The following is a 54,830-nucleotide window of genomic DNA, read 5'->3' on the forward strand; positions in this document are numbered from 1 at the left end:
GAATCCTTCATGCCCGCAAGGTGCTGGATCGCGCCCGAGATGCCGACCGCGATGTAGACTTCCGGCGCCACGATCTTGCCTGTCTGGCCGACCTGGTAGTCGTTGGGCACATAGCCCGCGTCCACCGCAGCGCGGCTCGCGCCGACGCCTGCGCCGAGCTTGTCCGCAAGCGGGATGATCACGCTCTGGAACGTTTCCGCATCCTTCAGCGCGCGACCGCCCGAGACGATGATCTTGGCCGAGGTCAGTTCCGGACGCTCGCTCTTGGCGATTTCCGAGCCGAGGAAGCTCGACGTGCCGGCATCGCCCGCAGCCGCCACGGCTTCCACTGCCGCCGAACCGCCGGTTGCATCCGCCTTGGCGAAGGCAGTGCCGCGCACGGTGACGACGATCTTGGCGTCGGTCGATTCGACCGTGGCAATCGCGTTGCCGGCGTAGATCGGACGGGTGAAGGTCTTGGGACCTTCGACCGAGAGGATGTCCGAAACCTGCATCACATCGAGCAGCGCGGCGACGCGCGGCGCGATGTTCTTGCCGGTGGTGGTGGCGGGCGCGACGAAGGCGTCGTAATCGGCCATCAGGCCAGCGACGAGCGGCGCGACGTTTTCGGCGAGCGCGTTGGCATAAGCCGCGTCATCAGCCTTGAGCACCTTGCTCACACCCGCGATCTGCGCGGCGGCAGCGGCAGCGCCGTCACAGCCCGAGCCTGCAACCAGCGCAGTCACTTCGCCCATCTGCGCGGCGGCGGTCACAACGGCGAGGGTGGCGTCCTTGACCGAAGCGTTGTCGTGTTCGACCCAAACGAGTGTCTTGGACATCAGGCGACTCCCATTTCCTTGAGCTTGGCAACCAGCGTGTCGACATCGGGCACCTTGATGCCCGCGCTGCGCACCGGCGGTTCGGTGACCTTGTGGGTCTTCAGGCGCGGCGCGGTATCGACGCCGTAGTCCGCCGGGGTCTTGCTTGCGAGCGGCTTCGACTTCGCCTTCATGATGTTGGGCAGCGAGGCGTAGCGCGGCTCGTTGAGGCGCAGGTCGGTGGTGACGATGGCGGGCAGCGCCAGCTTCACCGTTTCCAGACCGCCATCGATCTCGCGCTTCACGACAATGCTGTCACCCTCGACCGACACTTCGTTGGCGAAAGTGCCCTGCGGACGGCCCAGCAGCGCGGCGACCATCTGGCCGACCTGGTTGGCGTCGTCGTCGATCGCCTGCTTGCCGGTGATGATCAGGCCCGGCTGCTCTTCATCGGCAATCGCCTTGATGATCTTGGCGACCGCGAGCGGCTCGACCTCGTCTTCGCTGACGACGAGGATCGCGCGGTCCGCACCCATGGCGAGCGCGGTGCGCAGCGTTTCCTGCGCCTTGGCCGGCCCGACCGAAACCGCCACGATCTCGGTGACCACGCCCTTTTCCTTGAGGCGAATGGCTTCCTCGACCGCGATCTCGTCGAACGGGTTCATGCTCATTTTCACGTTGGCAAGGTCAACCCCCGTGCCATCCGCCTTCACGCGCGGCTTCACGTTGTAGTCGATCACCCGCTTCACGCAGACCAGGGCTTTCATCGTGTCAGGCCTTTCTCAAATCGATGGCGCGCGCATAATTGGCGCTTACGTAAACGTCAACCTCACCCGGTGCCCATGCACGAATGTGAGCACGGGCATCAGAGCGGCTTCTACTCCATTTCAAGGATGATCGCATCCACTGCAAGGCTTTCACCCTGCGCCGCGTTGACCGCCTTCACCTTGCCCGATTTCTCAGCGCGCAGGATGTTTTCCATCTTCATCGCCTCGACCACAGCAAGCGGCTGTCCGGCCTCGACCGTATCTCCGACGCCGACATGCAGCGCCACGAGCAGCCCAGGCATCGGGCAGACGAGGTACTTCGACATGTCCGGCGCGACCTTGGCGATCATGTGCTTGGTCAGCTCGGCGATTCGGGCCGGGAGCACGCGCACGTCGTGGCTCGCCCCGCGCGTCGTCAGCGTAAAGCCGGTGGGGCGCGGCTTGACCTTCACCGTCAGCGGCTTGCCGCCGACTTCGGCCATGACCACGCGGTCGCCCGGCGTGTATTCGAGCTCAAGATCGATCTCGTCGCCATCGACGGAGATCGCTTCCTCGTCGACCACGACGGCAAAATCGTTTTCGCCGATGCGCACCGACCATTCGGACGGCGGGTCGAGCGTTTCGCCGAGCTGCCCGTCGACCTGCCGCGCCCGGTCCGAGCGCGCCGTGGCGAGGAAGCCCGCCAGCGCCGCGAGCGAACGCTTGGTCTCCTCAGAAGTCGCCGCGCCGTGGAAGCCGTCCGGGTATTCCTCGGCAATGAAGCCGGTGGTCAGCTCGCCCGAACGGAAGCGCGGGTGCTGCATGATCGCCGAGACGAAATCGATATTGTGGCCCAGCCCCTCGATCTCGAAGGCATCGAGCGCCTCGATCTGCTTGTCCGCCGCTTCGTCGCGCGTTTCCCCCCAGGTCACCAGCTTGGCGATCATCGGGTCGTAGAACATCGAGACTTCGCCGCCTTCGTAGACGCCGTCATCTACGCGCACGCCGTCCACGCCGCGCCGGCCATTGGCTTCGCCGTCGTCGGTCCAGCCTTCCACCGGCGGATCATAGCGCACCAGCCGCCCAGTCGAGGGCAGGAACCCGCGATAGGGATCCTCGGCATAGACGCGGTTTTCGATGGCCCAGCCGTCGATGCCGATATCGTCCTGCGTGAAGGCCAGCTTCTCGCCCGCCGCGACGCGGATCATCTGCTCGACCAGATCAATGCCGGTGATCGCTTCGGTCACCGGGTGCTCCACCTGCAGGCGGGTGTTCATCTCGAGGAAGTAGAAGCTCTCGCCGCTCGGGTCCGCGCCCGAAACGATCAGCTCCACCGTGCCCGCCGAATAATAGCCCACCGCGCGGGACAGCGCGACGCACTGCTCACCCATCGCCTTGCGCATCTTCGGCGTCACGAAGGGCGAGGGGGCTTCCTCGACCACCTTCTGGTGCCGCCGCTGGATCGAGCATTCGCGCTCGTTGAGGTAGAGGATATTGCCGTGCTGATCGCCGAGGATCTGGATCTCGATGTGGCGCGGGTTGAGGATGAACTTCTCGATGAACACGCGGTCATCGCCAAAGCTGTTCAGGCCTTCGCGCTTGGTGGCTTCAAAGCCCTCACGCACGTCCTGCTCGTTATAGGCCAGCCGCATGCCCTTGCCGCCGCCACCGGCCGAGGCCTTCATCATCACCGGATAGCCGATCTCGTCCGAGATGCGCACCGCGTGCTCGGTATCCTCGATCTCGCCCACAAAGCCGGGCACGACATTGACGCCGGCCTTCAGCGCAAGTTTCTTGGACTCGATCTTGTCGCCCATCGCAGCAATCGCGCCAACAGGCGGCCCGATAAACGCGATGCCCTTGGCCGCCAGCGCTTCGGCAAACGAGGTGCGCTCCGAAAGGAACCCATAGCCCGGATGCACCGCCTCGGCGCCGGTCTGCTCGCACGCAGCGATGATCTTGTCGGCGATGAGGTAGCTCTGCGCAGCCGGCGAAGGCCCGATATGTACCGCCTCATCCGCCATCTTCACAAACGGCGCGCGCGCATCGGCATCCGAATAGACCGCCACGGTCTGGATACCCATCCGCCGCGCGGTCTTGATCACACGGCAGGCAATCTCGCCACGGTTGGCGATGAGGATTTTCTTGAACATTCTCATTCCTTCTCAGGCTTCGCAGCCCACAGCACCGAAGCAATCCGGATCAGGTCGACAATAAGAACCACTACAAACAGGCTGAGAAAAATCTGGCCGGCTGGAGCGAAGCATTCCGCCCACAAACCAGAACGCGCCTCCTGCAACTTGCAGCTCGTTTCCAGCGTGCCGAGCAACAACCAAAGTGTTGCCCCGAGGAGAGCCCACAGCAGCAGGCTTGTTAAAATGAACGACATACGACGACGCCCGCTCATTCCACCAAACCTCCACCCCTCGTCGCCCCGGACTTGATCCGGGGCTTGGCTTCTTGCGGCCAGCCAAAGGCAGCCGAACCCCGGGTCAAGCCCGGGGTGACGGGAAGTAAGAAGGCGGGATGCTGGCGACTCACCCCTCCACCCCTTCAACAACAAAGAGACGCGAGGAACTGGTCCGCTGGCGGATCGCTGCCACCGGGGCATATTCGGCGGAATGCACAAAGGCTTCGGCCTGCGCCTTGCTCGGAAACTCGACAATCACGATCCGGCCCGTCGGCGCCTCGCCCTCGACGCCGGTGATCGCACCGCCGCGCGCCATGTAGCGCCCGCCATATTGCGCGATGACCGCCGGGACCGCCGCGCGATAGGCCGCGAAGCCTTCCGCATCGTGGACGTCGACTTCGGCGACGACATAGCCTTTGGGCGCATCGGCCACGGGCTTACTCCGCCGCCTGCAGCTCTTCGCCCGCAGGCGGCATGTTGTGACCCAAGAGGCGCAGCACATCCGCCGCTGCTTCGACCACATTGGTGCCCGGGCCATAGATGCCCTGCACCCCGGCCTCGCGCAGGAAATCGTAGTCCTGCGGCGGGATCACGCCGCCCGCGACGACCTTGATATCGCTGCGGCCCGCTTCGCGCAGGTGGCGGATCAGTTCGGGGATCAGCGTCTTGTGGCCCGCCGCCAGCGACGACGCGCCGACCGCATCGACGTCGGCCTCCAGCGCCAGCTTCGCCGCTTCCTCTGGCGTCTGGAACAGCGGGCTGCTCGTCACGTCGAAGCCCATGTCGCCAAACGCCGAGGCGATCACGTTCGCCCCGCGATCATGCCCGTCCTGGCCCATCTTGGAGACGAGCATGCGCGGTGCGCGGCCCAGCCGGCGCGTCACGGCTTCCACGCCATCCAGCACCTGCTGGTAGCGCGCGTCGCCCGCGTAATAGGCGCTGTAGACGCCGCGCACCGGCGTGGGATGCGTGCCATGGCGGCCGAACACGATCTCCATCGCGTCCGAAATCTCGCCCAAGGTCGCGCGGTGCCGCGCGGCTTCCACCGCCAGTTCGAGCAGGTTGCCGCCGGTCTTCGCGCCCTCAGTCAGCGCATTCAAGGCCGCCCGGCACTTCGTCTCGTCGCGGCTCTCGCGCACCCATTTCAGCCGCGCGATCTGGCCTTCGCGCACCGCCATGTTGTCGACTTCCAGCGTATCGAGCTGGTCTTCGCTGGCGAGGCGATACTTGTTGACGCCGACGATCACGTCCTCGCCGCGGTCGACCCGCGCCTGCCGTCCGGCAGCGGCTTCCTCGATCATCGCCTTGGGCCAGCCCGCCGCCACAGCCTTGGCCATGCCGCCTTCGGCCTCGACGCGCTCGATGATTTCCCACGCCTTGTCGACCAGCTCCTGCGTCAGCGCCTCGACGTAGTACGAGCCGCCGAGCGGATCGACCACCTTGGTCATCCCCGTCTCTTCCTGGATCACGATCTGCGTGTTGCGGGCGATGCGCGCGGAAAAGTCGGTCGGCAGCGCGATGGCTTCATCGAGCGCGTTGGTGTGGAGCGACTGCGTGCCGCCCAGCATCGCGGCCATCGCCTCGATCGTGGTGCGGATCACGTTGTTGTAGGGGTCCTGCTCCTGCAAGCTCACGCCCGAAGTCTGGCAATGCGTGCGCAGCATCTTGCTGCGTTCATCCTGCGCGCCCAGCTGCGTCATCACCCGGTGCCACAGCACGCGCGCCGCGCGCAGCTTGGCCACTTCCATGAAGAAGTTCATGCCGATGGCGAAAAAGAAGCTGAGGCGGCCCGCGAACTTGTCGATATCGAGGCCCGAGGCGACGCCGTACTTCACGTATTCCATGCCGTCGGCGATGGTGAACGCGAGCTCCTGCACCTGCGTCGCCCCGGCTTCTTGCATGTGATAGCCGGAAATCGAGATCGAATTGAACTTCGGCATCTCGCGGCTGGTATAGCCGAAGATGTCCGAGATGATCCGCATGCTCGGCTCGGGCGGATAGATATAGGTGTTGCGGACCATGAACTCCTTGAGGATGTCGTTCTGGATGGTCCCGTCGAGCTGCGCGCGGGCAACGCCCTGCTCCTCGCCCGCCACGATGAAGAACGCGAGGATGGGGATCACCGCGCCGTTCATGGTCATCGAGACGGACATCTGATCGAGCGGAATCCCGTCGAACAGGATCTTCATGTCCTCGACCGAGTCGATCGCCACGCCCGCCTTGCCGACATCACCGACCACGCGCGGATGATCGCTGTCATAGCCGCGATGGGTGGCCAGATCGAACGCGACCGAGAGGCCCTTCTGCCCCGCCGCCAGATTGCGGCGATAGAACGCGTTCGATTCCTCGGCGGTGGAGAAGCCCGCATATTGCCGGATCGTCCAGGGCCGCCCCGCATACATCGAAGCCCGCACCCCGCGCGTGAACGGCGCGAAGCCTGGCAGGCCCGGATCGGTGGCCACGTCCTCCGCCGTATAGAGCGGCTTCACGGCAATGCCTTCGGGCGTCTGCCAGGTGAGGTCCTTGCCCTTCACTTCCTTCGAGGCGGCCTTCTGCCAGTCTTCGATATTCGCCATCGCTCTATCCTCAATGCCCTCTCCCCTTCAGGGGAGAGGATACGCAGGCTTGGCAGCTTGCTGCCTAGCCGAAGTTGGAGAGGGGCTTGGGGCGCCTGCCGTGCGCACTCCCTCTCCCGGCAAACCTCAATGCGCCGCTTTCGGCGTCTCCATGATCTCGGTCAGCACGCCGCCCATGTCCTTGGGGTGGACGAAGAAGATCAGCGTCCCGTGCGCGCCGATGCGCGGCTCACCCAGCACGCGCTTGCCCAGTGCCTCGAAGGCTGCCTTGGCGGCGTGAATGTCCGGCACTTCGTAGCACATGTGGTGCTGCCCCCCGGCGGGGTTCTTCGCCAGAAAGCCCGCGATCCCGGTATTGCCCGGCAGCGGCTCGATCAGCTCGATCTGCGTGCCATTGAGCGCCCCATCGGCCCCCGGCGTATCGACGAAGCACACCTTCACGCCCTGTTCGGGCAGATCGAACGGCTCATGGATCTTCGTCGCGCCCATCACGTCGCGCCAGAACACAATGCTGTCCGCAATCGAAGGCGTCGCAACGCCGATGTGATTCAAACGGCCGAGCTTCATGATCAAACCCTCTCGATCACCATGGCGATGCCCTGACCGCCGCCGATGCACATCGTGATGAGGCCATACTGGCCGCCGGTGCGCTGCAGCTCGTAGGCCGCCTTGATCGTCAGGATCGCACCCGTCGCGCCGATGGGGTGGCCGAGCGAAATGCCCGAACCGTTGGGATTGGTCTTCGCGGGATCGAAGCCCAGCTCCTTGGCCACGCCGCAAGCCTGCGCCGCAAACGCTTCGTTGCTCTCGATCACGTCGATCTGGTCGAGCGTCAGCCCCGCGCGCTTCAGCGCCACCGGCACTGCCTTGACCGGGCCGAGACCCATGACATTGGGCTCGACGCCCGCATGGCCCCACGCCAGAATCTTCGCCAGCGGCTTCAGGCCGTGCGCGGCCACCGCTTCCCCGCTCGCCAGCACGACCGCGCCCGCGCCATCGTTGATGCCGCTGGCATTGCCCGCCGTGACAGTGCCGTCCTTCTTGAACACCGGCTTCAGCGTGGCCATCGCCTCGACGCTGGCATCGGCGCGGAAATGCTCGTCGGTATCGAAGACCGTGACGCCCTTGCGCGTCTTGATCTCGACCGGGACAATCTGCTCCTTGAAATAACCCGCCGCCGTCGCGGCAGCGGCGCGGCGGTGGCTTTCCACCGCCAGCGCATCCTGCGTTTCGCGCGTGATCTGGTGGCGCTCGGCGACGTTCTCCGCCGTCACGCCCATGTGGATGTTCTCGAAGGGATCGTGGAGCGCGCCGAGCATGGCGTCCATCATCACCTGATCGCCCATCTTCTGGCCGTTGCGCGCCGTCAGCACCATATGCGGCGCGTTCGACATGACCTCGCAGCCCCCGCCAATCGCGATCTGCTGCTCGCCCAGCGCAATCCCCTGCGCGGCCGAGACAATCGCCTGCAGGCCCGAACCGCACAGCCGGTTCACGTTCATCGCCGGGCTTTCGATCGGCACACCCGCGTTCACCGCCGCGACGCGGCTGACATAGGCGTCCTTCGGCTGCGTCGGCACGACAGTGCCGATCACCACGTTCTCGACCTTGTCCGGCGTCAGCCCCGCGCGGGCAATCGCCTCCTTGATCACGATGGTGCCCAGATCCGCCGGACGGAACGAGGCCAAGCTGCCGCCGAAGGTGCCGATGGCGGTACGTGCGCCGGAAACGATGAAGATGTCTGTCATGTCGAAATGTCCTTCACGCCGCTCACAGCGGAATATTGTCGTGCTTCTTCCAGGGGTTCTCGAGGCTCTTGTTCCGCAGCTTCCGCAGCCCCAGCGCAATGCGCCGCCGCGTCGAGTGCGGATGGATCACCTCGTCGACAAAGCCCTTGCTCGCCGCCACGAACGGGTTGGCGAAGCGGTCTTCGTATTCCTTCGTCTTCACCGCCTGCTCTTCGGTCGAAAGCCCGCGGAAGATGATCTCCACCGCGCCCTTCGCGCCCATCACCGCGATTTCGGCGGTCGGCCAGGCGTAGTTCAGATCGCCGCGCAAGTGCTTGGAGGCCATCACGTCATAGGCCCCGCCATAGGCCTTGCGCGTGATCACGGTGATCTTGGGCACGGTCGCCTCGGCATAGGCGAACAGCAGCTTGGCGCCGTGCTTGATGATCCCGCCCAGTTCCTGCGCGGTGCCCGGCAGGAAGCCCGGCACGTCGACAAACGTGATGATCGGAATTTCGAACGCATCGCAGAAGCGCACGAACCGCGCGGCCTTCTTGGAGGAATTGATGTCGAGCACGCCTGCCAGCACCATCGGCTGGTTCGCCACCACGCCCACGGTCTTGCCCTCGATCCGCCCGAAGCCGCAAATGATATTCGCGGCATGCTTGGGCTGGATTTCGAAGAACTCGCCCTCGTCCAGCGTCTTGGTGATCACCTCGTGCATGTCATAAGGCTGGTTGGCCGAGGCCGGGATCAGCGTGTCAAGGCTGTGCTCCAGCCGGTCCCACGCGTCCGCCGTCGGTCGCTCGGGCACCCCGGAGCGGTTGGTCAGCGGCAGATAATCGAAGAATTCGCGCGCCATCAGCAGCGCCTCAATGTCGTTCTCGCAGGCAAGATCCGCCACAGACGTCTTGGTCGAATGCGTCACTGCGCCGCCCAACTCTTCCTGCGTCACGATCTCGTTCGTCACCGTCTTCACCACGTCCGGCCCGGTGACGAACATGTAGCTGCTGTCCTTCACCATGAAGATGAAGTCGGTCATCGCCGGCGAATAGACCGCGCCGCCCGCGCAGGGGCCCATGATAAGGCTGAGCTGGGGCACGACGCCTGAGGCAAGCACGTTGCGCTGGAAGATCTCGGCATAGCCGCCAAGGCTGGCAACGCCTTCCTGAATGCGCGCGCCGCCTGAATCGTTGAGCCCGATCACTGGCGCGCCGACTTTCAGCGCGGTGTCCATAATCTTGCAGATCTTCATCGCGTGCCGCTCGGACACCGCGCCGCCGAACACGGTGAAGTCCTGGCTGAACACATAGACCAGCCGGCCATTGATCGTGCCCGAACCCGTGACAACGCCGTCGCCCGGAATGGTCTGCTCGGGCATCCCGAAGTCGACGCAGTTGTGCTCGACGTAGGCGTCGATCTCTTCAAAGCTGCCTTCATCGAGCAGGATGTCGAGCCGCTCGCGCGCGGTCAGCTTGCCCTTGGCGTGCTGGGCATCGATGCGGCGCTGGCCGCCCCCCATGCGGGCCGCCTCGCGGCGCTTTTCCATTTCGGCGATATTGGCAGACATGCGCGGGCATTCCTCGGCTGCAAGCGGTCAAGGCGCTGGCGGATGCCGCATCACGGCGCGCCTGTCCAATGCAATTCAGCAAAGTTGCAAAGCACCACTTTGCAAACTAGTCTCGCGTTCATGGCAAACCGAAGGCTCTTTGCAGGGCAAGCCCTGCGCACCCTCCGCACCCGGCGCGGCCTGCGTCAGGCGGAAATGGCGCACGCCCTCGGCATCAGCGCGCCCTATCTCTCGCAGCTGGAGACGGACGAGCGCCACCTCACCCCCGCGCTCGCCGAACGCCTGCGCGCCGCGTTCCCGATCGACTGGGACGATTTCGCCCCGCCCGATGCCGATACCCTGGCGGAATCGCTGCGCGAGGCCCTCGCCGATCCGCAGTTGCCCGGCGCCATTCCGGCGGAACAAGTCGAACGACTCGCCCGCCAGTTCCCCGCCTTCGCGACAAGCTTCGTCGCGCTCCACGGTCTGTTCGCCAAGGGCCGCCAGCGTCTCGAAATGCTCGACGAGGCCATAGGCTTCGACCTCGGCGGCTCGGAAATCGCCGGCGGCCGCCTGCCGTGGGAGGAAGTGCGCGACTGGTTCCACCTCGCCAACAACTATGTGGACCGCATTGACCGCGACGCCGAGACACTCGCCCACCAGATTGCCGGAGACGAAGCGTCCCCTCGCATCCGCACCATGCAGCAATGGCTGCGCCGCGAAGGCGTCACCATCGAATGGGCGAGCGGCGCGGCGCTCCGCCGCTTCGATGCGGCCAGACGCCACCTCCAGCTCGATTCCGCCCAGCCCAACGAATCAAGCCGCTTCCAGCTCGCCTATCAGGTCGCCGCGCTGGCGCTGCAGGACCAGATCGCCGAGATCGTCGCCTCAGCCCCGCTGCAGACCGAAGCCGCGCGCCACCTCCTCACCGTCGGCCTCGGCAACTACGCGGCGGGCGCACTCCTCATGCCCTACGAGCGCTTCCGCAGCGCCGCGCGCACGTTGCGCCACGATATCGACCGCCTGCGCCAACTCTTCCACGTCAGCTTCGAGCAATGCTGCCACCGCCTCTCTACGCTTCAGCGCCCGCAGGCGCGCGGCATCCCGGTGTTCTTCGCCCGCGTCGACATGGCGGGCAACATCACCAAGCGCCACTCCGCCACGCGCCTCCAGTTCGGCCGCTTTGGCGGCGCGTGCCCCTTGTGGATCGTCCACGAGGCGGTCGCCATCCCCGACCGCATCCACGTGCAATTGGCCGAAATGCCCGACGGCATCCGCTACGTCTCGATCGCCAAGGGCCTCGTGAAACCCAGCGGCAGCTACTACCGCCAGCCCCGCCGCTACGCCGTCGTCCTCGGCTGCGAAGCCGCGCTTGCGGACGAATTTGTCTATGCCGACGGCCTCAACCTGACGAACGAAGACGCCGTCACGCGCATCGGCATCTCCTGCCGCATCTGCCCCCGAGGGCACTGCGACCAGCGCGCCTTCCCGCCCAGCGACAAGGCCATCGCGGTCGACCCCAGCCAGCGCGATCTGGTGCCCTACCGGATCGTGGAGGGATAGTTCGATAGTTCAGCCCTGCTTTCGCACCCGCACCACGATCTCCACCACCGCCCAGACCAGCGCGATGATGCCCACGTAGAACAGGAAGAACGGGATCAGGTTGGTCACCGGCGCGGCAAACTTCAGGCCCCGGCTGTCCTTGAACAGCGCGTCGAACAGCGAGGCGATGGGAAAGCACCACGCCGTCAGCACCAGCATCCGCGCGATCCGCCGTGCCGTCTGCACCGGCAGCGCCATTGCCGGCTGCAGCGCCGCCACCAGCCAAAGCATCAGCCCGTTGAGCACGCCTTCCATATGCGCCATGCGCCAGGCCTTGTCGCTGCCCGGCAGCTGCACCGCGATCTTGCCCGGGATCGGCCAAAGCTCCACGCTGCCGATCAGGTAGAACACGAAGCCGAACCCCGCGGCGAACCCCAACAGCATCACATAGCCGCCCTGCACGATCAGCATGCGCTGCACGCCACGCAGCTCCGAACCGTCCATCCTCAATCCCCCCTCAGAACGGCACCGGCATCACGGCGCTCTGTGTATCGATCAGCGGCATCGGCGCACCGCGCTCCCCGGTCCGTTCATGGCCCGCGATCCATTCCGCCACCCAGGGATGGTCCTTCACCGCGCGCGGATCATGCCCCGGCACCATGGCGCGCAGCAGCGCAGGTACTGTCCCCAGCAGGAACCGCGCCGCCCACCACCAGACCTTGATCCGCGAGGAGGGCCGCCGCCAGCGTCCATCCGCCAGGAGCAGCGCGCGGTAGCACCTCCGGCTCCAGCGGATCACATCGAGCGATCCATGCAGCACGCCAAACGCGCGCCGCCAGTAGCCGGGCGTCACCGCCTGATAGACGTCATGCGCCACCAGCTTGTGCTCGGTCTCCTCGACCATGTGCCACAGGATGAACGAAGTGACATGGGGGTCCGCCCCGCGAAACAGCCCGGCGCGGTTCCCCACCAGCCAGTCGGTCAGCCCCAGCGTCATCGCCTCGAACCCCGCCGCATAGGCCAGCCGCACCGCCAGCGGGCGCTTGGCGAGCCGCGCATAGGAACGCGCCATGTCCGCCTCGATCTCCGCCAGCGCGCCATAACCCTGCCCGAGGATCACATCGTTGAAGCGCCGGTGCGTGCGGTAGTGCTGGGTTTCCTGCATGCAGAAATCGCGCGCCTCGCGCCGCACGGCGGGGTCCGTGATCAGCTTGGCCGCTTCGCCCAGCGTGGCGACCAGAAACGGTTCCAGATGCGGCATCGTGAACGAGGCGCCGTTGATCATCTGCGCGAGTTCAGGCGCATGCGGAATCCAGTGCGCGGGGGTATCATCGGCAAAGGCAAATGCGCCCTGCCGCACGGCGATCGGCGTGATCACGCCCACCTTGCTGTCCTCGCCCATTGTCCGCTCTCCGGCTCGACTCAATAACAGTGTTATAGCACTGGTATTCCCGCGTGCAAGCCGCCATGAACCGGCGATGACGCAAGCCGCGACACGGGATGAACCAAACCGCGAGGACCAGCGCGCCCGCCTCCTTGCCGCTGCCGAAGGCCTCGTGCGCAAGCATGGGCCGGACGGCCTCTCGTTGCGTGAACTGGCGCGCGCCTGCGGGTTTTCGACGATGGCGATCTATACGTTGTTCGGCGGCAAACCCGGCCTCATGCAGGCGCTCTACACGGCCGGCTTCGCGCGGCTGCACGCCTATGCGCTTGCCGCCGAACACCGCGAGGCCCCCTTGCGCTGGATGGTCCGCCAGATGCTCGCCTACCGCCGCTTCGCGCTCGATAACACCGGGCTCTACCGCCTGATGTTCGGCGGCGAAAAGCGCTTCGCCCCCGCTGGCCGCAACACCCGCTTTGCCTCGCTCGCCGTACCGGTGGAGGATGCCTATCCGGCCTTCGCCGCGCTGGTCGACGCAGTCGGCACCTGCCTTGCGCACCACCATGCAGCTGCGCCTGACCCATCCGAAGTGCAGGACCTTGCCTTCCTCGTCTGGGGCCAGATGCACGGCCTCGTCGGCCTCGAAATCGCAGGCTACGCCGAGCCGGTGGATGCGCTGGCGCGCTACCACAACGCCGTGCGCTTCATCTGCACCCACTGCGGAGCGGCTGCGGTGGAGGTTGAGGCGGAACTGGCTGCGGAAGCCTGAGCCACAACAAAAAAGGCCGGAGGTTTCCCCCCGGCCCTTCCCTTATCCCGAAGGCCAATAACCTCAGCCCTTCAGCACTTCCGCCAGCGTCTCGCCCAGCAGGCTCGGCGAAGGCGAAACGCGGATGCCCGCTTCTTCCATCGCCGCGATCTTGCTTTCCGCATCGCCCTTGCCGCCCGAAACGATCGCGCCGGCGTGGCCCATGCGGCGGCCCGGAGGCGCCGAGCGGCCCGCGATGAAGCCGGCCATCGGCTTCTTGCGGCCACGCTTGGCCTCGTCGATCAGGAACTGCGCCGCGTTCTCTTCCGCGTCGCCGCCGATCTCGCCGATCATGATGATCGACTTGGTGTCCTCGTCCGCGAGGAACAGCTCGAGCACGTCGATGAAGTTGGTGCCGTTGACCGGGTCGCCGCCGATGCCGACAGCCGTCGTCTGGCCAAGGCCGATGTTCGAGGTCTGGAACACCGCCTCATAGGTCAGCGTGCCCGAACGCGAGACCACGCCCACCGAACCCTTCTTGAAGATCGAACCCGGCATGATGCCGATCTTGCACTCGTCCGGCGTCAGCACGCCCGGGCAGTTCGGCCCGATCAGGCGCGATTTCGAACCCTGCAGCGCGCGCTTCACGCGCACCATGTCGAGCACCGGAATGCCCTCGGTGATGCAGACGATCAGCTCCATCTGCGCGTCGATGGCTTCCAGAATCGCATCCGCCGCGCCCGGAGGCGGCACGTAGATGCAGCTCGCGGTCGCGCCGGTCGCGGCCTTGGCCTCGGCGACGGTGTCATACTGCGGCAGGCCGATGTGGCTGGTGCCGCCCTTGCCGGGGGTGACGCCCGCGACCATCTGCGTGCCGTAATCGAGCGCGGCCTGCGTGTGGAACGCGCCGGTCTTGCCGGTCATGCCCTGGGTGATGACCTTGGTGGCCTTGTTGACAAGAATGCTCATGGATCAGGAAACCTTCCGGACTTCGGCCACGATCTTCTGCGCGGCATCGCCAAGGTCGTTGGCGGGGACGATGGGGAGACCCGAATTGGCAAGGATGTCCTTGCCCTGCTGCACGTTGGTGCCTTCGAGGCGCACGACGAGCGGAACCTGCAGGTTCACTTCCTTCGCCGCGGCGACAATGCCGTCGGCGATGATGTCGCACTTCATGATGCCGCCGAAGATGTTGACGAGAATGCCCTTCACCGCCGGATCGCGCAGGATGATCTTGAACGCCGCGGTCACCTTCTCGGTCGTCGCGCCGCCGCCCACATCGAGGAAGTTGGCCGGGAATTCGCCGTTCAGCTTGATGATGTCCATCGTCGCCATGGCGAGGCCAGCGCCGTTCACCATGCAGCCGATGTTGCCGTCGAGCTTGATGTAGGCGAGGTCGTACTTGCTGGCCTCGATCTCCGCCGGGTCTTCCTCGGTCTCGTCGCGCAGCGCGACGACATCGGGATGGCGATAGAGCGCGTTCGAGTCGAAGCTCATCTTGGTGTCGAGGACGAGCAGATTGCCGTCCTTCGTTTCCACCAGCGGGTTGATCTCCAGCATGTCGCAATCGAGCGCCATGAACGCGGTGTAGAGCTGCTTGGCAATCGTCGCGGCCTGCTTGTTGAGCTCGCCCGTCAGCTTCAGCGCATAGCCCACGGCGCGGCCGTGGTGCGGCATGAAGCCCTGCGCCGGATCGATGGTGATCGTGGCGATCTTCTCAGGGGTGCTGTGCGCCACTTCCTCGATATCCATGCCGCCTTCGGTCGAGACGATCATGGCGACGCGGCCCGTGCCCCGGTCCACCACCATCGAGAGGTAGTATTCCTTGGCGATATCGACGCCATCGGTCACGTAGAGCCGGTTTACCTGCTTGCCCGCCGCGCCGGTCTGCACAGTCACCAGCGTGTTGCCGAGCATTTCCTTGGCAAACGCCTCGACTTCCTCGACCGACTTCGCCAGCCGCACGCCGCCCTTGGCATCGGGGGCGAGTTCCTTGAACTTGCCCTTGCCGCGCCCACCCGCGTGGATCTGCGCCTTCACCACATAGAGCGGCCCGGGCAGCTGCTTCGCGGCCGCAACCGCTTCTTCCACGGTCAGGGCAGCAATGCCCGCCGGAATGCCGACGCCAAATTTGGCAAGCAATTCCTTGGCCTGATATTCATGAACGTTCATGCGTGATCCCCGCAAAGAGAGAATGAGAGCAAGCGGTTTGAACCCGGCAAGTCGCGCTGCCTTAAGCACACGACTAAGGGCTTGAAAAGGGTCCGCACACCCCTTTCGCGCCTGCATGGATGCATTCCCCGCCTGCGCGGCGGAATACGAATGCACGACACGACCGCCAGCCCCACGAGACCCTTGCGCTTGGGCCACCAAACCCGCATCGCAAGAGCCAATGATCGACTTCGACCGCTTCCGCGCCATCATGGCCGAAGCCGGACGCCTGGCGCTCGCCAGCTGGCCCGGCCACGGCCATGCGCTCGATGTGTGGGACAAGTCCCCGAACAACCCCGTTTCCGCCGCCGATCTCGCTGTCGATGCCTATCTCAAACAGGAACTGGGCGCGCTCCTCCCCGCCGCCGGCTGGCTCTCAGAGGAAACCGCCGACGATCCCTCACGGCTCGACAAGGGGCTGTGCTGGCTGGTCGACCCCATAGACGGCACCCGCGATTTCGTGCGTGGCCGCCCCGGCTGGGCCGTCTCCGTCGCCCTCATCTCCGAAGGCCGCCCTCTCATCGGCGCGCTCGATGCCCCCGCGCGCGGCGAATACTGGCAGGCCATCGCGGGACAAGGCGCGACCCGCAACGACCGGCCCCTCACCGCCAGCAACCGCCTCGAACTCACCGGAGCCCGCGTCCCCGCCGACGCCCTCCCCCGCGTCGACCACGACCTCGTGCTCGTCGACAAACCCAATTCCATTGCGCTGCGCATCGCCATGGTCGCCGCCAACGAAGCCGACCTCCTCGCCACCCTGCGCTGGGGCTACGAATGGGACATCGGCGCCGCGACGCTCATCGCCCGCGAAGCTGGTGCGGCGGTGAGCGACGCCTTCGGTGCGCCGCTGGCCTACAACAAACGTGATCCGCGTGCGTTCGGCCTCCTCGCCGCAGCGCCTGCGATCCACGCGGCGGCAGTGGACCGTCTGGCAGAGCGCGCGAGCCGGATGGCGTAGAAAGAGCCTCCGGCGGGCAAGGGCCACCAGCCCTCGCATCCCGGGCAATGTTCTCGCGCAGGTCCGACAATGACGTATTGAGCAGTTCGCGACCGAGATGGCCGGACCGCGAAGTGACAGCTTCTGCCGTAACTTCGCTGGATGATGGTCACCAGCGGGACGTGCAGCCTGTGGTCGGCGCCACCGAAAGAAAAAGGCCGCCGACCCCGGAAGGTCGGCGGCCAATGTCTGAAGCTGTCTGGCAAGTCAGGCGTAGGTAACGCGAACCGACTGCTTGCGACGGCTGCGCAGGCCGAAACCGATCATGGCGAAGCCGATGATCATCATCGCCCAAGTGGCAGGTTCAGGGACCGCAACGCTGATCGCATCAAGCCCAACGGTTGCATCGCCGGGAAGAGCACTGCCCCTGAATGTCAGGGTATCGCTCGTGCTGCCGGCAACGAAACTGCTCGTGAAAGGCCTGAAAGCAGTGCTCGTCGGCGAAAACGAAGTCGTCGAGAGCGGCGCTGAACTGGCGAGGCTCAGAGTGAACGGATTCCCGACCGTGTTGTTGCTGGGAGTAATATAACCACGAAGCGCTGCGCTGAAGTTCACGAAGTACCGCTGCCCCGCAGTGAGGCCCGTGAGCGCAATGCTGATCGCACCACCGGTACCCTGATAGCTTTGAATAAAAGCCGTCTTGGTCCCGTCCGGGGCATTGGTGAACCCGAAAGCGCTGCCGTTGGTCTGGACGCCGCTGGCTCCCAGGAACGTCACGCCCGGGATCGAGAACGTGGTCGACGGGACGTTGGGGTTGCCGCTGAACGGGTTTGTGGTGCCATAGGCATATGCGCCACTGCCAGTACCCAGCGCAGGGCTTTCAAACGACTGGTAAAACACCGCCGCATTGGCAGGGGCGGCCGCGGCGAGGGCCAGAACGCTCGCAACAGCGAGACACGCCTTTTTCATCATGCAAACTCCTTGAATTCAATCGTGCTTGACGCACTTAGGCCAGTTAAAAGCAAACTTGATGCCAAACATATAACACATTGAAAAATATATATTATTTTTAAGTCTGTTCGCGGTATGTAACCGCCATTGACAGTTTGGAAACCATCATGAACCACCCATCCGACAATGCGTGCATACCGGTTTGCTGATGTGTGGTCGCGCTGGCTGATCGGCGCAATGCTGCGGCGGTGGACGGGCTGGCGGAGCGCCGGAATAACAGCCCAACGCCGCCCCGCCATTTTCCTACATCGCCCTGATCTGGCATAAGCCGCACTGGCCTCGCGGCTGTGCTATTTCCCATCGTCAGTCCAAATCTGAAAAAATGCGCGGCAGAGTGTCACCCGTCCGCCTTGCGGAGTTATCCTCTTTAATCCGATAGATAGATCAAGAAATCGAGGGTGACACAGTGTAACTTGTGTAACCATGAAACCGTGCTGCCGCACCCCGATCACGGGGATGGAAGGGGAATACCCCTTCCCCGCCGGAGGCATGAAGCCCGCATTGTCACCGCCAGTCGCCCTTGTCACCCCTTCCTTCGTCATCCCCGCCTTCGCGGGAATGACGAGAACACGGGGATGACGCAGTGTGGCGTTAGGCCGCCTCGAACTCTTCCGTATCGATCGTCGCCTGCATCACCGGCCCGTAGCGGTGCCCGGCGACCGTCTGATGATTGATCAGCGCGTCCACCTCGGCGACCAGCGCGGCGGAGGGTTCCCAGTCCCACCGCGCGATATTCTCGGCCAAGTGATCCTGCCGCGAGGTGCCCGGAATCGCCACGACATGCGGGCCCCGCGCCAGCACCCAGCCGAGCGCCAGTTGCGCCGCCGTCACGCCCTCGCGCGCGGCCAGCGCCGCAAATGCCTCGGCCAATCCAAGGTTGTGCGCCCAGTTCTCACCCTGGAAGCGCGGCATGTTCGGGCGGATATCGCCCTTGGGCATCGCGGCGGGATCGGGCCGCTCGTCCACCAGCAGGCCCCGGCAAACCGGCGAGAACGCCACGAAGGTGATGCCAAGTTCACGGCACACATCCAGCACCGCGATCTCGGGATTGCGCGTCATCGGCGAATATTCGGTCTGCAGCGCGGCAATGGGATGCTCGGCATGGGCGCGGCGCACTGTCTCGGCGGACATTTCCGAGAGGCCGATCCCGCCGATCTTGCCCTCGCGCACCAGATCGCCCAGCGCACCCACCGATTCCTCGATCGGCACGGTGAAATCGCGGCGGTGGAGGTAGTAGAGATCGATGTGATCGGTCTTGAGCAGGCGCAGTGAGGTTTCGAGCGCACCCCGGATCGTTTCGGGCTTGCAATCGATCCGCCGCGCCTTGCCATCGACGATGATGCCGGTCTTGCTGGCGAGGAAGAACCTGTTGCGCTGGCCCGAAAGCGCCTCGCCGATCAGCGTTTCGTTATGGCCGTCGCCATAGATGCGCGCGGTATCGAGGTGATCGTAACCAAGGTCGAGCGCGCGGGCGAGGAGGCGCTTGCCGTCCTCGTCGCTCGGCGGCGTGCCATAGGCCCAGCTCAGCGACATGCAGCCAAGGCCGATGGGGTTGGTCTCGTGGGCACCAATCGTGCGGCGGGTAAAGGTCATCGATGCGCTCCTTTGCGAAGGAGCGATGCCAGCCGGGCTGACCATGCGTCAACCCGGCTGGTAAGGGAATTACTGCCCCTGCCGCGCGCGGGCGACATCGTCCTGCGAAACCGGCACGATCTTGATTTCCACGCGGCGGTTGGCCGAGCGACCTTCCTCGGTCGCGTTGGAGGCAACCGGCTGGGTCTCGCCAAAGCCCTGGCTGCGCACGCGGCCCGCGTTCACCCCGCGCGCGGAGAGATAGTCCGCCACGGCCCGGGCGCGGTTTTCCGAAAGCGTCTGGTTGTAGGCATCCGAACCGGTCGAATCGGTGTGGCCGTACACGTCGATCAGCGAATCGGGATATTGCACAAGGCTCTGCGCCACCTTGTCGAGTGTGTCGCGGAAGCCCGGCTTGATCAGGGTGCTGTCGGTGTCGAACGTCACGCCGTTGGGCAGGTTGACGAGGATCGCCTTGCCACCATCGACCGGGCTGACATCCACGCCGGTGCCCGCAGTCTGCTCGCGCAGCTGCTTGATCTGCTTGTCGTAGTTGTAGCCGATGGCCGCGCCGGCCACGCCGCCGATGCCCGCGCCGATGATGCGGCCGGTGCCGCCGCCGATCAGGCCGCCCAGCAGCAGGCCCGCCAGCGCACCGCCGCCCGCGCCGATCGCAGTGCGCGAGACTTTCTGCTGGCCGGTGTTGGGATCGGTCACGCAGGCCGAGAGGCTGACGAGCGAAACAGCGCAAAGGCTGGAGACAAGAACGCGCCGGATCTTCATGGTACTTCCCCTGTGAACGGACTCTCCCGAGAGTGTCCCTCTAATTGAACGATTGCCGCCTGTGACGGTTCCGCCTCGTCTATTCGTCCTACCATCCTGAACGCCAGCCGAATAGCAGGCCTTCATGCGGGAGCGCAAATCTGCTAGCGCCTTGGCCGTGACCCCTTATCCTTGGCCAGACGCCTTCATCATCCTTGGGCTGGTCCTTCTCAACGCCCTGTTTTCCATGACGGAACTGGCGATCGTCTCGGCACGCCCCGCCCGGCTCAAGGTTGCGGCGGAGGGCGGCAGCAAGGGTGCGAAACTCGCGCTCGAACTTGCGGCAGACCCCGGCAAGCTGCTCTCGACCGCGCAGATCGGCATCACCCTGATCGGCATTGTCGCGGGTGCCTATTCGGGCGCGAGCCTCGGCGGCCCGACTGGTGAGCGCCTCGCCGCGCTTGGCCTGCCCGGCGAATGGGCGCCCATCGTCGGTTTCGTGCTGGTGATCGCGATCACCACCTACCTCAGCCTCGTGGTCGGCGAACTCGTGCCCAAGCAGCTCGCCCTGCGCGCCGCCGAGCCCATTGCCATCGTCGCCGCCGCACCGATGCAGCTCATGGCCCGCGCCACCGCGCCGTTCGTCTGGACGCTCGACAGCTCGTCCTCGCTGCTGCTGCGCCTGTTCGGGGTGAACCGCACCAGCGAGCAGGATGTCACCGCCGAAGAACTCCACATGATCTTTGCCGAGGCGACCCGCTCCGGCGTGATCGAGGAGGACGAACGCGCGCTGATGACCGGCATCATGCGCCTCGCCGACCGCCCTGTGCGCGAAGTGATGACCCCGCGCACCGAGCTCCACTGGATCGAGCGCCGCGCGCCCGAGACTGAACTGCGCGCCGCCATCGCGGATAGCCCGCATTCGCTGCTGCTCGTTGCCGATGGCTCGGTCGACAATGTGGTCGGCGTGGTCAAGGTGCGCGATGTGCTTTCAGTGCTGCTGCGCGGCCGCAAGGTCATGCTCGCGCGGCTGATGAAGAAGCCAGCGATCGTGCCCGATCAGCTCGATACGATGGACGCGCTGCGCGTGATCCAGCAGGCCGAAGTCGCCATCGCGCTCGTCCACGATGAATACGGCCACCTCGAAGGCATCGTCACCCCGGCCGATTTGCTCGATGCCATCGTCGGCAATTTCGTCGCGCATGGCGATGAGGGTGACAGCCCGATGGTGGTCGAACGCGAGGACGGCTCGCTCCTGCTATCGGGCGCGCTCCCGGCTGATGCGCTTGCGGACCGGCTCTCGATCGAGCTGCCCGAAGACCGCGATTTCGCCACCGCCGCCGGCTTCGCGCTATCCGTGCTGAAACGCTTGCCCTCGGAAGGCGAGCACTTCCACGATCAGGGCTGGCGCTTCGAAGTGGTCGACATGGACGGCCGCAAGATCGACAAGCTGCTGGCGAGCAAAGTCAAACCCGCCCACGCCGCACCGGTGCTCGACGGCTGATCAACCCGCCGTGCTGGCCCGCGCCTCGCGCCCGTCGCCTTCCGGCGCGGCGAGGATATCGCGCACCGTGGCGCCCTTGGCCACGGTCTTGGTCTTGGGATCGCCGACCACGCTGCGGATGCTCACTGCCGAAGCGCCTGCCTTGCCCAGCGCATCGGTTTCCACCGCGCTGCGCGGTGCCGGGCCGCCGAACAGGGCATCGAGCGCCTGCTTCGAGCTATCCAGATCCTGCGGGCGCGGCGCACCCGGGTTGGGCGGCATCAGCGAGAAATCGGGCGGAACCACCAGCGGCGCCTGACGGCTCACCGCGAATTCATCGGGCCGGACACGATTGAACAGCGAGCCCCCCTGCGAGCACGCGCCCAGAAGGGTAGCGCCCCCGGCAAGCAACAGGATCGTCGTGGACTTACGCATCAAACAGTCTCCGTGCCGGTATCTGGGGCGGTATCATTGTCAGCATCCGCCGCTTCGGCGGGCTTTTCGCGCGAAAGCAGCGACCGGGCAAGCAGTATCAGCACGCCAAGGGTGATCGCCGCATCGGCAAGGTTGAAGATCAGGAACGGGCGCCACTGGCCGATGTGCAGATCGGCATAGTCGATCACATAGCCGCGCGTGTAGCGATCATAGATGTTGCCCAGCGCCCCGCCCAGCACCAGCGCCAGCGCAAGGATATCGCCCAGCACCCTCTCGCGCAGCATCCACACTGCGACGCCAAGTGCGATCAGTCCGGTCATCGCCAGCAGCGCAAGCTTGGTCTCGCTCGAATCCGCAGTGAACATGCCGTAGGAAACGCCGTAGTTTTCGGTCCAGCGCAGATCGAAGAACGGCAGCAGCTTGATCACGCTGATCGCCTGCAGGTTGAGCGGCCCCGCCACCAGCGCCTTGATTCCGCGGTCAAGCGCAAAGACGCCCAGCGCCAGGCCAAAGCCCGCCGCGCGCAGGGAATCGGGGCTCCTCATGCCGGCAGCCCCGCCACCACATCGTCGCACCGGGCGCAAAGCGCGCCGTCTTCGGTGACTTCGGGCAGATGCCGCCAGCAGCGGCCGCATTTGTGGTAGGAAGTCGGCACGATCTCCACCGCCGCGCCCTCCCCACGCGTCACTTGTGCCGTGATGAACAGTTCGGCGAGGTCACACTCTGGCGCACCCGACGGTACAGTCACTTCGGCCTGCAGGCTCGATCCGATCACCTTGTCGCGGCGCAGCGGCTCGATCGCTTCGGTCACCGTGTTGCGCAGTGCGCGCAGCCCCTCGAACCGCTCGGCCAGCGCCGCATCGCGCCACTCGGCGGGAACTTCGCGCAGCGCCTCCAGATGCACGCTGCCCCGATCCGGGAACCGCGTGGTCCACACTTCCTCGCTCGTGAACACCAGCACCGGCGCCGCATAGCGCACCAGCGTGTGGAACAGCACATCGAGCACCGTGCGATAGGCGCGCCGCTTCGGGTCCGTCGGCGCGTCGCAATAGAGGCAGTCCTTGCGGATATCGAAGAAGAACGCCGAGAGGTCCTCGTTGCAGAAATCGATCAGCACGCGGGTGTAGGTGTTGAAATCGAAGTCCGCGATGGCCTGCCGCAGCGTTGCATCCAGCTCCGCCAGCCGGTGGAGCATATAGCGCTCCAGCTCCGGCATATCCGCCGCTTCCACGCCTTCCGCCGCAGGATCGAACCCATCCAGCGCGCCCAGCAGATAGCGGAACGTATTGCGCAGCTTGCGGTACTGGTCCGCCACGCCCTGAAGGATTTCCTTCCCGATCCGATGGTCCTCGGTGAAATCGACCGAGAGCGCCCAGAGCCGCAGGATATCCGCGCCATATTCCTTCATCAGGTCGATGGGCGAGATCGTGTTGCCGAGGGACTTGGACATCTTCATGCCCTTGGCGTCCATCGTGAAGCCGTGGGTCAGCACCGCCTTGTAGGGCGCATGGCCCCGCGTCGCGCAGGCTTCCAGCAGCGAGGACTGGAACCAGCCGCGATGCTGGTCGCTGCCTTCGAGATAGAGATCGGCATGCGGGCCGCTCCAGCCTTCAGGCCGCAGCAGATCAGGCCACTTGCCCGATTCGAGCACGAAGGCATGCGTGCTGCCGCTATCGAACCACACGTCGAGAATGTCGGTGACGCGCTCGTAGTCCTCGAGCTTGTAGTCGGCGCCAAGATACTCCTGCGCGCGCTCCTCGGACCACGCATCGACGCCTCCGCTGCGCACCGCTGCAACGATCCGCGCGTTGACGGCGGGATCATTGAGGTACTGGCCGGTCTTGCGATCCACAAACAGCGTGATCGGCACGCCCCACGCGCGCTGGCGCGAGAGCACCCAGTCCGGCCGCCCCTCGACCATCGCGCCGATGCGGTTGCGGCCCTTTTCGGGCACCCAGCGCGTTTCGGCGATGGCCTGCATGGCGATCTGGCGCAGGGTTGCACCCGGCGTCTCGACTTCGCTCGACGCGAACGGCTTTGATGAACTGTTCTCTCCCCCGTTCGTGTCGAGCGAAGTCGAGACACCATGCGCAATCGGACGATCCATCGGCACAAACCACTGCGGCGTGCAGCGATAGATCACCTTGGCCTTCGAGCGCCACGAATGCGGGTAGGAATGCTTGTAATCCGCACTCGCTGCCAGCAGCCCGCCTGCTGCGCGCAAGTCTTCGCAGATCGGGCCATCGGGCGCATTGAACTTGGGATTGATCACCGAGCCCTGCCCGCCGAGCCAGCCCCAGTCCTCGCGGTACTTGCCATCGCCCTGCACCGCAAACACCGGCTCGATCCCGTGCGCCTTGCACAGCGCAAAGTCGTCCTCGCCATGATCCGGCGCCATATGGACAAGGCCCGTGCCGCTGTCGGTCGTAACGAAATCGCCGGGGAGCATCGGGCGCGGCTTGGCGAAGAACCCGCCGAGCGCGTGCATCGGGTGGCGGCAGATGGTTCCGGCGAGGTCGGAGCCTTTGCCTTCCCAAAATACCTTCAGGTCACTCGCGTTTAGCCATCCACGCGACGCTGCTTGGGCGATCAGCTCCTTTGCGAGGATCAGGTTCGGGCCACTCCCACTGCAAACGCCGACGTAGTCGATGTCGGGTCCATAGGCCAAAGCCTGGTTTACCGGGATGGTCCACGGCGTCGTGGTCCAGATCACCGCAAAAACCGGCTCGCCTTGGCCTACAAGTTGGCCAAGCAGGCCGGTGTTGGGCGACTCAACAATCTCGAACGCCACGTCGATCTGGGTCGAGACGATGTCCTCGTACTCGACCTCGGCCTCGGCAAGCGCGGTCTTTTCCACCGGCGACCACATCACCGGCTTCGCGCCGCGATAGAGCTGGCCGCTTTCCGCAAACTTCAGCAGTTCGGCAACGATGGTGCCTTCCGCTTCCGGGTCCATCGTCAGGTACGGGTGGTCCCAATCGCCCTGGATGCCGAGCCGCTTCAGCTGCTCGCGCTGCACATCCACCCACTTCTGGGCATAGGCGCGGCATTCGGCGCGGAATTCGACCGGCGGGACCTCGTCCTTGTTCTTCTTCTTCTTGCGATACTCTTCCTCGACCTTCCACTCGATGGGGAGGCCATGGCAATCCCAGCCGGGCACATAGGGCGCGTCCTTGCCGAGCAGGCTCTGCGTGCGGCACACCATGTCCTTGAGGATATGGTTCAGCGCATGGCCGATATGCATGTCGCCGTTGGCATAGGGCGGGCCGTCATGGAGAATGAACTTCTCCGCGCCCGCACGGGCTTTGCGCAGCTGCTGGTAAAGCCCCTCGTCCTGCCAGCGCGACAGAATGCCCGGCTCCTTCTGGGGGAGGCCGGCCTTCATCGGGAAATCGGTCTTCGGCAGGAAGACGGTCGAGCGGTAGTCAGGGGCTTCGGTCATGATCGGCGGGCCTTAGCGCCGCGCCCGGATTCCTGCAAATTATGGATCGCACAAACGCTGCCAAGGCCTATGCTTCCATCCCGCATCCCCGAAGGAACCCGACATGCCCGCCCCCGATCTCAGCACCGCATTCCTCAGGGCCGAAGGGCGCGGCGCATTGGCCCTGAATGTCGCGGTCCTGATCGCGGCCACCATCGCGATCAACGGCTTCCTTTTCGCCATCGGCTGGGCGACACCCAGCGGGCGGCAGATGCCGATGATCCCGCCCGGTGCCGTCGTCGGCCTGATCTGGACCGTGCTGCTCGGCCTGATGGGCGCATCGCGCTGGGTCTATGTGCGCGGCAGCGGCGATTCCGGCTGGCGTTCATGGACGCCCTTCGCCCTCGCCGCTTTGTGCATAGCCTATCCGTTCTACACGAGCGGCCTGCAGCGCAACCAGGCCGCGTTCTGGGGCACGGTCGTCACGTTGATCGTCGCGGTCGCTGTCATGTTCATCATGCGCGGGCGCGAATCCCGCGCGCCATGGCTGATCGTGCCGACCGCGTTCTGGGGCGGCTACGTGCTCAGCGTGATGATCGCCTACCCGCCGATGTGAGCGAGCAGCCGCCGCGCCTCGTCGCAATCGCGCCCCATCTGCGCCACCAGCGCGTCGAGGCCGTCAAACTTCGCCTCGCCGCGCAGGAAGTGGTGGAAGGCCACTTCGATCTCCTGCCCATAGAGATCGCCCGAGAAATCGAAGAAATGCGGCTCGAGCAGTTCCTTGGGCGGATCGAAGGTCGGACGGATGCCGATGTTCGCGGCGCCTTTCAGCACCCGGCCATCCGGCAGGCGCCCCGTCACCGAATAGATGCCGTAGCGCGGCCTGAGGTAGGTGCCGATATCCAGATTGGCGGTCGGGAAATTGATCGTCCGCCCCACCTTGTCGCCGTGCTGTACCGGGCCTTTGATGGCGAAGGGCCGCGTCAGCAGCCGCGCGGCTTCCTGCGGATCGCCCGCAATCAGCGCCTCACGAATGCGGCTGGAGGAGACGACTTCGCCATCGAGCAGCACCGGCCCGACCGCGCGCGTCTGCAGCCCGACTTCAGCCCCCACTTCGCGCAGCACAGAGATGTTGCCACCGCGCGCCCGGCCGAAGGTGAAGTCCTCGCCCGTTACCACCGCCGCTGCGCCCAGCCGCTCGGCCAAGAGATCGCGCACGAAGGAGTCCGCCGTCGTCGCCGCCAGCGCGCCATCGAAGGCGAACACCAGCATGGCATCCGCCCCGGCCGCGGTGAACAGCGCCTCGCGCTGGTCCAGCGTGGTCAGGCGGAACGGCGGCGCATCGGGCTTGAAGTGGCGCACCGGATGCGGATCGAACGTCGCGATGATCGCCGGCCGCCCCATCTCGCGCGCCCAGCGCACCGCCTCGCCCGCCACGGCCTGATGGCCAAGGTGAAACCCGTCGAAATTGCCCAGCGCGATGACAGCACCGCGCAGCGCCTCGGGCATGGGCTCGCTGGCATGGAGGCGCATCAGGCCGCCCCCCGCACGAACGTCACGAAATCATGCGCAGGATAGGCGCCGTCAGCCGGAAAGCTCTCCCGCGCCGTCTCGCGCCACGGCGCCGAGGGATAGGGCAGCACCGTATCCCCGGCGTAGTCACCGTGCACCTCGGTCAACTCGTAGCGCTGCGCCAGCCCTTCGAACTGCGCCAGCACATCAGCCCCGCCGATCACCGCCACCTCGCCGTCCCCCGCAAGCGCCAGCGCGCCTGCCACATCGTGCGCCACTTCGGCCCCCGGTGCGGACCAGCCGGTATCGCGCGTCAGCACGATATGCCGCCGCCCCGGCAGCAGCCCCGGCAGCGAGGCAAAGGTCTTGCGCCCCATGATCATCGGCCGGCCCATGGTCAGAGCCTTGAAGTGCTTGAGATCATTGGGCAATTTCCACGGGAGGGTGCCCTTGTCGCCAATCGTTCCATCGCTCGCACGTGCAATGATCAAGAAGATAGACCCCGCCATCTACAGCACCAGCCGCGTCACATGGCCCATCTTGCGCCCTGGCCGCACCGCCGCCTTGCCGTAGAGGTGCAAGTGGTTGGCGGGGTCGGAAAGGATCGCCGGCCAGTCATGCGCCTCGTCACCGATCAGGTTGTCCATCACCACGCCCGCCGCGCACAGATCGGTCGAACCCAGCGGCAGCCCGCAGATCGCGCGCACATGGTTCTCGAACTGCGAGGTGAGCGCGCCCTCGATGGTCCAGTGCCCCGAATTGTGCACGCGGGGCGCCATTTCGTTGAACACCGGGCCTTCGGCGGTGGCGAAGAACTCCAGGGTCAACACACCGACATGGCCCAACGCATCCGCAACCTGTTTCGCCAGCGCGCGAGCCGCGCCAACCTGCGCCCTCACCATGTCACCCGCCGGCACCACCGACTGGCTCAGAATGCCCGCCTTGTGCCCGTTCTGCGCCGAATCCCAAAAGCGCACGTCGCCATCCGCCCCGCGCACGAGGATCACCGAAAACTCGGCATCGAATGCCACGAAGCCTTCGTAGACGAGCGGCACACCGGGCAGCTCCAGCGCCTCGGCATCAGCCGGCGTCATGATGCGCCATTGGCCCTTGCCGTCATAGCCATCGCGCCGGGTCTTCAGAATGCCGGGGGTGCCAATCTTGGCAATCGCCGCTGCCAGATCCTCGGCGCTGTCTACCTTGGCCCAGGGCGCCGGACGTCCGCCCAACGCCTCGACAAAGCGCTTCTCCGCCGCGCGGTCCTGCGCCACTTCCAGCGAGCGCGTTCCCGGATGCAGCGCCACATCCCCCAGCGCGGCAAGTGGCGCGACCGGCACGTTCTCGAACTCGTAAGTCACCACCGCGCAGCTCTTGCCGAAAGCGGCGAGCGCCTCGGCATCATACCATCCCGCGCACGTGAACCCCGCGCAGACATCCGCCGCGATCGAATCCGTCTCGGGCGCATAGACATGGCAGCGATAGCCGAGGTTCGCCGCCGCAAGCGCGATCATCCGGCCGAGCTGGCCGCCGCCGAGGATGCCGATGGTCTCGCCCGGTGTGATCATCTGCCTAGACCGGCCTTTCCGCAACCGACGCGGTCTGCGCCTCACGCCACGCCACCAGCCGCTCGCTGAGCGCGGGATCGTTCAGCGCGAGGATCGAGGCCGTCAGCAGCGCCGCATTGGTCGCCCCTGCCGCGCCGATGGCGAGGGTGCCGACCGGAATGCCGCCCGGCATCTGCACGATCGAGAGCAGGCTATCCATGCCCTTCAGCGCCTTGGACTGCACCGGCACGCCCAGCACCGGCAGATGTGTCATCGATGCAATCATGCCCGGCAGGTGCGCCGCGCCGCCTGCGCCTGCGATGATCACCTGAATGCCTTCCGCCGCCGCGCCCTTGGCAAAGGCCACCAGCCGATCCGGCGTGCGGTGCGCGGAGACGATGCGGCATTCATGCGCAATGCCCAGCTTTTCGAGCACGGCGGCGCCGTTCTGCATGGTCTCCCAGTCAGACTGGCTGCCCATGACGATAGCGACTTTTGCCGCGCCTTCAGTCATCCCCTCACATCCCCTCTCGTCCGAAGCGGCTCAGCGCTCCGAAAGGTAGTAGCGCTCGATCTCGGCAAGGTTGTCGTCGAGCTCATAGACAATCGGTTGCCCGGTCGGAATCTCGAGCCCGGTGATATCGGCGTCCGAAATGCCCGAAAGGTGCTTCACCAGCGCGCGCAGCGAATTGCCGTGGGCGGAGACCAGCACTGTCTCGCCGCTGCGCAGCGCCGGGGCGATCTTCTCGTCCCAGCACGGCAGCACGCGGGCGATCGTGTCCTTGAGGCTCTCGGTGTTCGGCACATCGATCCCGGCATAGCGCGGGTCGCTGGCGAGATCGAACTCGCTCCCCGCTTCCAGCGGCGGCGGCGGAATATCGAAGCTGCGGCGCCACACCTTGACCTGCTCGTCACCGTGCTTGGCCGCGGTCTCCGCCTTGTCGAGCCCGGTGAGGCCGCCATAGTGCCGCTCGTTGAGCCGCCAGTCCTTGTCCTCGGGGATCCAGATGCGGCCCGCCGCTTCCAGCGCCAGATGCAGCGTCTTGATCGCGCGCTTCTGCAGCGAGGTGAACGCTGTCGTCGGCAGGATGCCCTTGGCCTTGAGCAGTTCGCCCGCAGCAAAGGCCTCTGCCGCGCCCTTCTCGGTCACGTCCACATCCCACCAGCCGGTGAAGCGGTTTTCGAGGTTCCACTGCGACTGGCCGTGGCGGATCAGGATCAGGCGGGGCATCGTCGTCCTTCGCAAGCTGCGGATGAAACAAGGCGGCGGACCTAGCGCCCGCCTGCGCATTTGGGAAGGGGCGCTTTGGCGCAGCCAAGCACTACCTTGGCTGCAGCTCTTCCCCCATCGCATCGAGCGCCCTCGCCTGCGCTTTCCGGCGCCGCAGGTTCTCGCGCAGCCGCTGCGCCAGCCGCTCCTCGCGGGTCAGCGCGGGTTTGTCTTCGGATGCGGGGGTCTTGTCGGTCATCGCCGCCGTCTCTGCCGCGCCAAGGCAAAGCCTGCAAGCCTGTCCTTGACAAACGCATGCCCCACCGCCAAAGCGCGCGCCTGCCTGCCCCGGGATTGCCGGATGTGGGCACCAGCTGTGATGCTGGCGGAAATGGTGTGCTGCTGTAGCTCAGTGGTAGAGCGCATCCTTGGTAAGGCTGAGGTCGGGAGTTCAATCCTCCCCAGCAGCACCATTTCCCCCCTCCCGCCAATCCTGTCCCGCTTGCAGCGCGGCTTTGCGCGTGCTCTGCGTGCGGCCGCCTTGCGCCCCGGTTTGGTGAACGCCGGATCAATGCCATTTCCTAATTTTTCGTAAGTTTTCCTCTCCGTATTGGTTTGTCTGCGGCGCGGAGATACGAACATAGGGAACCAAAAAAGTGGCAAATCCTGCAACCACGCTCACCTTCGATTCGCTGGCGCTTGGCGAAGGCGGTGAAACCCGCCTTGCGAATGGATACGGCGGTTTCAACTGGCTTCAGGCCGGCGTCTACAATCCCGATGGCGCGATCCCCGGCTATGTCGCCAGCTCCGGCCAGAACATCCTTTTCATTGCAGAGGCCGCGAACAACGAAGTCGGCGGGTATGACGATGCTGCCGCGGGCAGCGCCCTTGTGATGAGCCGCGAGCAGCCCTTCACGCTCGATACGATCGAGCTGTCCTCGGCCTTCCGCGATGGTCTCGTCGTCACCATCCGCGCCTATGCCGATCAGGCCGGCACGATCCTCATCGGCGAAAAGACGGTGACCGTGGATATCGCTGCGCAGAGCCTCGTCAGCTTTGCCGATGGCCTCGATTTCGGCACTTTCTCCGGCGCCACCCGCATCGAGTTCAATGCCAACGACAACGATGCGGCGACGCGCGACTATTTCGGTATCGACAACCTCACCTTCCACGATACTCCGCCTACGGTAACGCTCGATTTCGATGACATCGTGCTCGCGCCGGGCGGGGAAACCGTCCTCGGCACCTACCAGGGCTTCACCTTCTCACAGGCCGGGGCCTATCATGTCGATGGCGGCCTGCCCGGCTACGCGGCCGCCTCGGGCACCAACATCGGCTTCATTGCCGAGGCGAACAACTTCGAAGTCGCCGGCTATGAAGGACAGGCCGCCGGCGCCCCGGTGGTGATCACCAACGCGGACGCATTCGATTTCCTCGGCGGCGCGTTCTCCGCAGCGTTCCGCGATGGCGTCGCGGTCACCATTCGCGGCTATTCGGATGCAGACGGGTTCAACCTCGTCGCCGAAGAGACGATCATCGTGGGCAGCGGCTCCGCGCAGGCCGTCAGCTTCGATACCTTCGATGGCCTCCAGCGCCTCGAATTCTCGACCAACGATGGCAATGCGGCGACCAACGATTACGTCGGCTTCGACAATCTGCTGTTCCGCGCGGCTGATGTTGCTGCGCCGGGCGAGGGCATCCTGATCTGACGCAATGGTCCCTCCTCCCGGGGCCAACTCCGGGGGGAGGGACCACCTATCGCATCCGGTTTGGCACGTTTGCCCTGTCGGCCCTTGCGTCGGCAGGGCAGCGGAGTCAGACCCGCTCATCGGGGGGCGGGCAAAGCGCTCCTCGATGCTTGGGGGAGACCGCGATGAAGGCAACCATGGCCCGCCAAGGCCGGCTCGCATTGCTGGCCATAGCGGCGGCTGCCTGCATGGGCGCAGCCAAGCCGCAAGTCGGCGAGCCTGCTCCTCCCCTTGAAATGACGATGGTCGATGGCACGAAGATCACGCTCGCCCAGTTGCGCGGGCAGGTCGTCGTGCTCAATTTCTGGGCGACCTGGTGCGGCCCCTGCAAGACCGAATTGCCGCTGCTAGACGCCTACTATGTCGCCCAACGCCAGCATGGCCTGCGCGTATTTGCCGTGACCACCGAAAGCTCGGTCCCGATCAGCCAACTGAAGAAGCTCTTCGCTGTCCTGCGCCTCACCCCGCTGCGGTCGATCAAGGGCAAATACGCCCCGATCAACAATTCGATCCCGACCAACTATGTCTTCGACCGGTCTGGCCGCCTGCGGTTTGCCAAGGCCGGCGCTCTCGATCTGGATGACCTCAACAACGAACTGGTCCCGCTGCTGCGCGAACCGGCCCCGGCAGACGTGCCCGCGCCGACCTGAAGGCGCTGCAGCTCACGCCAGCAGGTCCGCCCACTCCGGATGGCGCCGGAACGCCGCGGCTACGTAGCTGCATTCGGGCACGATCTTCCAGCCCTGCGCCCGTGCATCGGCGATCAGCGCCTCGACCAGCTTTCCGGCGATCCCGCGCCCGCCGATCTCGGTCGGCACCAGCGCGTGTTCAGCCGTCAACACATCGCCGTGGCGCACCCAGGTCAGGCGGCCTATGACGGGGCTATCCGCCACGCGGGCCTGGTATTCGCCTTCGGCGCCGTGATCGATCAAGGTGATGGCGGGGTCGTCCATAGCTTTTGGCCTCCCAAGGTATGCTCCCTTTCCCGGGCGTGCCATGCCGGTTAAGGGGTGCGGCCATGAAGTTCTTCTCCGACAACGCCGCCCCTGTCCACCCCCGCATCTGGGCCGCGATGCGAACCGCCGACTTGGCCGACACGGCCTATGATGGCGATGCCCTTTCGGCGCGGCTCGACGCCGCCTTCAGCGAACTCTTCGGCGTCCCCTGCGCCGCGCTATGGGTGGCGACAGGCACCGCCGGCAATTGCCTGGCGCTTTCCGCCATGGTCCCGCCGCACGGCGGCGTCGTCTGCCACCGCGAGGCGCATATCGAGATGGACGAAGGCGGCGCGCCCGGCTTTTTCCTGCACGGCGCGAAGCTCCTGCTGGCGGAGGGTGAGGGCGCCAAACTCACGCCCGATACCATCCGCGCCGTGCTCGATGCGATCCGCCCCGGCGTCCATCAGGTCCAGCCGCATGCGATCTCGATCACGCAGGCCACCGAATGCGGCCGCGTCTATACCTCCGGCGAAGTCGCGGAGATCAGCGCTCTGGCGAAAGAGCGCGGGCTTGGCCTGCACATGGACGGCGCGCGTTTTGCCAATGCTGTCGCGCACCTCGGTTGCCCGCCGGCGGATGTCACCGTGAACGCCGGGGTCGATGCGCTCACCTTCGGATGCGTCAAGAACGGCGGCATGAGCGCGGAAGCCATCGTGTTCTTCGCGCCCGATCTGGTCGATGTCGTCCGCTTTTCCCGCAAGCGCGCCGGGCACCTGCAATCGAAGGGCCGCTACCTTGCCGCACAGATCCTCGCGATGATCGAGGATGGCCTCTGGCTCGAGAACGCCCGCATCGCCAATGCCGCCGCGCGCGAAATTGCCGCCGCCTGCGGGGACCGCCTGATCCACTCGGTCGAAGCGAACGAGGTCTTCGTGATCCTCGCCCCCGCCGAGCAGGCCGCCTTGCGCGCGCAGGGCTTCGATTTCTACGACTGGGCCGCCCCTGCAGGCGCCCCCGGCGCCGCGCGCCTCGTCACCGCATGGAGCAGCCCGGCCCACGAAGTGGAAGCGCTCGCCCGCGCCATCGCGGCGCTATGAGCGTTGATCATCAGACAAGCGGCGAGGCGAGCTTCCTCGAGCCCCGCATCCTCGCCCCGTTCCTGATCACGGCGCTGATCTGGGGCTCGACCTGGATCGCGATAAAGTACCAGTTGGGCGATGTGCCGCCGAGCTGGTCGGTCACCTGGCGCTTCACCGGCGCGGCCATCGGCATGTTCGTGTTCGCCGCGTTCAAGCGCCTGCCGCTGGTGCCGGACCGCAAGGGCCTGATCGTGGCGGCGGTGATGGGCTGCAGCGTGTTCAGCCTCAACTTCCAGTTCGTCTACCGCTCCGAGCAGTATATCACCTCGGGCCTCGTCGCGGTGCTGTTTGCACTGCTGCTGGTGCCCAACACGATCCTGGCCCGCCTGTTCCTCGGCCAGCGGATCACGCGCGGCTTCCTGCTCGGCACGGCCATCGCGCTCGCTGGCATCGCGCTGCTCATGCTGCACGAATACCGCATCGCGCTCGCCCAGAATGCCGTGATGGGTTCCAAGGTGATCATCGGCGGGCTGATGGTGATGATCGCGCTGATGTTCGCCTCCGTCGGCAACGTCGTGCAGGCAAGCCCGATGGCGCGCGGCCAGTCGGTGCCGACGCTGCTAGCCTGGGCCATGATGATCGGTGCGACGGTCGACGGCACGATCGCGTGGATCATCTCCGGCCCGCCGCAGTTCGACTTCACTCTGGCCTATGCCGGCGGCGCCGCATATCTCGCCATCGTCGGCACGGTCGTCACCTTCCCGATGTATAACGGCCTGCTCCGCGCGCTCGGTCCCGGCCGGGCCGCTTATAACGGCGTGCTGGTCCCCGTGGTCGCGATGCTGATCTCGACGGCGTTCGAAGGCTATCGCTGGTCGCTGCTCGCCGGTTCCGGCGCGGCACTCGCGATGATCGGGCTGGTCGTGGCGTTGAGAGCGCGCAGCCCCTCGCGGTAGGTCGGGTAGCGCGGCTGCCAGCCCAGCACGCGCTTGGCCTTGCCGTTCGCGATCCGCCGGTTCTCGGCATAGAACGCCAGCGCCATGGGCGAGAGCGCGGCTTCCTTCAGCGTCTGCAGCGGCGGCGGGGTGACCCCCAGCAACCGCGCGGCTTCCTCGATCACCGCGTTCTGGCTCGAAGGCTCATCGTCACCAAGGTTGTAGACGCCCGCAGGCCCCGCCATCCCGGCAATCACGCCGCTGGCAATGTCCTCGACATGCACGCGGCTGAACACTTGTCCTTCGAGCGCGATGCGCTTGGCGTGGCCCTCGCGCACCCGGTCAAGCGCGCTGCGTCCGGGGCCATAGATCCCCGGCAGCCGAAACACCCGCGCCCGCTGGCCCAACTCTTGCCATGCGAGGTCCGCCGCCGTCCTTGCCGAGCGCCGCCCGGTGCCGACTTCGGCGGTTTCATCCACCCACGCCCCGCCGACATCGCCATAGACGCCGGTCGAGGAAAGGTACCCGATCCATTGGGCCGGCGCCGCCGCCAGGGCCTCGCCATACGTCTCGAGCACCGGATCACCGCCCTCGCGCGCCGGCGGAACCGATGACAGCACGTGGGTCGCCTCGGCCAGCGCGGCGAGCACCGGCTCGCGGTCGTAGAACCGCAAATCCCCCTCGCGCCCCGTGCCAACAACCTCCCAGCCCGCCGCGCGCAGCCGAGCCGCGATCACCTGCGAGGTATAGCCCATGCCGAAGATGAGCAGCTTCATCGTCTTCCCTTGCATCACCGTGCGCACCTGCGCCCTTGGCATCTCGCCATGGGTGCGACCCGCCCGTGCCGCCGTCAAGCACCCACGCTCCCATGAAGTTTTTCCGGCCCGCCGATTTTGCGTTTCGGATTGCGGCGGCGCTCCCTACATTGGCCGGATGAACGATCTGTCCAGCACCCCCGCCGTCCCCTCCCCCGTCATCCAGCGCGCGGACTACCGCCCGCCCGAGTGGCTGGTGCCGGAAATTGCGCTCGATTTCGCACTCTCGCTCACTGCCACCCGCGTGCGCGCCGATCTGGTGGTGGAGCGCAATGGCGCGGCGCGCGGCCCTCTGCGGCTTGATGGTGATGGCATCACGGCCAAGACGGTGCTGGTCGATGGCGCAGCGCACAACGATTGGCGCATGGACGGCAGCCAGCTTGTGATCGACCTGCCGGGGGACCGCCACAAGGTCACCATCGAGACCGAGATTGATCCCGCCGCGAATACCCAGCTGTCCGGGCTCTATGCCTCGAATGGCATGCTCTGCACCCAGTGCGAGGCCGAAGGCTTCCGCCGCATCACCTTCTTCCCCGACCGGCCCGACGTGCTGAGCGTCTATTCGGTGCGGATGACCGGCGACAAGGCGGCCTTCCCGGTCCTCCTCTCGAACGGCAACCCCGTCGCCTCGGGTGAGGATGCCGACGGCACCCACTGGGCCGAATGGCACGATCCCTGGCCAAAGCCGTCCTATCTCTTCGCGCTCGTTGCGGGCGATCTCGTCGCCTCGCGCGATACCTTCACCACCCGCTCGGGCCGCCGCGTCGATCTCGCCATCTACGTCCGCGCTGGCGACGAGACGCGCACCGGGCACGCGATGAAGGCGCTGATCGATTCGATGCGCTGGGACGAGGAAGTCTATGGCCGCGAGTATGATCTCGACTTGTTCAACATCGTCGCCGTCGCCGATTTCAACGCCGGTGCGATGGAGAACAAGGGCCTCAACGTCTTCAATACGCGCTACATTCTCGCGGACCCGGAAACCGCGACCGACGGCGATTATGACGCGATCGAGGGCGTCGTGGCGCACGAATACTTCCACAACTGGTCGGGCAACCGCGTCACCTGCCGCGACTGGTTCCAGTTGAGCCTCAAGGAAGGCTTTACCGTGCTGCGCGATCAGCAGTTCAGCGCCGACATGGGCTCGGCCCCGGTCAAGCGGATCGAGGATGTGCGCGTGCTGCGCGCCGCCCAGTTCCCTGAGGATTCGGGCCCGCTCGCGCACCCGATCCGCCCGGATTCCTATCAGGAAATCAGCAATTTCTACACCGCGACCGTCTACAACAAGGGCGCCGAGGTGATCCGCATGATGACAGTGCTGGCGGGCCCCGAACGCTTCCGCGCCGGCACCGATCTCTACTTCGATCGCCATGACGGCGAGGCGGCAACTTGCGAGGATTTCGTCCGCGCGATCGAGGACGGCGCCGGGCTCGACCTCAAGCAGTTCCGCCGCTGGTACGAACAGGCCGGCACCCCGCGCGTGACCGCCACGCTGACCCACGCCGGCGATACCGCCACGCTCACGCTTGGCCAGACCGTCCCCGCCACGCCTGGCCAGCCGGACAAGCAGCCGATGGTCATCCCGCTGCGCACCGCGCTGTTCGACCGCGCGACCGGGAAACACGCGGGAGAACATTTGCTTGTCCTGACTGAAGCTGAACAGAGCTTTAGGTTTGAGGGCTTTGCCGCGCTGCCGGTCCTGTCGATCAACCGTGGTTTCTCGGCCCCGGTGGCCATCGACACCGCCGTGACGACCGCCGATCTCGTCTTCCTCGCCGCGCACGATGATGATCCCTTCGCGCGCTACGAGGCGATGCAGCAGCTCATGGTCCGCCACCTCGTCGCGGCTGTCTCGGGCGAACTGACCGACACCGCCCGCGCCGAAGGCCTTGCCGCGATCCGCGATGTCTACGCCGCCGTGCTGGCCGACACAGCGCTCGATGATCTGATGCGCGGCGAGCTGCTGATCCTGCCCGGCGAAGGCTACATCGCCGAGCAGATCGCGCAGGCCGATCCCTCGCGCATCCATGCCGAGCGCGAGGCGCTGAAGCGCTGGCTCGGCAGCGAGCTGGCCGCGCAGTGGCACGCGCTGCATGATCGCTGCACCGCCGTGCCCTACAGCCTCGAAGCCGCAGCCCGCGGCGCGCGCAAACTGAAGACACAGGCGTTGGTTTACCTCGCCGCGAGCGACCCCGCCGAAGCCGCCCGCCGCGCCAAGGCGCAATACGACGCGGCGGACAACATGACCGACCGGCAAGGGGCGCTGATGGTCCTTGCCGGGATCGGCGCTGCGACATGCGACGAAGCCCGCCAAGCCGCGCTCGCCGATTTCCACGCCCGCTTTGCCGGCAATGCGCTGGTGATCGACAAGTGGTTCTCGATTCAGGCCGGCGCACTCCATCCCGATACGCTGGCGCATGTCACCGCGCTCGCCGATCACCCGGACTTTACCCTGACCAACCCAAACCGCGTGCGCGCGCTCTATATGGCGTTCGCTGCCAATCCGCAGGCGTTCCATGCGGCCAGCGGCGCAGGCTACAAGATGATCGCGGACCTCATCCTCAAGCTCGATCCGATCAACGGCAATGTCGCAGCGCGCTTCGTCCCCCCGCTCGGCCGCTGGCGCCGCATCGAACCGGCCCGCGCCGCACTGATGCGGGCCGAACTCGAACGCATCGCCGCCGCCCCCGGCCTTTCGCGCGATGTGCGCGAGCAGGTCAGCAAGAGTCTGGACGGATGACAGAAGCGCCCGAAGCCCTGACCCACCCGGCGCTCGCCGGCGCGGCGCACGGCTTCCTCGGCCGGCGCGGCGGGGTGAGCACTGGCCTCCACGCCGGGCTCAACGTCAGCTACAGCGAGGATGACCCCGACCACACCGCCGAAAACCGCCGCCGCGCAAGGGACGCGGTGCTGCCGGGAGCGCGGCTCCTCACTTGCTTCCAGATCCATTCGCCCGATGTGGTGACCGTCACCGCGCCGTGGGACGATGCCGACCGCCCCAGGGCTGATGCACTGGTTACCCGGGAGCCCGGCCTGCTCATCGGCGTGCTCACCGCCGATTGCGCGCCAGTGCTGTTCCATGACCCCGCAGCCGGCGTGATCGGTGCCGCCCACGCGGGGTGGAAGGGCGCCATCGGCGGCGTGACCGACCGGACGGTCGAGGCCATGGAAGCGCTCGGCGCAGACCGCGCGCGCATCGCCGCCGTGGTCGGCCCCTGCATTGCGCAGAAGAGTTACGAAGTGGACGCCGCCTTCGAGGCACGCTTCACCGCCGAAGAAGAAGCCAACGCGCGTTTCTTCAAGGCGGGCCGCGCCGGGCACAGCTGGTTCGATCTCGAAGGCTATGTCGCCGCGCGCCTCGCGGCCTTTGGTATCGGCACTGTCGGCATGCTGGGCGAGGACACCTACGCGCAGGCCGATCGCTTCTACTCGTTCCGCCGCTCCACCCATTCCGGGGAAGCAGGCTATGGGCGGCAGATCTCGCTGATCGGACTAGGCTAGCAGCCCCAGCCCCCGCAGATCCGCCTCCAGCGCAGCCGCGCCGCGTGTGAAGTGATGAACATTCCAGCCCAGCGCCCCGGCGGTTGCGATGTTCGCCGGGTTGTCGTCGATGAACAGCATCCGCTCCGGCGCGTGGCCAAAGCGCTGCGCGGCAAGATGGAAGATTGCCGGATCGGGCTTGATCAACCGTTCCACACCGCTCACCACCACATCGCCCATGTGATCGAGCACAGGGAAAGTGGGGCGGAACATGGCCCAGGTATCTGCGCCGAAATTGGTGATCGAAAACTGCGGCACACCCCTCGCAGCCAGCGCCTCGACCAGGGCAGGCGTGCCATCGATCGGCCCCGGGATCGTATCCAGCCAGCGCGGGGCATAGGCTTCGATCAGCGCACGGTGCTCGGGAAATTCGGTCACTTTCTCCGCGATGAGGTCCGCCAGTGGCTCGCCGGCATCGTGCCGGAAGTGCCACGGCAGTGTGGTCACGTGGGTGAGGAACCAGTCCAGTTCAGCCGGATCGTCGATCAGCTTCTCGTACAGATGGCGGATCGACCACTGCACCAGCACATGGCCAATATCCCAGACGACGGCTTCGACCGCATCACTCACGCGGCTCATTCCTTCCGCACATGCAAAAAGCCTCCGCGGGTGGCGGAGGCCTTGAGCCGGTTCAAGACCGCTTGATCACAATGCGCCCCGCCGCAGCGGAGTGCGCGGGATCAGCCCTGACGCGCCTTGAAGCGCTTCTGGGTCTTGTTGATGACGTAGGTGCGGCCGCGGCGACGGATCACGCGGTTGTCCCGGTGACGATCCTTGAGCGACTTCAGGCTGTTGCGAATCTTCATGGCGAATCCTTATGCCCGAGCCGACCGGGCCGAAATTGGAACGCGGCGGTTATGCGCGCCCTGCGCGAAAGTCAACCGTCCGCTCAGCCCTCGCCGCGGATCTCGGTCAGTTTCCGCTCCCAGGCGAGCGCGTGGCTCACGATCACGTCGAGATCGGCATACTTCGGCACCCACGGCAGCGTCGCCTTGATGCGCCGGTTGTCCGAAATCAGCGAATCGGGATCGCCCGCGCGGCGGCCTTCCAGCTTGCGTTCGATCTTGCGGTTGGTCACCCGGTCGACCGCATCGAGCACTTCAAGCACCGAGAAGCCCTGACCATAACCGCAGTTCATCGTCAGCGAGCGCTGCGGCTCGGCAATCAGCGCCTCCAGCGCCAGAACATGCGCGGCGGCCAGATCGGAGACATGGATATAGTCGCGCACCCCAGTCCCGTCGGGCGTGTCGAAATCGGTGCCGAACACGCCGACATGGCTGCGCTTGCCGAGTGCGGCTTCCACCGCCACCTTGATCAGGTGCGTCGCCCCGGCGGTCGACTGGCCCGTCCGCGCCTCGGGGTCCGCACCCGCCACATTGAAGTAGCGCAGCGCGCAATAGTTGATCGGATGCGCCCGCGCGGTGTCCGCCAGCATGGTCTCGGTCATCAGCTTCGACATGCCATAGGGATTGATCGGCGACTTGGGGCTGTCCTCCGTCACCGGCGAAACCTCCGGAATGCCATAAGTCGCCGCGGTCGAGGAAAAGATGAAATGCTTGACCCCCGCCTCCACCGCCGCCGCGATCAGCGCGCGGCTCTTGGCGGTGTTGTTGTGATAGTATTTCAGCGGGTCCTCGACCGATTCCGGCACGATGATCGACCCGGCGAAATGCATCACCGCACCGATTTTCTGTTCGGCAAAGATCCGCGCCAGCAGCGCGCCATCCTCGATATCGCCTTCGTAAAGCGGCACGCCATCGGGGATCGCGAAACGGAAGCCGGTGGTCAGGTTGTCGATCACCGCGACCGGCCAAACCGCATCCTTCAGCGCCAGCACCGCATGGCTGCCGATGTAGCCGGCGCCGCCGGTAACGAGAACGGGAACCTTGGCCATCCGAATCACTCTCCCAGGTAATTGCTGCAATGCAGTAGCAGGCTCCCCTTGCGTTGGAATCGACAAACGAACCGTTCATGCGCAAGACAGCACGCAAGACCTAGGTTTTACACTCCGCGCCGCGTCCGAAAGCTGTCACATGAGAATCACCGCCTCGCTCCTTGCCGCACTTCTCGCCTGCAGTGCGGCGCCCGCACTGGCGCAAGGCTTTCCGGGCGAAGGGCGCTGGGGCGGGGGCGGCGGCTGGCAGGACCGCGACCCCGATCCGCGCTATCCCTCCGCGCGCCAGACCGCGCAAGCCTCGAAGAAGATCGACGTCACCGCCTACCGCACCGCCGATGCCGAAGCCCTGCTTGGCAAGGGCCGCATCGTGGTGAGCCGCATGGAAAGCGATGCGGGCGACAACGAGGACGGCAAGCTCCCGGTCTACGAAGCCGCCGTGATCGACGAGCTCGCGCGGCGCGGCTATGATACCGCCACGGCGATCGACCCGGGGCAAGTCGCCGAGATCGGAGTAAGCCACAGCGTGGCCGTTCCCGAGGAAGCCCCGCGCAAGAAAGTCAGCGGCGCCATGAGCACCACCGTCAGCAATCGCGGCAGCGGCTTCGGCCTCGCGCTCGCGGTCGATCTCACCAAGCCCGCCAAGGCAATCGTCGCCACCCGGCTCGATCTGCGCATCCGCGACAAGGCCACTGGCCGCGTCCTCTGGGAAGGCCACGCCGAGGGCGAGGCGCGCGAGGAAGACGGCGGCATCAACAACAGCGAGATGGCCGCCCGCCTCGCCACCGCGCTGCTCAAGAAGTTCCCTGACGGCCAGGTCGTCCAGCCGCTCGCGGCGGTGATCCCATGAAGGCCCGCCTTTTCCTCGCCGCGCTCGCGCTCATCGCCGCGCCAGCCCGCGCCGCCCCGGTCGAAGTGACCCGCTTTCACACCCCCGAAAGTGTGACGACGCTCGGCCGCGGGGCAGTTTCTGTCATCGCGGCGCCCGGCGCGGATGCAAGCAGCCTCGAGACACGCACCTGGCTGCAGGCCGTGGAAGCCGAACTTGCCGCACTCAAGTTTGGGACTTCCACACCCGGCGCGGCTGATGCCGTGGCCGAAGTGCGCGTCGAGCGCGAAGTCCAGCGCACCGAACGCCAGCGCGGCCCTGTCTCGGTCGGCGTCGGCGGCGCGACCGGCGGGTGGAACAGCGGCGTCGGTCTCGGGCTCGGCTTCAATCTCGGCGGCGGCCCGAAGGCGCGGGTCTACACCCGGCTCGTCGTCGTGATCCGCAGCCGCGCCACCGGGCTCTCGCTGTGGGAAGGCCGGGCCGAGAATGTCGAGAACGAAAAGGCGAAGTCCGCCGCGATCGACAAGGCCGCGCCGCGTCTCGCCCGTGCATTGTTCACGGGCTTTCCCGGAACGTCGGGGGCGACTATCACGGTCAAATGACCACGCATTCCATCAGCATCGACGCAGGCTTTGACAGCGGCAATATTGAAGTCCTCGGCATCGATGGCAACACCGCACGGCTCGGCATCCGGTGCGATGCCCATTCCGAGTTCTTCCAGTGGTTCCATTTCCGCGTCAGCGGCTGCGCGGGCCGTCCGCTGGAGCTGAGGATCACCGGGCTTGCCTCGGCCGCCTATCCCGATGGCTGGGTCGGCTACCGCGCCTGCGTCTCGGAAGACCGCGACACCTGGTACCGCGCCGAGACCCGCTATGACGCAGCGGTCGATGGTGGCACCATGACGATCCGGTACACGCCCGAAGCCGCGACCTGCTCGTTTGCCTATTTCGCGCCCTATTCGATGGAGCGGCATCACGATCTCGTTGCCGAGATTGCCGCCGCGGAAGGCGTCGCCCACCGCGTGCTCGGGTCCAGCCTCGATGGCCAGCCGATCGATTGCCTCTCGCTGGGCGAGGGCGCGAAACAGGTCTGGCTGATCGCGCGCCAGCATCCCGGCGAATCGATGGCCGAGTGGTGGATGGAAGGCGCGCTCGACATGCTGACCGACCCGGCCGATCCGCATGCGCGCAAGTTGCGTCAGCTTTGCCGCTTCCATGTCGTGCCCAATTGCAATCCCGATGGCTCGCGCCGCGGGCACTTGCGCACCAACGCGGTCGGCGTGAACCTCAACCGCGAATGGCACGAACCGAGCGCCGAACGCTCGCCCGAAGTGCTCGCGATCCGGAATGCCATGGACGAGACCGGCGTCGACTTCGCGATGGACGTCCACGGCGATGAGGCCATCCCTGCCGTGTTCTTCGCCGGCTTTGAAGGCATCCCCGGCTGGACCGAGGCGCAGGGCGAAGCCTATCGCCGCTACCGCGCGGTCCTTGAGCGGCGTACGCCTGATTTCCAGACCAGGCGCGGCTACCCCGTCGCGCGGCCCGGCAAGGCCAATCTTACGATGGCCACCAACCAGATCGCCGAGCGCTTCGGCGCTGTCTCGATGACGCTCGAAATGCCCTTCAAGGACAACGACGACCTGCCCGATCCGGCGCAGGGCTGGAGCCCCGAGCGCAGCAAGCTGCTGGCGCGCGAATGCCTCGCCTCACTGCTCGAATGGCTGGCCTGATCGCGGGTACGCGCTTAACGGTTTGTTAGGCAGTCGCGGCGCATGATCGCGATATGGCCCGCGCTATTGCCCTCGTTGCCGCTGCTCCTGCCGTCTCTCTGGCAGAACTGTTGCGCTCGGCCATTGTGCTCGGCTCAGCGTTCGCCCTGATCCTCGCCGGCCGCGCCCTCCCGCTGTTCTGAAGCGCAGCGCACCCTTTCCCTGCTGATTTCCCTCACGGCAGCCGCTCCGGCTGCCTGTTCGCGTGCGCGCGCAGTTCGCGAAAGATTCTCAATATCATCCTTGCAAGTGCGAATGACTCGCAATAGAGAGGTTCTTGCGAATGCCTCTCAAAAAGGAAGTGCCCGTGAAAACCCTCGCCGCCCTGCTGCTCGCCTCGAGCGCCTTCCTGCCGATCGCCGTGCAGGCCGAAGAGGTGCCGATGGCAGCGGATGGGGGCGGCGGCGAGGCCGATGCAGGCGATGGCGTTGACCGGCGCCCCATCGTGGTCACGGGCCATGTCGACAGCTACCGCAGCGATACCGCCGCTGGTATCAAGGCACCCACACCGCTGATCGATGTCCCGCAGTCGGTTACCGTGATCACCCGCGAACAGCTCGATGATCAGGGCGTCACCCAGCTGACCGACGCGCTGCGCTATGTGCCCGGCGTCGTCCTCGCGCAAGGCGAAGGCAACCGCGACCAGATCGTGCTGCGCGGCCAGAACACCACGGCCGACTTCTTCCTCAACGGCCTGCGCGACGACACGCAGTACTACCGCTCGCTCTACAACATCGAACACGTCGAAGTGCTGCGCGGCGCCAATGCGCTGCTGTTCGGGCGCGGTGGTGGCGGCGGCGTGATCAACCGCGTGCGCAAGACCCCCTCGCTTGCGGGCAGGAGCATCGGGGCCAGCGCCGCGGTCGGCACATTTGGCGATTTCGCACTCGCCGCCGATCTCAATGCGCCGCTGTCGCAGACTATCGGCGCGCGCCTCAACGGCACCTACGAGGAATTCGACAACCACCGGCAGGACTTCCACGGCCGCTTCATCGGCGTGAACCCCACGCTCGCCTTCGCGCCCTCCGCCGATACCCGGATCGACCTCTCCTACAACTACGACGACGATTCCCGCATCGCCGATCGCGGCGTCCCCTCGCTCGCCGGCAAACCGCTCGAGGGCTATCGCGACACCTTCTTTGGCCGCAGCGACACCAATATCTCGGACGTGAAGGCGCATATCCTCGAGGCGCGCCTCACCCAGCGGCTGGCGGACAGTCTGACGCTGACCCTCGCCGGCCAGTACAGCCACACCGACAAGTACTACGGCAACATCTTCGCCGGCTCTGCGGTCAATCCGGCCAGCAACACGGTTTCGCTCAGCGCCTACAACAGCACCTCGGTGCGCGAGAGCTGGATCGGGCAGGCCAATCTCACCTGGGAAGGCAAGACCGGCCCGATCAACCATACCGTGATCGCCGGGATCGAAGGCGCCGATCAGGCGACCGATGCAACCCGCTCCGAAGGCATTTTCCCCGGCAACAAGGCCTCAGCCACCGTCACGCTGGCCGACCGGCTTGCTGTTCCTGCGATCACCTTCGGCTCGCCCAGCCGCTCCACGCATGCCAAGGTCACCATCTTCTCGGCCTATGTGCAGGACCAGATCGAACTGGCGCCCTTCCTCCAGATCGTCGGCGGCGTGCGCTATGACAGCTTCAGGATCAGCGCGGACAACCTGCTCAACAGCACCAGCGCCGGGCGCACCGATCGCAAGTGGTCGCCCCGCGCCGGCGTGATCGTGAAGCCCAAGGCCAACCTCTCGTTCTATGGCAGCTATACCAAGAGCTTCCTCCCCCAGTCGGGCGACCAGTTCAGCGCGCTCGATGCCACGCAGGCCACGCTCGCGCCCGAAGAGTTCCGCAACCTCGAAGTCGGCGCCAAATGGGACGTGACGCCGGCGCTCGCGCTCACCGCCGCCGCCTACCGGCTTGACCGCGAGAACTCGCGCTTCAATGACCCCGTCACCGGCCTGCCCCAGCTCTCCGGCAAGACCCGCACACGCGGCATCGAGCTTTCCGCGACCGGCAAGATCCTGCCCCAGTGGCAGGTCAGCCTCGGCTACGCGCTGCAGGATGGCAAGGTCCGCTCTTCGACCACCGCCGCCCCTGCCGGGCGCAGCCTCGCGCTCCTGCCCGAAAGCCAGATCTCGCTGTGGACCCGTTACGATGTGACCGGAAAGCTTGGCCTCGGCCTCGGCGTGACGCACCAGTCCTCGGCCTATACAACGGTCAGCAACAGCGTGACCCTGCCAGCCTGGACGCGGGTCGATACAGCGGTGTTCTATAACGTCTCGAAGAACCTCTCAGTCCAGCTCAACGTGAACAACCTGCTGAACGAGCAGTATTTCCCGACTGCGCACACCGACAACAACATCTCCACCGCCCAGCCCCGCAGCGCGCGGCTGACGGTGCGGATGGGGTTCTGACGGACAATCCACCGTCCCTTCGTGGCAGTGCTGATTGACGGAATGCCAGGCCGTCAGCGCTACAGCCCCGGCGTCGTCGCGGTAGCCGGCACCGGCAGCGGTACGCCCGGCTCCAACCCGCGCGCGATGCGTCCGGCGCGCTGGATCGTGCGGACAAGGCGGGGATAGACGCCGCAGCGGCAGATATTGGTAATCGCGGCCCTGATGTCCGCCTCGGTCGGATCGGTGTTGTGCGCAAGCAGCGCGGCGGCCGCCATCACGAGCCCCGGGGTGCAAAACCCGCACTGGATCGCCTGTTCCGCCACGAAAGCCTGCTGCACCGGATGGTTGCGATCGGCGGAAAGCCCCTCGATCGTGGTGACCGTGCGCCCCTCGGCCTCCCCCAGCGACAGGGTGCAGCTCGGCATCGCCTGCCCGTCAACGATGACCATGCAGGCCCCGCATTCGCCGGTGCCGCAGCCATACTTGCTGCCGGTGAGATTGGCCGCATCACGCAGCGCCCAGAGCAGCGGCGTATCGCTCTCCAGCTTGATCTCGATCGGCTGGTTGTTGACGGTGAGGATGGCCATGGCGGCGTCCGACTAGCGCGCCGCCCGGCCTATCGACAAGGGCCTCAATCCCGCCAGGAGCGGTCGATCTGATCGATCCGCCGCGTCCAGGCGTTGAAATCGCCCACACCGGGGCCGCCGCCCGGAGGGTTTGCCATGCTGAGATCGCGCTGGTGGACGTCGATCACATCCTGCGAGATCATGACCGGCGGACGGCCCATCGAAAGCGTCGCCATCTGAATCTCGCAGGCGCGCTGCAGCGCCCACATCTGCACGAACATCGCCTGCAGGCTCTTGGCCATGACCACCGGGCCATGGTTGCGCAGCATCAGGATATTCTTGTCGGCAAGGTTCGCCAGCAGCCGCTCGCCTTCTTCGGCGCGGACGGTGATGCCCTCGAAATCATGGTAGGCCAGTCGGCGCATGAAATTGCAGGCATAGAAGTTGATCGGCATCAGCCCTTCCTCGAGGCTGCACACCGCCATCGATGCCGTGGTGTGGACGTGGCAAATGGCGTGGGCCCAATCGAGGTGGCGGTGGAAATAGCCGTGCTGGGTGAAGCCGGCGAGGTTCACCGGGTGCGGGTTGTCGTCGAGCTTGTTGCCGTCGATATCGATCTTCACGAGATTGCTCGCGCAGACTTCGGAATAGAGCAGCCCGAACGGATTGATGAGGAAGGCGCCCTCCTCGTCCGGCACGCGCAGCGAGATGTGATTGTAGACCGATTCGGACCAGCCCATGAGGTCGAAGATGCGATAGCAGGCCGCGAGTTCCTGCCGCGCGTGCCATTCGGCATCGCTGCAGTTGATGTTGGGCCGGATCTGGGTGGCCATTGCGTTCTCTCCCGCTATCATCACCGATTATGTGCAATCTCTATCGCATGACCAGCAATGCGCAAGCGATCGCGCAGCTTTTCCGGGCCGATGTGGCGGGGCGCAACCTCCCTGCGCTCTCCGAGATCTACCCCGATCAGGAAGCGCCCGTGGTCGTGGCGGATGCTGCGGGCCGCACCCTCACGATGATGCGCTGGGGCTGGCCACCGTTCGGCGAAGTGAAGCGCCCGATCACCAACGTGCGCAATCTCGCCTCGCCGATGTGGCGTTCGGCGCTCGCCGATCCGGCGCGGCGCTGCCTCGTGCCCGTCACCGCTTTCTCCGAATGGTCCGGCACGCCCGATCCGGCAACAGGCCGCAAGCGCAAGCACTGGTTCGATATCCCGGATGATCCACTGTTCGCCTTCGCCGGCCTCTGGCGCCCAACCGAGCAAGGCCCCCGCTTCGCCTTCCTCACCTGTGCCCCGAACGAGACCGTCGGCCGCATCCACCCCAAGGCGATGCCGGTGCTCATCCGCCCCGGCGAACCCTTCGACCGCTGGCTGACCGCGGATGGCGCAGGCGCCGCAGCGATGCAGCAGCCGCTGGACGATGCCCTGATGCGCGAGATCACCGAACCGGAACCCGCCGGACCGCAGGCCACGCTCTTCGCCGACTTCCTCGACGAAGGCGCGCGGAGCGGGAAAACCAGACCATGACCGGTCACCAGGTCAGCGAATGACAGGATAGTACGATCACGGATGAACCTGACGAGGCACTGGGCAGAGCGGAGCGGCGCTTCCTGCGCCGGCTCTTCAACGGCCGCACTGTGCCCATCACTGCCGATGGCCGGCCCTTCCTGACCTACAAGGAGGCCAGCCGATACCTCTTGTCATTGGCACCCGAGGCGCGGGCTCAGGCCTATGCGCAGATGAAAAGCGGCGCGGCCGAGAGCCCGTGAACGCTTATGGCTGGCCGAGCGCGGCTGCAATCTCGGCTGCCGCGGCGGTCGCTTCGGTGCCGAGTTCGTGCAAGGCCTTCGCGGTGTCTGCCAGTAGACCATCGCTGATCGGCCGCTCGCCATTGACGAACCGCCGGATCGCGCGCTCGTCGATCCTGAGGCGGCGCGCGAAGGCCGTGGTGCCGCCCAGCAGCTGGACACAGTATGCGAAGTGATCTTGCCGGTCTTGCATTCCGGCTTCCATAAATCGTCCGGCGCCCAAGGCAATGCGCTCACTGATAGCGAAGCGTGTTCTCGAATCCCTCGCCCGCCTTGGTCATCTTGGCGAGCTTCCTCAGGTTGACCCTGACAAACCGCACGAAGCGGCGGTCGTCGTAGATGCCCGTGACCGGATAGTCTTCGTGGCCGAGCAAATCCTTGAGGCGATCGGCCAGCGCCGCCCGGTCATCCTTGCTGGCCGCGATCCGCAGGGCACGGCAGACCCATTCTTCGGCGGCGGCCTTGTCATAGTCTTCCTGGGCGGCATAGCCTCGCTTGTCCGCGACCACCTGATCGAGCCGCGCTGCTTCGAGGCGGCACTCCAGCCACTTGCGAACTTGGGCACCATCCCATGGCTTTGGCGCGCTACTCATCTCAGTTGCCGTCCGCGTCGACCATGAACACCACCGGCTTGCCCCGCGACTCCGGCTCCCACCCGGCATCGAGCGCCGCCCGGATCCCGCGCGTGACCACCGCGTCGCTGATCTGCAACCGCCCGCGCGGGAGCCCCTTCATCAAGCGCTTCGGCGGGGGAAATTCCAGCAGGGCCTCCCGCTGCGTGTGCTGGCGAAGCAGGGTCACGGTCATGCCTTTCCAGCCATGATTCTCGCTCCACTGCGGCTCGCTGCGCAGCTCCCATTGGTAGGGCAGGCCGTCGACCTCGATGATGCCGGATTGTCTGGGGGTGCTGGTCATGCTGCCACACCTAGCAGGTCTGGCCGGCCACGACCGCCACGTTATCGATCAGACGCGCTTTGCCGAGATGCGCCGCCACCAGCAGGCGCGCCGCATGGCCATCCCACTGTGCCACGTCTTCCAGCGTCACGGCATCGCGCAGTTCAGCATAGTCGATCTGGCGAAAGCCCGCCGCCAGCACGGTAGCCTGCAACGCGGCTAGCGCTTCCGCCACCGGTTCGCCGGCCACGATCTTGGCCGCTGCCTCGCGCATGGCCCGGTTCATGGCCGGGGCTGCGGCGCGCTCCTCCGCCGTCAGGTACTTGTTCCGGCTGCTCATCGCGAGGCCATCAGCTTCGCGCACCGTGGGCACGCCCACAATGCGGTCCGCATGCGGATGCGTCATATCGAGATCGCGCGCCATGCGGCGGATGATCGCCAGCTGCTGCCAGTCCTTCTCGCCGAACAGCGCCACATCGGGCTGCACCTGGTTGAACAGCTTGGTGACGACGGTGGCCACGCCATCGAAATGGCCGGGCCGCGCCGCGCCGCAGAGCACGGCATCGAGTCCGCCCACTTGCACGGTCGTCGCATAACCCGCCGGATAGACCACATCGACCGTCGGCGCCCACAGCACATCCACGCCTTCCGCCGCCAGCAGCGCGGCATCGGCCTCGAGCTGGCGCGGATAGGTCGCAAGGTCCTCATTGGGGCCGAACTGCCGCGGATTGACGAAGATCGAGACGACGACATGTTGCGCAAGCCGCTTCGCTTCGCGCACCAGCGTCAGATGGCCCTGGTGCAGCGCCCCCATCGTGGGCACGAGTGCCAGTTTGGGATGGTCTTCGGCCTTGGCGGAATTGTCCCCCGATTTCAGCGCGGAAAGCTCCGTGCGCAGCGGTTCCAGGGCAGTCAGGATTTGCACGCGCCACGGCTCTCCAGTAATCCCCGGCATGGGGTCAACAGTCCCCCAAAAGGGAAAGGCCCTCTAGCCCTGAGCCCTGCCCGGCGGCAAGGGGGCCCGCCACTCACAGAAAGGATGATCGTTTGCCCGCCGCCCCTTACCGAATCGTCTTCGCCAATGAAAAGGGCGGCACCGGCAAGTCCACCACGGCGGTCCATGTCGCCATCGCGCTTGCCTATCAGGGCGCGCGGGTGGCGGCGATCGATCTCGATGCCCGTCAGCGCACGATGCACCGCTATCTCGAAAATCGCGCCGAGACCATGCGCCGTCGCGGCATCACGCTGCCGACCGCGACTTTCGCGGTTTACGAGGGCACAAGCAGCGACGAGCTCGACGCCCTGACCGGCCAGCTCGGCGCAGACCACGACTTCGTTTTGTTCGACACCCCCGGCCGCGATGATCCGCTGGCCCGCCACGTTGCGACGCAGGCCGATACGCTGGTCACCCCGCTCAACGACAGCTTCGTCGATTTCGATCTCATCGGCCAGGTCGATGCCGAAACCTTCAAGGTCCGCCGCCTCTCGTTCTATGCCGAGCTGATCTGGGAAGCCCGCAAGAAGCGCGCGATGGCGACCATCAAGGAAGCACGCAAGGAAATGGATTGGGTCGTGGTGCGCAACCGCACCGGCTATACCGAGGCGCGCAACCAGAAGCGCATCGATCAGGCGCTGATCGAGCTGTCCAAGCGCGTCGGTTTCCGCATCGCCAGTGGCCTCTCCGAACGCGTGATCTACCGCGAGCTGTTCCCGAGCGGCCTGACCCTGCTTGACAAGGGACATCTCGGCGAGCTCGGCACCAGCCATCTTGTCGCCCGGCAGGAACTGCGCACGCTTGTCGCCGGCCTTGCACTCAAGCTGCCCGAACGTGGCCAGCTGGCGATGGCAGCCGTACTGTGAAGTTCCTGCTCCTCGCGGCGCTTGCCTGCCTTGCCGTGAAGATGCTGGCAGGGCGGTGGCCGTGGGAGCTCTTCGGCCCCAATGCCAAGGAAGCGGCCGAGAAGCGCGCACTGAACCTGCTCGGGTTGAAGGCCGATGCGGGTTATGACGAGATCATCGATGCGCATCGGCGGTTGCTGATGAAGGTGCATCCGGATCGGGGCGGTACCAACGATGCGGTATTTGAGGCCAATGCGGCGCGCGATTTGCTGCTGGCGCGGATTTCGAGCCGCGGACCTGATGGGCAGGGGTGATGCTGATTTTCCTGTTTCTCGCAGAGACGCGGAGGAAACGAAGATCGCGAAGACCTTTGTTGTGCAGCGCCGCCGCGCTTTTGCCGCAAGCATAAGAAGGGGTCTGGCGGCGGGACGCATGATCTTTGCGCCCTTGTGTTCCTCCGCGTCTCTGTGGGAACCCCTTGGCGGCATGCTAGCATGAACCACCAGTTCCACCCCAGCGTGCTGCGCGAGTACGACATTCGCGGCACTGTCGGCCAAACGCTGGGGCCAGAGGACGCCTATGCCCTCGGCCGCAGCTTCGCCACACGTGTGCTGCGTGATGGTCGGCACATCGTGGCCGTCGGTTACGATGGTCGCCTCAGCTCGCCCATGCTGGAAGAAGCGCTGGTGGCGGGGCTCTGCGCCAGCGGTGTCGATGTTCGCCGCATCGGGCTCGGCCCTACGCCGATGCTCTATTTCGCGACCGCCTCACTGCCAGAGGTGCAGGATGGCATTCAGATAACTGGCAGCCACAATCCCGCCGATCAGAATGGCTTCAAAGTGGTATTTCGGGGAGGTCCGTTCTTTGGTCCAGATATACTCGATCTCGGCCGCCTCGCCGCCCGGGGGGATTGGGCGCAGGGCGACGGGACGGCCGAGCCCTTCGACATCATGGATTCCTATGTCGAGCGTTTGCTCGTCGGGCTGGAGGGTATCGCGCCAGATGCCGTGGCGCGCCTCGCCATCGGCTGGGATGCCGGAAATGGTGCCGCCGGTCCCGTAATCGAGCGCTTGTGCGCCCGCCTGCCCGCCAGGATACCGGGACGCCATGTCTTGCTGCACACGCGTGTCGATGGAACGTTTCCCAACCATCATCCCGATCCTTCCGTTGATGCCAATCTTGCCGATTTGCGCGATGCCGTCGCGCAAGGACGACTCGACTTCGGACTAGCCTTCGATGGGGATGGGGATCGGCTGGGTGTCGTCGATGCCAATGGCCGCGCCTTTACCGGCGACGCGCTGCTCCTGCTCTTCGCCGAGGATCTGCTGAAAAGGCAGCCAGGCGCGACAGTTGTTGCGGATATCAAGGCCAGCGGCGCCCTGTTCGAGCGGGTCCGTGCGCTCGGCGGATCACCCTTGATGTGGAAGTCCGGGCACAGCCACATCAAGTCCAAAATGAAGGAGACTGGAGCTCTTCTGGGCGGCGAAGTGACCGGCCACGTGTTCCTCGCGGACGATTACTACGGGTTCGACGACGCACTCTACGCGGCCGTGCGGCTCATCGCAGCCTGCATCCGGCTTGGTCGGAGCGTGACGGAGTTGCACGATGCCATGCCGGTGATGATCAACACGCCCGAATTGCGATTCCCCGTGGAGGAGGATCGCAAGTTCGTCGTGGTGGACGAAGTTCGCTCCCGGCTGGCTGCCGATGGAGCGGACCTTGTCGCCATCGATGGCGTACGGGTCACCACGCCGCACGGCTGGTGGCTCCTGCGCGCCTCCAATACCGAGGCGATGCTGACCGCAAGGGCCGAAAGCGAGAGCGAAGCGGGCCTCGCGGCACTCCTCGCTGCCCTCGACGCGCAATTGGCGGCCTCCGGGATAAGGCGCTAGTGTCCACCCGGTGACAGGCACCACAATCCCACCTGAAATCGAGGCATGGTTCGCAGGGCGCGGCTGGCGTGTGCGGCGGCATCAGAGCGAGATGCTGGTGGCCGACGATGCCAGGCAGCACGCGCTGTTGGTTGCAGACACCGGTGCGGGCAAGACCTTGGCCGGTTTCCTGCCGACACTGGCCGCCTTCACGCTCTCGCGGCTCGGCGATGCGCCGCCGCCCGAAGGGCTGCACACGCTCTACGTGTCACCGCTCAAGGCGCTTGCGCACGATGTGCAGCGCAATCTGCTCACGCCGATCACCGAGATGGGCCTGCCCATCACGGTCGAGACGCGCAGCGGCGACACCCCGTCCGATCGCAAGGCCCGCCAGCGCGCGCGCCCGCCGCATGTACTTCTGACAACGCCCGAATCGCTTTCCCTCCTTCTCAGCTACCCCGAGAGCGCGCAGCTGTTCGGGACCCTGCAGCGCGTGGTGATCGATGAAGTCCACGCCTTCGCCACCTCCAAGCGCGGCGATCTGCTCGCGCTTGCTCTGACAAGACTGCAGGCGCTGGCGCCCGGGCTGCGGCGTGCCGCGCTTTCTGCCACGCTGGCCGATCCGGAAAGCTTCCGGGCATGGCTCGCGCCCTGGGGTGATCTCGACAGCACCGTTCTGGTCGAAGGCGAAGCCGGCGCGCCGGCGGACGTCGACATTCTCCTGCCCGGCGATGGCCAGCGCGTGCCGTGGGGCGGGCATGCGGCCGCCTGGGCCCTCCCCCAACTCTACGAGGCGATCCGCCGCAACCGCACCACGCTGGTCTTCACCAACACCCGCTTCCTTGCCGAGTACATCTTTCAGCTGCTGTGGGATGCCAACGAGGACAAGCTGCCGATCGGCATCCACCACGGCTCGCTTTCCAAGGAAGCGCGCCGCAAGGTTGAGGGCGCCATGGCGCGGGGGGAATTGCGCGCGCTGGTGTGCACCGCCAGCCTCGATCTCGGCGTCGACTGGGGCGATATCGACATGGTGGTGCAGATGGGCGCGCCCAAGGGCTCCTCGCGCCTGCTCCAGCGCATCGGGCGGGCAAACCACCGGCTCGACCAGCCGAGCCGCGCTATGCTCGTCCCCGGCAACCGCTTCGAGTTCCTCGAGGCGATGGCGGCGCGCGATGCGGTGAATGAGGGCCAGCGCGATGGCGAGGACTTTCGTCCCGGCGGGCTCGATGTGCTCGCCCAGCATGTCATGGCGATCGCCTGCGCCGGGCCGTTCCATGAAGCGGAGTTGCTCGCGCAGGTGCGGTCCTCGCTGGCCTATGCGGAGATTGACGAGGCGGGGTGGCAGCGGGTGCTGCAGTTCGTGGCGACAGGGGGGTATTCGCTGCGGGCGTATGACCGGTTTCAACGCATCGTCCGCCTGAAGGACGGCACCTGGCGGCTGACCCATCCGCAGCAGGCGGCACGGCATCGGCTCAATGCGGGGATCATCGTCGATTCCGAAATGCTCGAAGTCCGCTTCCGCAATGGGCGGTCGCTGGGCAAGGTTGAGGAAAGCTTCGGGGCGGGTCTCAAGCCGGGGGACACATTCCGCTTTGCCGGGTTGGACCTTGAAGTGGAGGGCGTGCGCGATCTGGAGTTGATCGTGCGCGGGGCCAAGTCTGCGGGGCAGATCCCCAGCTACAATGGCGCGCGCATGCCGCTGACAACGCACCTGTCGGGGCGCGTGCAGGCGATGCTGGCGGACCGCGCCGGATGGGGCCGCTTCCCCGATGACGTGCGCGAGTGGCTGGAAGTGCAGGACTGGCGGAGCCGCTTGCCGGCGCCGGGCGAGCTGCTGGTCGAAAGCTTCCCGCATGGAGGCCGCGCCTACACGGTCTACTACACCTTCGAAGGGTGGAACGCGAACCAGTCGCTTGGCATGCTGATCACCCGGCGGATGGAAGACGCGGGTCTCTCCCCGATGGGCTTCGTCGCTAACGATTATGCACTAGGGGTGTGGGGTCTGCGACCGGTGAAGGACCCTGCTCCGCTGCTTTCACCCGATATCCTTACGCATGAATTCGTGGAATGGGTGCAGAACTCCTATCTCCTGCGCCGAGCCTTCCGCGAAGTCGCGGTCATTTCCGGGCTGGTCGAACGCCAGCAGCCGGGCGCGCGCAAGAGCGGGCGGCAGGTAACGTTCTCGACCGACCTGATCTACGATGTGCTGCGCAAGCATGAGCCGGACCACTTGCTGATCGAGGCGGCCTGGGCCGACGCCCGCGCCCGAATGACCGATGTCGGTCGCCTGGGCGCGCTGTTGGACCGCGCCGCAGCGG

The 54,830-nt window shown here is 65.9% G+C and carries 58 protein-coding genes and 1 tRNA gene (1 of these 59 running past the window's edge); 23 read left to right on the forward strand and 36 right to left on the reverse strand.

Features of this window, described 5'->3' with window-relative positions:
- The 9 genes from K5Q19_RS01345 to K5Q19_RS01385 all read right to left on the reverse strand — a co-directional run.
- Positions 1-818: electron transfer flavoprotein subunit alpha/FixB family protein (locus K5Q19_RS01345; RefSeq protein WP_292940131.1), on the reverse strand; the 818-nt coding region annotated here is incomplete at its 3' end.
- On the reverse strand, positions 818-1,564 hold the full coding sequence (locus K5Q19_RS01350; RefSeq protein ID WP_292940134.1) for an electron transfer flavoprotein subunit beta/FixA family protein: 747 nt from the start codon (positions 1,562-1,564) through the stop codon (positions 818-820). The genes K5Q19_RS01350 and K5Q19_RS01345, both read right to left, overlap by 1 nt.
- 110 nt (positions 1,565-1,674) lie before the next feature.
- Positions 1,675-3,696, reverse strand: coding sequence for an acetyl/propionyl/methylcrotonyl-CoA carboxylase subunit alpha (locus K5Q19_RS01355; RefSeq protein WP_292940137.1), 2,022 nt, complete (start codon positions 3,694-3,696; stop codon positions 1,675-1,677).
- Positions 3,697-3,698: 2 nt separating this feature from the next.
- Positions 3,699-3,950 carry a hypothetical protein gene (locus K5Q19_RS01360; protein WP_292940140.1) on the reverse strand — a complete coding sequence of 84 codons (252 nt, stop codon included), beginning with the start codon at positions 3,948-3,950 and terminating at the stop codon, positions 3,699-3,701.
- A gap of 130 nt (positions 3,951-4,080) precedes the next feature.
- Entirely contained in the window at positions 4,081-4,386 is a 306-nt protein-coding gene (locus tag K5Q19_RS01365) for a DUF1330 domain-containing protein (protein WP_292940143.1), read from the reverse strand.
- A 4-nt stretch (positions 4,387-4,390) separates the two neighbouring features.
- On the reverse strand, positions 4,391-6,529 hold the full coding sequence (scpA, locus tag K5Q19_RS01370; RefSeq protein ID WP_292940146.1) for a methylmalonyl-CoA mutase: 2,139 nt from the start codon (positions 6,527-6,529) through the stop codon (positions 4,391-4,393).
- A gap of 126 nt (positions 6,530-6,655) precedes the next feature.
- Complete coding sequence (gene mce / locus K5Q19_RS01375; protein WP_292940149.1) at positions 6,656-7,096, reverse strand: methylmalonyl-CoA epimerase; 441 nt, start codon at positions 7,094-7,096, stop codon at positions 6,656-6,658.
- Between the two features lie 2 nt (positions 7,097-7,098).
- Positions 7,099-8,277, reverse strand: coding sequence for an acetyl-CoA C-acyltransferase family protein (locus tag K5Q19_RS01380; RefSeq protein ID WP_292940152.1), 1,179 nt, complete (start codon positions 8,275-8,277; stop codon positions 7,099-7,101).
- A gap of 22 nt (positions 8,278-8,299) precedes the next feature.
- Positions 8,300-9,826, reverse strand: coding sequence for an acyl-CoA carboxylase subunit beta (locus K5Q19_RS01385; RefSeq protein WP_292940155.1), 1,527 nt, complete (start codon positions 9,824-9,826; stop codon positions 8,300-8,302).
- A gap of 120 nt (positions 9,827-9,946) precedes the next feature.
- Here K5Q19_RS01385 and K5Q19_RS01390 point away from each other — a divergent pair, with 120 nt between their 5' ends.
- Positions 9,947-11,368: a helix-turn-helix transcriptional regulator gene (locus K5Q19_RS01390; RefSeq protein WP_292940158.1), complete on the forward strand. Its 1,422-nt coding sequence runs from the start codon at positions 9,947-9,949 to the stop codon at positions 11,366-11,368.
- Positions 11,369-11,377: 9 nt separating this feature from the next.
- Here K5Q19_RS01390 and K5Q19_RS01395 read toward each other — a convergent pair whose 3' ends face one another.
- Together K5Q19_RS01395 and K5Q19_RS01400 are read right to left on the reverse strand one after the other, a co-directional pair.
- On the reverse strand, positions 11,378-11,851 hold the full coding sequence (locus tag K5Q19_RS01395) for a hypothetical protein (protein ID WP_292940161.1): 474 nt from the start codon (positions 11,849-11,851) through the stop codon (positions 11,378-11,380).
- 13 nt (positions 11,852-11,864) lie between these two features.
- Positions 11,865-12,749, reverse strand: coding sequence for a metal-dependent hydrolase (locus K5Q19_RS01400; protein ID WP_292940164.1), 885 nt, complete (start codon positions 12,747-12,749; stop codon positions 11,865-11,867).
- 76 nt (positions 12,750-12,825) lie between these two features.
- Between K5Q19_RS01400 and K5Q19_RS01405 the strand changes: the two genes are divergently transcribed.
- On the forward strand, positions 12,826-13,497 hold the full coding sequence (locus K5Q19_RS01405) for a TetR/AcrR family transcriptional regulator (protein WP_292940167.1): 672 nt from the start codon (positions 12,826-12,828) through the stop codon (positions 13,495-13,497).
- Between the two features lie 63 nt (positions 13,498-13,560).
- Here the strand turns inward: K5Q19_RS01405 and sucD are convergent, their stop codons facing one another.
- Together sucD and sucC are read right to left on the reverse strand one after the other, a co-directional pair.
- A complete protein-coding gene (gene sucD / locus K5Q19_RS01410) occupies positions 13,561-14,445 on the reverse strand; it encodes a succinate--CoA ligase subunit alpha (protein ID WP_292940170.1) in 885 nt (294 codons plus the stop codon).
- A 3-nt stretch (positions 14,446-14,448) separates the two neighbouring features.
- Positions 14,449-15,648: an ADP-forming succinate--CoA ligase subunit beta gene (sucC, locus tag K5Q19_RS01415; protein ID WP_292940173.1), complete on the reverse strand. Its 1,200-nt coding sequence runs from the start codon at positions 15,646-15,648 to the stop codon at positions 14,449-14,451.
- 220 nt (positions 15,649-15,868) lie between these two features.
- Here sucC and K5Q19_RS01420 point away from each other — a divergent pair, with 220 nt between their 5' ends.
- Positions 15,869-16,645 carry a 3'(2'),5'-bisphosphate nucleotidase CysQ gene (locus tag K5Q19_RS01420; protein WP_292940176.1) on the forward strand — a complete coding sequence of 259 codons (777 nt, stop codon included), beginning with the start codon at positions 15,869-15,871 and terminating at the stop codon, positions 16,643-16,645.
- 246 nt (positions 16,646-16,891) lie between these two features.
- On the opposite strand, the gene K5Q19_RS01425 is transcribed toward K5Q19_RS01420, so the two are convergent.
- The 3 genes from K5Q19_RS01425 to K5Q19_RS01435 form a co-directional block, all read right to left on the reverse strand.
- On the reverse strand, positions 16,892-17,596 hold the full coding sequence (locus K5Q19_RS01425) for a PEPxxWA-CTERM sorting domain-containing protein (RefSeq protein WP_292940179.1): 705 nt from the start codon (positions 17,594-17,596) through the stop codon (positions 16,892-16,894).
- 630 nt (positions 17,597-18,226) lie between these two features.
- Positions 18,227-19,228, reverse strand: a complete 1,002-nt coding sequence (locus tag K5Q19_RS01430; protein WP_292940182.1) for an aldo/keto reductase — start codon at positions 19,226-19,228, stop codon at positions 18,227-18,229.
- A 69-nt stretch (positions 19,229-19,297) separates the two neighbouring features.
- Positions 19,298-19,990, reverse strand: a complete 693-nt coding sequence (locus K5Q19_RS01435; protein ID WP_292940185.1) for an OmpA family protein — start codon at positions 19,988-19,990, stop codon at positions 19,298-19,300.
- Positions 19,991-20,147: 157 nt separating this feature from the next.
- Here K5Q19_RS01435 and K5Q19_RS01440 point away from each other — a divergent pair, with 157 nt between their 5' ends.
- Positions 20,148-21,473, forward strand: a complete 1,326-nt coding sequence (locus K5Q19_RS01440; RefSeq protein WP_292940188.1) for a hemolysin family protein — start codon at positions 20,148-20,150, stop codon at positions 21,471-21,473.
- Here K5Q19_RS01440 and K5Q19_RS01445 read toward each other — a convergent pair whose 3' ends face one another.
- The 3 genes from K5Q19_RS01445 to ileS are packed head-to-tail and all read right to left on the reverse strand — an operon-like array spanning position 21,474 to position 25,329.
- Positions 21,474-21,887 (reverse strand): DUF3035 domain-containing protein, encoded by a 414-nt coding sequence (locus K5Q19_RS01445; RefSeq protein WP_292940191.1) that lies wholly within the window; start codon positions 21,885-21,887, stop codon positions 21,474-21,476.
- Positions 21,887-22,432 carry a signal peptidase II gene (gene lspA, locus K5Q19_RS01450; RefSeq protein ID WP_292940194.1) on the reverse strand — a complete coding sequence of 182 codons (546 nt, stop codon included), beginning with the start codon at positions 22,430-22,432 and terminating at the stop codon, positions 21,887-21,889. Before lspA ends, K5Q19_RS01445 begins: the two co-directional genes overlap by 1 nt.
- Complete coding sequence (gene ileS / locus K5Q19_RS01455; protein WP_292940197.1) at positions 22,429-25,329, reverse strand: isoleucine--tRNA ligase; 2,901 nt, start codon at positions 25,327-25,329, stop codon at positions 22,429-22,431. The genes lspA and ileS overlap by 4 nt, the downstream gene beginning before the upstream one ends.
- Before the next feature lie 103 nt (positions 25,330-25,432).
- On the opposite strand from ileS, the gene K5Q19_RS01460 reads away from it, so the two are divergent.
- Positions 25,433-25,924, forward strand: coding sequence for a TspO/MBR family protein (locus K5Q19_RS01460; RefSeq protein ID WP_292940200.1), 492 nt, complete (start codon positions 25,433-25,435; stop codon positions 25,922-25,924).
- On the opposite strand, the gene K5Q19_RS01465 is transcribed toward K5Q19_RS01460, so the two are convergent.
- The 6 genes from K5Q19_RS01465 to K5Q19_RS01490 all read right to left on the reverse strand — a co-directional run bounded on the left by K5Q19_RS01465 (position 25,909) and on the right by K5Q19_RS01490 (position 29,833).
- On the reverse strand, positions 25,909-26,844 hold the full coding sequence (locus K5Q19_RS01465) for a bifunctional riboflavin kinase/FAD synthetase (RefSeq protein WP_292940326.1): 936 nt from the start codon (positions 26,842-26,844) through the stop codon (positions 25,909-25,911). The two genes, K5Q19_RS01460 and K5Q19_RS01465, sit on opposite strands and share 16 nt — an antisense overlap.
- Positions 26,841-27,329, reverse strand: coding sequence for a dihydrofolate reductase (locus K5Q19_RS01470; RefSeq protein WP_292940203.1), 489 nt, complete (start codon positions 27,327-27,329; stop codon positions 26,841-26,843). The genes K5Q19_RS01465 and K5Q19_RS01470 overlap by 4 nt, the downstream gene beginning before the upstream one ends.
- Entirely contained in the window at positions 27,330-28,385 is a 1,056-nt protein-coding gene (locus K5Q19_RS01475) for a 5-(carboxyamino)imidazole ribonucleotide synthase (RefSeq protein WP_292940205.1), read from the reverse strand.
- Positions 28,386-28,389: 4 nt separating this feature from the next.
- Complete coding sequence (purE, locus tag K5Q19_RS01480) at positions 28,390-28,878, reverse strand: 5-(carboxyamino)imidazole ribonucleotide mutase (protein WP_292940209.1); 489 nt, start codon at positions 28,876-28,878, stop codon at positions 28,390-28,392.
- A 30-nt stretch (positions 28,879-28,908) separates the two neighbouring features.
- Positions 28,909-29,595 (reverse strand): 2,3-diphosphoglycerate-dependent phosphoglycerate mutase, encoded by a 687-nt coding sequence (gene gpmA, locus K5Q19_RS01485; protein ID WP_292940212.1) that lies wholly within the window; start codon positions 29,593-29,595, stop codon positions 28,909-28,911.
- Between the two features lie 91 nt (positions 29,596-29,686).
- Complete coding sequence (locus K5Q19_RS01490) at positions 29,687-29,833, reverse strand: hypothetical protein (protein ID WP_292940215.1); 147 nt, start codon at positions 29,831-29,833, stop codon at positions 29,687-29,689.
- A gap of 139 nt (positions 29,834-29,972) precedes the next feature.
- On the opposite strand from K5Q19_RS01490, the gene K5Q19_RS01495 reads away from it, so the two are divergent.
- From K5Q19_RS01495 to K5Q19_RS01505, 3 genes are all read left to right on the forward strand, one after another.
- Positions 29,973-30,047 (forward strand) — tRNA-Thr (locus tag K5Q19_RS01495).
- A gap of 183 nt (positions 30,048-30,230) precedes the next feature.
- A complete protein-coding gene (locus K5Q19_RS01500) occupies positions 30,231-31,283 on the forward strand; it encodes a hypothetical protein (protein WP_292940218.1) in 1,053 nt (350 codons plus the stop codon).
- Between the two features lie 176 nt (positions 31,284-31,459).
- Positions 31,460-31,972, forward strand: a complete 513-nt coding sequence (locus tag K5Q19_RS01505; protein ID WP_292940221.1) for a TlpA disulfide reductase family protein — start codon at positions 31,460-31,462, stop codon at positions 31,970-31,972.
- A 12-nt stretch (positions 31,973-31,984) separates the two neighbouring features.
- Here K5Q19_RS01505 and K5Q19_RS01510 read toward each other — a convergent pair whose 3' ends face one another.
- Positions 31,985-32,275: a GNAT family N-acetyltransferase gene (locus K5Q19_RS01510; RefSeq protein ID WP_292940224.1), complete on the reverse strand. Its 291-nt coding sequence runs from the start codon at positions 32,273-32,275 to the stop codon at positions 31,985-31,987.
- A 65-nt stretch (positions 32,276-32,340) separates the two neighbouring features.
- Between K5Q19_RS01510 and K5Q19_RS01515 the strand changes: the two genes are divergently transcribed.
- Both K5Q19_RS01515 and K5Q19_RS01520 read left to right on the forward strand, forming a co-directional pair.
- Complete coding sequence (locus K5Q19_RS01515; RefSeq protein ID WP_292940227.1) at positions 32,341-33,357, forward strand: beta-eliminating lyase-related protein; 1,017 nt, start codon at positions 32,341-32,343, stop codon at positions 33,355-33,357.
- Positions 33,354-34,295, forward strand: a complete 942-nt coding sequence (locus K5Q19_RS01520; protein ID WP_292940230.1) for an EamA family transporter — start codon at positions 33,354-33,356, stop codon at positions 34,293-34,295. The genes K5Q19_RS01515 and K5Q19_RS01520 overlap by 4 nt, the downstream gene beginning before the upstream one ends.
- Here the strand turns inward: K5Q19_RS01520 and K5Q19_RS01525 are convergent.
- The gene (locus K5Q19_RS01525; RefSeq protein ID WP_292940233.1) at positions 34,205-35,050 is read right to left on the reverse strand and encodes an SDR family NAD(P)-dependent oxidoreductase; all 846 of its coding nucleotides are present in this window, start codon (positions 35,048-35,050) and stop codon (positions 34,205-34,207) included. The two genes, K5Q19_RS01520 and K5Q19_RS01525, sit on opposite strands and share 91 nt — an antisense overlap.
- A gap of 157 nt (positions 35,051-35,207) precedes the next feature.
- Here K5Q19_RS01525 and pepN point away from each other — a divergent pair, with 157 nt between their 5' ends.
- Together pepN and pgeF are read left to right on the forward strand one after the other, a co-directional pair.
- Positions 35,208-37,829, forward strand: coding sequence for an aminopeptidase N (gene pepN / locus K5Q19_RS01530; RefSeq protein WP_292940236.1), 2,622 nt, complete (start codon positions 35,208-35,210; stop codon positions 37,827-37,829).
- On the forward strand, positions 37,826-38,590 hold the full coding sequence (gene pgeF / locus K5Q19_RS01535) for a peptidoglycan editing factor PgeF (protein ID WP_292940239.1): 765 nt from the start codon (positions 37,826-37,828) through the stop codon (positions 38,588-38,590). Before pepN ends, pgeF begins: the two co-directional genes overlap by 4 nt.
- Here the strand turns inward: pgeF and K5Q19_RS01540 are convergent.
- The 3 genes from K5Q19_RS01540 to galE form a co-directional block, all read right to left on the reverse strand.
- Positions 38,582-39,199, reverse strand: a complete 618-nt coding sequence (locus K5Q19_RS01540; protein WP_292940242.1) for an HAD family phosphatase — start codon at positions 39,197-39,199, stop codon at positions 38,582-38,584. The genes pgeF and K5Q19_RS01540 overlap by 9 nt on opposite strands.
- 110 nt (positions 39,200-39,309) lie before the next feature.
- Positions 39,310-39,435, reverse strand: coding sequence for a type B 50S ribosomal protein L36 (gene ykgO, locus K5Q19_RS01545; RefSeq protein WP_054122357.1), 126 nt, complete (start codon positions 39,433-39,435; stop codon positions 39,310-39,312).
- An 83-nt stretch (positions 39,436-39,518) separates the two neighbouring features.
- A complete protein-coding gene (gene galE / locus K5Q19_RS01550) occupies positions 39,519-40,523 on the reverse strand; it encodes a UDP-glucose 4-epimerase GalE (RefSeq protein ID WP_292940245.1) in 1,005 nt (334 codons plus the stop codon).
- A 139-nt stretch (positions 40,524-40,662) separates the two neighbouring features.
- Here galE and K5Q19_RS01555 point away from each other — a divergent pair, with 139 nt between their 5' ends.
- The 5 genes from K5Q19_RS01555 to K5Q19_RS01575 all read left to right on the forward strand — a co-directional run bounded on the left by K5Q19_RS01555 (position 40,663) and on the right by K5Q19_RS01575 (position 45,548).
- On the forward strand, positions 40,663-41,373 hold the full coding sequence (locus tag K5Q19_RS01555) for a DUF4136 domain-containing protein (RefSeq protein ID WP_292940247.1): 711 nt from the start codon (positions 40,663-40,665) through the stop codon (positions 41,371-41,373).
- Positions 41,370-41,954, forward strand: coding sequence for a DUF4136 domain-containing protein (locus tag K5Q19_RS01560; protein WP_292940250.1), 585 nt, complete (start codon positions 41,370-41,372; stop codon positions 41,952-41,954). Before K5Q19_RS01555 ends, K5Q19_RS01560 begins: the two co-directional genes overlap by 4 nt.
- Positions 41,951-43,084 carry a M14-type cytosolic carboxypeptidase gene (locus K5Q19_RS01565; protein WP_292940253.1) on the forward strand — a complete coding sequence of 378 codons (1,134 nt, stop codon included), beginning with the start codon at positions 41,951-41,953 and terminating at the stop codon, positions 43,082-43,084. The genes K5Q19_RS01560 and K5Q19_RS01565 overlap by 4 nt, the downstream gene beginning before the upstream one ends.
- A 53-nt stretch (positions 43,085-43,137) precedes the next feature.
- A complete protein-coding gene (locus K5Q19_RS01570) occupies positions 43,138-43,266 on the forward strand; it encodes a hypothetical protein (protein ID WP_292940255.1) in 129 nt (42 codons plus the stop codon).
- A 164-nt stretch (positions 43,267-43,430) separates the two neighbouring features.
- A complete protein-coding gene (locus K5Q19_RS01575; RefSeq protein ID WP_292940257.1) occupies positions 43,431-45,548 on the forward strand; it encodes a TonB-dependent siderophore receptor in 2,118 nt (705 codons plus the stop codon).
- A 59-nt stretch (positions 45,549-45,607) separates the two neighbouring features.
- Here the strand turns inward: K5Q19_RS01575 and K5Q19_RS01580 are convergent, their stop codons facing one another.
- Positions 45,608-46,117, reverse strand: coding sequence for a (2Fe-2S)-binding protein (locus tag K5Q19_RS01580; RefSeq protein WP_292940260.1), 510 nt, complete (start codon positions 46,115-46,117; stop codon positions 45,608-45,610).
- Positions 46,118-46,161: 44 nt separating this feature from the next.
- The gene (locus K5Q19_RS01585; protein ID WP_292940262.1) at positions 46,162-46,929 is read right to left on the reverse strand and encodes a class II aldolase/adducin family protein; all 768 of its coding nucleotides are present in this window, start codon (positions 46,927-46,929) and stop codon (positions 46,162-46,164) included.
- A 29-nt stretch (positions 46,930-46,958) separates the two neighbouring features.
- On the opposite strand from K5Q19_RS01585, the gene K5Q19_RS01590 reads away from it, so the two are divergent.
- The gene (locus K5Q19_RS01590) at positions 46,959-47,627 is read left to right on the forward strand and encodes an SOS response-associated peptidase family protein (protein ID WP_292940264.1); all 669 of its coding nucleotides are present in this window, start codon (positions 46,959-46,961) and stop codon (positions 47,625-47,627) included.
- 110 nt (positions 47,628-47,737) lie between these two features.
- Complete coding sequence (locus K5Q19_RS01595) at positions 47,738-47,869, forward strand: hypothetical protein (protein ID WP_292940266.1); 132 nt, start codon at positions 47,738-47,740, stop codon at positions 47,867-47,869.
- A 4-nt stretch (positions 47,870-47,873) separates the two neighbouring features.
- Here K5Q19_RS01595 and K5Q19_RS01600 read toward each other — a convergent pair whose 3' ends face one another.
- From K5Q19_RS01600 to panC, 4 genes are read right to left on the reverse strand one after another with little or no spacing between them, the layout of a single operon-like run.
- Positions 47,874-48,101, reverse strand: a complete 228-nt coding sequence (locus tag K5Q19_RS01600; protein ID WP_292940269.1) for a hypothetical protein — start codon at positions 48,099-48,101, stop codon at positions 47,874-47,876.
- 40 nt (positions 48,102-48,141) lie between these two features.
- The gene (locus K5Q19_RS01605) at positions 48,142-48,501 is read right to left on the reverse strand and encodes a hypothetical protein (RefSeq protein ID WP_292940273.1); all 360 of its coding nucleotides are present in this window, start codon (positions 48,499-48,501) and stop codon (positions 48,142-48,144) included.
- A gap of 1 nt (position 48,502) precedes the next feature.
- Positions 48,503-48,823, reverse strand: coding sequence for a hypothetical protein (locus K5Q19_RS01610; protein ID WP_292940276.1), 321 nt, complete (start codon positions 48,821-48,823; stop codon positions 48,503-48,505).
- A 10-nt stretch (positions 48,824-48,833) separates the two neighbouring features.
- Positions 48,834-49,727 (reverse strand): pantoate--beta-alanine ligase, encoded by an 894-nt coding sequence (panC, locus tag K5Q19_RS01615; RefSeq protein ID WP_292940279.1) that lies wholly within the window; start codon positions 49,725-49,727, stop codon positions 48,834-48,836.
- Between the two features lie 122 nt (positions 49,728-49,849).
- Between panC and K5Q19_RS01620 the strand changes: the two genes are divergently transcribed.
- The 4 genes from K5Q19_RS01620 to K5Q19_RS01635 form a co-directional block, all read left to right on the forward strand.
- Positions 49,850-50,662: a division plane positioning ATPase MipZ gene (locus tag K5Q19_RS01620; RefSeq protein ID WP_292940282.1), complete on the forward strand. Its 813-nt coding sequence runs from the start codon at positions 49,850-49,852 to the stop codon at positions 50,660-50,662.
- Positions 50,659-50,955, forward strand: coding sequence for a molecular chaperone DnaJ (locus K5Q19_RS01625; RefSeq protein ID WP_292940285.1), 297 nt, complete (start codon positions 50,659-50,661; stop codon positions 50,953-50,955). The genes K5Q19_RS01620 and K5Q19_RS01625 overlap by 4 nt, the downstream gene beginning before the upstream one ends.
- Before the next feature lie 180 nt (positions 50,956-51,135).
- Entirely contained in the window at positions 51,136-52,533 is a 1,398-nt protein-coding gene (pgmG, locus tag K5Q19_RS01630; RefSeq protein WP_292940287.1) for a phosphoglucomutase/phosphomannomutase PgmG, read from the forward strand.
- 10 nt (positions 52,534-52,543) lie between these two features.
- Positions 52,544-54,830, forward strand: the 5' portion of a protein-coding gene (locus K5Q19_RS01635; protein ID WP_292940290.1) for a ligase-associated DNA damage response DEXH box helicase. 152 nt of this gene lie beyond the right edge of the window; 2,287 of the gene's 2,439 nt are visible here — the first part of the coding sequence; it begins with the start codon at positions 52,544-52,546; its stop codon lies beyond the right edge, outside the window.

Origin of the sequence: Novosphingobium sp. (assembly GCF_019748365.1) — a bacterium.
In the GTDB taxonomy this organism is placed as follows: Bacteria; Pseudomonadota; Alphaproteobacteria; order Sphingomonadales; family Sphingomonadaceae; genus Novosphingobium.

Coding starts and splice junctions, on each gene's coding strand:
- K5Q19_RS01350 (WP_292940134.1), bottom strand. CDS start 1,564: ATGAAAGCCCTGGTCTGCGTGAAGCGGGTGATCGACTACAACGTGAAG.
- K5Q19_RS01355 (WP_292940137.1), bottom strand. CDS start 3,696: ATGTTCAAGAAAATCCTCATCGCCAACCGTGGCGAGATTGCCTGCCGT.
- K5Q19_RS01360 (WP_292940140.1), bottom strand. CDS start 3,950: ATGAGCGGGCGTCGTCGTATGTCGTTCATTTTAACAAGCCTGCTGCTG.
- scpA (WP_292940146.1), bottom strand. CDS start 6,529: ATGGCGAATATCGAAGACTGGCAGAAGGCCGCCTCGAAGGAAGTGAAG.
- mce (WP_292940149.1), bottom strand. CDS start 7,096: ATGAAGCTCGGCCGTTTGAATCACATCGGCGTTGCGACGCCTTCGATT.
- K5Q19_RS01380 (WP_292940152.1), bottom strand. CDS start 8,277: ATGACAGACATCTTCATCGTTTCCGGCGCACGTACCGCCATCGGCACC.
- K5Q19_RS01385 (WP_292940155.1), bottom strand. CDS start 9,826: ATGTCTGCCAATATCGCCGAAATGGAAAAGCGCCGCGAGGCGGCCCGC.
- K5Q19_RS01390 (WP_292940158.1), top strand. CDS start 9,947: ATGGCAAACCGAAGGCTCTTTGCAGGGCAAGCCCTGCGCACCCTCCGC.
- K5Q19_RS01395 (WP_292940161.1), bottom strand. CDS start 11,851: ATGGACGGTTCGGAGCTGCGTGGCGTGCAGCGCATGCTGATCGTGCAG.
- K5Q19_RS01400 (WP_292940164.1), bottom strand. CDS start 12,749: ATGGGCGAGGACAGCAAGGTGGGCGTGATCACGCCGATCGCCGTGCGG.
- K5Q19_RS01405 (WP_292940167.1), top strand. CDS start 12,826: ATGACGCAAGCCGCGACACGGGATGAACCAAACCGCGAGGACCAGCGC.
- sucD (WP_292940170.1), bottom strand. CDS start 14,445: ATGAGCATTCTTGTCAACAAGGCCACCAAGGTCATCACCCAGGGCATG.
- sucC (WP_292940173.1), bottom strand. CDS start 15,648: ATGAACGTTCATGAATATCAGGCCAAGGAATTGCTTGCCAAATTTGGC.
- K5Q19_RS01420 (WP_292940176.1), top strand. CDS start 15,869: ATGATCGACTTCGACCGCTTCCGCGCCATCATGGCCGAAGCCGGACGC.
- K5Q19_RS01425 (WP_292940179.1), bottom strand. CDS start 17,596: ATGATGAAAAAGGCGTGTCTCGCTGTTGCGAGCGTTCTGGCCCTCGCC.
- K5Q19_RS01430 (WP_292940182.1), bottom strand. CDS start 19,228: ATGACCTTTACCCGCCGCACGATTGGTGCCCACGAGACCAACCCCATC.
- K5Q19_RS01435 (WP_292940185.1), bottom strand. CDS start 19,990: ATGAAGATCCGGCGCGTTCTTGTCTCCAGCCTTTGCGCTGTTTCGCTC.
- K5Q19_RS01445 (WP_292940191.1), bottom strand. CDS start 21,887: ATGCGTAAGTCCACGACGATCCTGTTGCTTGCCGGGGGCGCTACCCTT.
- lspA (WP_292940194.1), bottom strand. CDS start 22,432: ATGAGGAGCCCCGATTCCCTGCGCGCGGCGGGCTTTGGCCTGGCGCTG.
- ileS (WP_292940197.1), bottom strand. CDS start 25,329: ATGACCGAAGCCCCTGACTACCGCTCGACCGTCTTCCTGCCGAAGACC.
- K5Q19_RS01460 (WP_292940200.1), top strand. CDS start 25,433: ATGCCCGCCCCCGATCTCAGCACCGCATTCCTCAGGGCCGAAGGGCGC.
- K5Q19_RS01470 (WP_292940203.1), bottom strand. CDS start 27,329: ATGGCGGGGTCTATCTTCTTGATCATTGCACGTGCGAGCGATGGAACG.
- K5Q19_RS01475 (WP_292940205.1), bottom strand. CDS start 28,385: ATGATCACACCGGGCGAGACCATCGGCATCCTCGGCGGCGGCCAGCTC.
- purE (WP_292940209.1), bottom strand. CDS start 28,878: ATGACTGAAGGCGCGGCAAAAGTCGCTATCGTCATGGGCAGCCAGTCT.
- gpmA (WP_292940212.1), bottom strand. CDS start 29,595: ATGCCCCGCCTGATCCTGATCCGCCACGGCCAGTCGCAGTGGAACCTC.
- K5Q19_RS01490 (WP_292940215.1), bottom strand. CDS start 29,833: ATGACCGACAAGACCCCCGCATCCGAAGACAAACCCGCGCTGACCCGC.
- K5Q19_RS01505 (WP_292940221.1), top strand. CDS start 31,460: ATGGCCCGCCAAGGCCGGCTCGCATTGCTGGCCATAGCGGCGGCTGCC.
- K5Q19_RS01510 (WP_292940224.1), bottom strand. CDS start 32,275: ATGGACGACCCCGCCATCACCTTGATCGATCACGGCGCCGAAGGCGAA.
- K5Q19_RS01515 (WP_292940227.1), top strand. CDS start 32,341: ATGAAGTTCTTCTCCGACAACGCCGCCCCTGTCCACCCCCGCATCTGG.
- K5Q19_RS01520 (WP_292940230.1), top strand. CDS start 33,354: ATGAGCGTTGATCATCAGACAAGCGGCGAGGCGAGCTTCCTCGAGCCC.
- K5Q19_RS01525 (WP_292940233.1), bottom strand. CDS start 35,050: ATGAAGCTGCTCATCTTCGGCATGGGCTATACCTCGCAGGTGATCGCG.
- pepN (WP_292940236.1), top strand. CDS start 35,208: ATGAACGATCTGTCCAGCACCCCCGCCGTCCCCTCCCCCGTCATCCAG.
- pgeF (WP_292940239.1), top strand. CDS start 37,826: ATGACAGAAGCGCCCGAAGCCCTGACCCACCCGGCGCTCGCCGGCGCG.
- ykgO (WP_054122357.1), bottom strand. CDS start 39,435: ATGAAGATTCGCAACAGCCTGAAGTCGCTCAAGGATCGTCACCGGGAC.
- galE (WP_292940245.1), bottom strand. CDS start 40,523: ATGGCCAAGGTTCCCGTTCTCGTTACCGGCGGCGCCGGCTACATCGGC.
- K5Q19_RS01555 (WP_292940247.1), top strand. CDS start 40,663: ATGAGAATCACCGCCTCGCTCCTTGCCGCACTTCTCGCCTGCAGTGCG.
- K5Q19_RS01560 (WP_292940250.1), top strand. CDS start 41,370: ATGAAGGCCCGCCTTTTCCTCGCCGCGCTCGCGCTCATCGCCGCGCCA.
- K5Q19_RS01565 (WP_292940253.1), top strand. CDS start 41,951: ATGACCACGCATTCCATCAGCATCGACGCAGGCTTTGACAGCGGCAAT.
- K5Q19_RS01570 (WP_292940255.1), top strand. CDS start 43,138: ATGGCCCGCGCTATTGCCCTCGTTGCCGCTGCTCCTGCCGTCTCTCTG.
- K5Q19_RS01580 (WP_292940260.1), bottom strand. CDS start 46,117: ATGGCCATCCTCACCGTCAACAACCAGCCGATCGAGATCAAGCTGGAG.
- K5Q19_RS01585 (WP_292940262.1), bottom strand. CDS start 46,929: ATGGCCACCCAGATCCGGCCCAACATCAACTGCAGCGATGCCGAATGG.
- K5Q19_RS01590 (WP_292940264.1), top strand. CDS start 46,959: ATGTGCAATCTCTATCGCATGACCAGCAATGCGCAAGCGATCGCGCAG.
- K5Q19_RS01600 (WP_292940269.1), bottom strand. CDS start 48,101: ATGCAAGACCGGCAAGATCACTTCGCATACTGTGTCCAGCTGCTGGGC.
- K5Q19_RS01605 (WP_292940273.1), bottom strand. CDS start 48,501: ATGAGTAGCGCGCCAAAGCCATGGGATGGTGCCCAAGTTCGCAAGTGG.
- K5Q19_RS01610 (WP_292940276.1), bottom strand. CDS start 48,823: ATGACCAGCACCCCCAGACAATCCGGCATCATCGAGGTCGACGGCCTG.
- pgmG (WP_292940287.1), top strand. CDS start 51,136: ATGAACCACCAGTTCCACCCCAGCGTGCTGCGCGAGTACGACATTCGC.